General features: G+C 71.2%; 53 protein-coding genes and 2 pseudogenes (1 of these 55 running past the window's edge). 27 read left to right on the plus strand and 28 right to left on the minus strand.

The features are described 5' to 3' along the window. Positions 1-61: 61 nt before the first annotated feature. Positions 62-439: a transposase gene (locus tag ABZ793_RS23370; RefSeq protein ID WP_357460752.1), complete on the minus strand. Its 378-nt coding sequence runs from the start codon at positions 437-439 to the stop codon at positions 62-64. Positions 440-450: 11 nt separating this feature from the next. Next, positions 451-828, minus strand: coding sequence for a transposase (locus ABZ793_RS23375; RefSeq protein WP_357460932.1), 378 nt, complete (start codon positions 826-828; stop codon positions 451-453). Positions 829-1,116: 288 nt separating this feature from the next. Between ABZ793_RS23375 and ABZ793_RS23380 the strand changes: the two genes are divergently transcribed. The 5 genes from ABZ793_RS23380 to ABZ793_RS23400 all read left to right on the plus strand — a co-directional run bounded on the left by ABZ793_RS23380 (position 1,117) and on the right by ABZ793_RS23400 (position 7,172). Continuing rightward, entirely contained in the window at positions 1,117-2,007 is an 891-nt protein-coding gene (locus ABZ793_RS23380; RefSeq protein WP_357460754.1) for a helix-turn-helix transcriptional regulator, read from the plus strand. A 477-nt stretch (positions 2,008-2,484) separates the two neighbouring features. Further along, on the plus strand, positions 2,485-3,528 hold the full coding sequence (locus ABZ793_RS23385; protein ID WP_357460935.1) for an NAD(P)-dependent alcohol dehydrogenase: 1,044 nt from the start codon (positions 2,485-2,487) through the stop codon (positions 3,526-3,528). A gap of 349 nt (positions 3,529-3,877) precedes the next feature. Next, a complete protein-coding gene (locus ABZ793_RS23390; protein ID WP_357460756.1) occupies positions 3,878-4,747 on the plus strand; it encodes a PhzF family phenazine biosynthesis isomerase in 870 nt (289 codons plus the stop codon). A gap of 778 nt (positions 4,748-5,525) precedes the next feature. Then, on the plus strand, positions 5,526-6,596 hold the full coding sequence (locus ABZ793_RS23395; RefSeq protein WP_357460759.1) for an FUSC family protein: 1,071 nt from the start codon (positions 5,526-5,528) through the stop codon (positions 6,594-6,596). Positions 6,597-6,875: 279 nt separating this feature from the next. After that, complete coding sequence (locus ABZ793_RS23400) at positions 6,876-7,172, plus strand: GYD domain-containing protein (protein WP_357460762.1); 297 nt, start codon at positions 6,876-6,878, stop codon at positions 7,170-7,172. Positions 7,173-7,489: 317 nt separating this feature from the next. Here the strand turns inward: ABZ793_RS23400 and ABZ793_RS23405 are convergent, their stop codons facing one another. From ABZ793_RS23405 to ABZ793_RS23445, 9 genes are read right to left on the minus strand one after another with little or no spacing between them, the layout of a single operon-like run. Then, entirely contained in the window at positions 7,490-9,241 is a 1,752-nt protein-coding gene (locus tag ABZ793_RS23405) for a ubiquinol-cytochrome c reductase cytochrome b subunit (RefSeq protein WP_357460764.1), read from the minus strand. Beyond that, positions 9,238-10,101 carry a Rieske 2Fe-2S domain-containing protein gene (locus tag ABZ793_RS23410; protein WP_357460767.1) on the minus strand — a complete coding sequence of 288 codons (864 nt, stop codon included), beginning with the start codon at positions 10,099-10,101 and terminating at the stop codon, positions 9,238-9,240. Before ABZ793_RS23410 ends, ABZ793_RS23405 begins: the two co-directional genes overlap by 4 nt. Beyond that, positions 10,098-10,988, minus strand: coding sequence for a c-type cytochrome (locus ABZ793_RS23415; protein WP_357460769.1), 891 nt, complete (start codon positions 10,986-10,988; stop codon positions 10,098-10,100). Before ABZ793_RS23415 ends, ABZ793_RS23410 begins: the two co-directional genes overlap by 4 nt. A gap of 4 nt (positions 10,989-10,992) precedes the next feature. Next, positions 10,993-11,382 carry a c-type cytochrome gene (locus ABZ793_RS23420; RefSeq protein ID WP_357460771.1) on the minus strand — a complete coding sequence of 130 codons (390 nt, stop codon included), beginning with the start codon at positions 11,380-11,382 and terminating at the stop codon, positions 10,993-10,995. Beyond that, positions 11,379-12,269 (minus strand): cytochrome c oxidase assembly protein, encoded by an 891-nt coding sequence (locus tag ABZ793_RS23425; RefSeq protein WP_357460773.1) that lies wholly within the window; start codon positions 12,267-12,269, stop codon positions 11,379-11,381. Before ABZ793_RS23425 ends, ABZ793_RS23420 begins: the two co-directional genes overlap by 4 nt. Further along, entirely contained in the window at positions 12,269-12,655 is a 387-nt protein-coding gene (locus ABZ793_RS23430; RefSeq protein WP_357460775.1) for a hypothetical protein, read from the minus strand. The genes ABZ793_RS23425 and ABZ793_RS23430 overlap by 1 nt, the downstream gene beginning before the upstream one ends. After that, complete coding sequence (locus ABZ793_RS23435) at positions 12,655-13,284, minus strand: heme-copper oxidase subunit III (protein ID WP_357460778.1); 630 nt, start codon at positions 13,282-13,284, stop codon at positions 12,655-12,657. Before ABZ793_RS23435 ends, ABZ793_RS23430 begins: the two co-directional genes overlap by 1 nt. After that, entirely contained in the window at positions 13,281-15,209 is a 1,929-nt protein-coding gene (gene ctaD, locus ABZ793_RS23440; RefSeq protein WP_357460781.1) for a cytochrome c oxidase subunit I, read from the minus strand. The genes ABZ793_RS23435 and ctaD overlap by 4 nt, the downstream gene beginning before the upstream one ends. 21 nt (positions 15,210-15,230) lie before the next feature. Then, positions 15,231-16,205, minus strand: coding sequence for a cytochrome c oxidase subunit II (locus ABZ793_RS23445; RefSeq protein ID WP_357460784.1), 975 nt, complete (start codon positions 16,203-16,205; stop codon positions 15,231-15,233). Positions 16,206-16,407: 202 nt separating this feature from the next. Here ABZ793_RS23445 and ccsA point away from each other — a divergent pair, with 202 nt between their 5' ends. From ccsA to ABZ793_RS23470, 5 genes are read left to right on the plus strand one after another with little or no spacing between them, the layout of a single operon-like run. Further along, a complete protein-coding gene (gene ccsA / locus ABZ793_RS23450) occupies positions 16,408-17,169 on the plus strand; it encodes a cytochrome c biogenesis protein CcsA (protein WP_357460787.1) in 762 nt (253 codons plus the stop codon). Further along, positions 17,166-17,573 carry a cytochrome c maturation protein CcmE gene (locus ABZ793_RS23455; protein ID WP_357460790.1) on the plus strand — a complete coding sequence of 136 codons (408 nt, stop codon included), beginning with the start codon at positions 17,166-17,168 and terminating at the stop codon, positions 17,571-17,573. The genes ccsA and ABZ793_RS23455 overlap by 4 nt, the downstream gene beginning before the upstream one ends. Continuing rightward, positions 17,563-19,509 (plus strand): cytochrome c-type biogenesis CcmF C-terminal domain-containing protein, encoded by a 1,947-nt coding sequence (locus ABZ793_RS23460; protein ID WP_357460793.1) that lies wholly within the window; start codon positions 17,563-17,565, stop codon positions 19,507-19,509. The genes ABZ793_RS23455 and ABZ793_RS23460 overlap by 11 nt, the downstream gene beginning before the upstream one ends. Next, complete coding sequence (locus ABZ793_RS23465) at positions 19,506-20,045, plus strand: redoxin domain-containing protein (protein WP_357460795.1); 540 nt, start codon at positions 19,506-19,508, stop codon at positions 20,043-20,045. Before ABZ793_RS23460 ends, ABZ793_RS23465 begins: the two co-directional genes overlap by 4 nt. Next, positions 20,042-20,929, plus strand: a complete 888-nt coding sequence (locus tag ABZ793_RS23470; RefSeq protein ID WP_357460799.1) for a cytochrome c-type biogenesis protein CcmH — start codon at positions 20,042-20,044, stop codon at positions 20,927-20,929. The genes ABZ793_RS23465 and ABZ793_RS23470 overlap by 4 nt, the downstream gene beginning before the upstream one ends. A 350-nt stretch (positions 20,930-21,279) precedes the next feature. Here the strand turns inward: ABZ793_RS23470 and ABZ793_RS23475 are convergent, their stop codons facing one another. The 4 genes from ABZ793_RS23475 to ABZ793_RS23490 form a co-directional block, all read right to left on the minus strand. Beyond that, on the minus strand, positions 21,280-21,864 hold the full coding sequence (locus ABZ793_RS23475) for a hypothetical protein (protein ID WP_357460801.1): 585 nt from the start codon (positions 21,862-21,864) through the stop codon (positions 21,280-21,282). Between the two features lie 33 nt (positions 21,865-21,897). Further along, the gene (locus ABZ793_RS23480) at positions 21,898-22,218 is read right to left on the minus strand and encodes a hypothetical protein (RefSeq protein ID WP_357460803.1); all 321 of its coding nucleotides are present in this window, start codon (positions 22,216-22,218) and stop codon (positions 21,898-21,900) included. 394 nt (positions 22,219-22,612) lie between these two features. Then, a complete protein-coding gene (locus ABZ793_RS23485) occupies positions 22,613-23,836 on the minus strand; it encodes a sigma-70 family RNA polymerase sigma factor (RefSeq protein WP_357460806.1) in 1,224 nt (407 codons plus the stop codon). After that, a complete protein-coding gene (locus ABZ793_RS23490; RefSeq protein WP_357460938.1) occupies positions 23,833-24,192 on the minus strand; it encodes a YciI family protein in 360 nt (119 codons plus the stop codon). The genes ABZ793_RS23485 and ABZ793_RS23490 overlap by 4 nt, the downstream gene beginning before the upstream one ends. A gap of 293 nt (positions 24,193-24,485) precedes the next feature. Between ABZ793_RS23490 and ABZ793_RS23495 the strand changes: the two genes are divergently transcribed. Then, positions 24,486-24,896 carry a DoxX family protein gene (locus ABZ793_RS23495; protein WP_357460809.1) on the plus strand — a complete coding sequence of 137 codons (411 nt, stop codon included), beginning with the start codon at positions 24,486-24,488 and terminating at the stop codon, positions 24,894-24,896. Positions 24,897-24,941: 45 nt separating this feature from the next. Next, on the plus strand, positions 24,942-25,391 hold the full coding sequence (locus ABZ793_RS23500) for a hypothetical protein (RefSeq protein WP_357460811.1): 450 nt from the start codon (positions 24,942-24,944) through the stop codon (positions 25,389-25,391). Between the two features lie 22 nt (positions 25,392-25,413). Here the strand turns inward: ABZ793_RS23500 and ABZ793_RS23505 are convergent, their stop codons facing one another. The 4 genes from ABZ793_RS23505 to ABZ793_RS23520 all read right to left on the minus strand — a co-directional run bounded on the left by ABZ793_RS23505 (position 25,414) and on the right by ABZ793_RS23520 (position 32,651). Continuing rightward, positions 25,414-25,848 (minus strand): ABC transporter permease subunit, encoded by a 435-nt coding sequence (locus ABZ793_RS23505; protein WP_357460941.1) that lies wholly within the window; start codon positions 25,846-25,848, stop codon positions 25,414-25,416. Continuing rightward, positions 25,740-26,252 carry a hypothetical protein gene (locus tag ABZ793_RS23510; protein ID WP_357460814.1) on the minus strand — a complete coding sequence of 171 codons (513 nt, stop codon included), beginning with the start codon at positions 26,250-26,252 and terminating at the stop codon, positions 25,740-25,742. Before ABZ793_RS23510 ends, ABZ793_RS23505 begins: the two co-directional genes overlap by 109 nt. Beyond that, a complete protein-coding gene (locus tag ABZ793_RS23515; protein ID WP_357460817.1) occupies positions 26,242-28,050 on the minus strand; it encodes a RyR domain-containing protein in 1,809 nt (602 codons plus the stop codon). The genes ABZ793_RS23510 and ABZ793_RS23515 overlap by 11 nt, the downstream gene beginning before the upstream one ends. A 281-nt stretch (positions 28,051-28,331) precedes the next feature. Then, positions 28,332-32,651, minus strand: a complete 4,320-nt coding sequence (locus ABZ793_RS23520) for a HEAT repeat domain-containing protein (protein WP_357460820.1) — start codon at positions 32,649-32,651, stop codon at positions 28,332-28,334. Between the two features lie 199 nt (positions 32,652-32,850). On the opposite strand from ABZ793_RS23520, the gene ABZ793_RS23525 reads away from it, so the two are divergent. Beyond that, positions 32,851-33,807 carry an SCO2521 family protein gene (locus tag ABZ793_RS23525; RefSeq protein WP_357460823.1) on the plus strand — a complete coding sequence of 319 codons (957 nt, stop codon included), beginning with the start codon at positions 32,851-32,853 and terminating at the stop codon, positions 33,805-33,807. Between the two features lie 6 nt (positions 33,808-33,813). Here the strand turns inward: ABZ793_RS23525 and ABZ793_RS23530 are convergent, their stop codons facing one another. The 4 genes from ABZ793_RS23530 to ABZ793_RS23545 form a co-directional block, all read right to left on the minus strand. Further along, a complete protein-coding gene (locus ABZ793_RS23530; protein ID WP_357460825.1) occupies positions 33,814-34,791 on the minus strand; it encodes an SCO2522 family protein in 978 nt (325 codons plus the stop codon). After that, positions 34,776-35,705, minus strand: coding sequence for an SCO2523 family variant P-loop protein (locus ABZ793_RS23535; RefSeq protein WP_357460828.1), 930 nt, complete (start codon positions 35,703-35,705; stop codon positions 34,776-34,778). The genes ABZ793_RS23530 and ABZ793_RS23535 overlap by 16 nt, the downstream gene beginning before the upstream one ends. Then, positions 35,706-37,547: an SCO2524 family protein gene (locus ABZ793_RS23540; RefSeq protein ID WP_357460831.1), complete on the minus strand. Its 1,842-nt coding sequence runs from the start codon at positions 37,545-37,547 to the stop codon at positions 35,706-35,708. Between the two features lie 240 nt (positions 37,548-37,787). After that, positions 37,788-38,504 carry an SCO2525 family SAM-dependent methyltransferase gene (locus ABZ793_RS23545; RefSeq protein ID WP_357460834.1) on the minus strand — a complete coding sequence of 239 codons (717 nt, stop codon included), beginning with the start codon at positions 38,502-38,504 and terminating at the stop codon, positions 37,788-37,790. Between the two features lie 166 nt (positions 38,505-38,670). Here ABZ793_RS23545 and ABZ793_RS23550 point away from each other — a divergent pair, with 166 nt between their 5' ends. Together ABZ793_RS23550 and ABZ793_RS23555 are read left to right on the plus strand one after the other, a co-directional pair. Further along, positions 38,671-38,823 (plus strand): hypothetical protein, encoded by a 153-nt coding sequence (locus ABZ793_RS23550; RefSeq protein WP_357460837.1) that lies wholly within the window; start codon positions 38,671-38,673, stop codon positions 38,821-38,823. 219 nt (positions 38,824-39,042) lie between these two features. Further along, positions 39,043-39,216: pseudogene (locus ABZ793_RS23555) on the plus strand (helix-turn-helix domain-containing protein); the annotation flags it as partial. Positions 39,217-39,329: 113 nt separating this feature from the next. Here ABZ793_RS23555 and ABZ793_RS23560 read toward each other — a convergent pair. Next, positions 39,330-40,445 carry a MerR family transcriptional regulator gene (locus ABZ793_RS23560; protein WP_357460840.1) on the minus strand — a complete coding sequence of 372 codons (1,116 nt, stop codon included), beginning with the start codon at positions 40,443-40,445 and terminating at the stop codon, positions 39,330-39,332. A gap of 230 nt (positions 40,446-40,675) precedes the next feature. On the opposite strand from ABZ793_RS23560, the pseudogene ABZ793_RS23565 reads away from it, so the two are divergent. The 12 genes and pseudogenes from ABZ793_RS23565 to ABZ793_RS23620 form a co-directional block, all read left to right on the plus strand. Beyond that, positions 40,676-41,424, plus strand: a pseudogene (locus tag ABZ793_RS23565) (transposase); the annotation flags it as partial. 397 nt (positions 41,425-41,821) lie between these two features. Next, the gene (locus ABZ793_RS23570) at positions 41,822-42,391 is read left to right on the plus strand and encodes a dihydrofolate reductase family protein (protein WP_357460843.1); all 570 of its coding nucleotides are present in this window, start codon (positions 41,822-41,824) and stop codon (positions 42,389-42,391) included. Between the two features lie 418 nt (positions 42,392-42,809). Further along, the gene (locus ABZ793_RS23575) at positions 42,810-43,997 is read left to right on the plus strand and encodes a hypothetical protein (RefSeq protein WP_357460846.1); all 1,188 of its coding nucleotides are present in this window, start codon (positions 42,810-42,812) and stop codon (positions 43,995-43,997) included. A 212-nt stretch (positions 43,998-44,209) separates the two neighbouring features. Further along, complete coding sequence (locus tag ABZ793_RS23580; RefSeq protein WP_357460848.1) at positions 44,210-44,701, plus strand: NUDIX domain-containing protein; 492 nt, start codon at positions 44,210-44,212, stop codon at positions 44,699-44,701. Between the two features lie 35 nt (positions 44,702-44,736). After that, the gene (locus ABZ793_RS23585; protein ID WP_357460850.1) at positions 44,737-45,048 is read left to right on the plus strand and encodes a hypothetical protein; all 312 of its coding nucleotides are present in this window, start codon (positions 44,737-44,739) and stop codon (positions 45,046-45,048) included. Positions 45,049-45,502: 454 nt separating this feature from the next. After that, entirely contained in the window at positions 45,503-46,963 is a 1,461-nt protein-coding gene (locus ABZ793_RS23590; RefSeq protein WP_357460852.1) for an SDR family NAD(P)-dependent oxidoreductase, read from the plus strand. A 191-nt stretch (positions 46,964-47,154) separates the two neighbouring features. Next, positions 47,155-47,466 (plus strand): hypothetical protein, encoded by a 312-nt coding sequence (locus ABZ793_RS23595; RefSeq protein WP_357460855.1) that lies wholly within the window; start codon positions 47,155-47,157, stop codon positions 47,464-47,466. Continuing rightward, on the plus strand, positions 47,463-47,609 hold the full coding sequence (locus ABZ793_RS23600) for a hypothetical protein (protein ID WP_357460858.1): 147 nt from the start codon (positions 47,463-47,465) through the stop codon (positions 47,607-47,609). The genes ABZ793_RS23595 and ABZ793_RS23600 overlap by 4 nt, the downstream gene beginning before the upstream one ends. After that, entirely contained in the window at positions 47,606-47,848 is a 243-nt protein-coding gene (locus ABZ793_RS23605) for a hypothetical protein (protein ID WP_357460861.1), read from the plus strand. Before ABZ793_RS23600 ends, ABZ793_RS23605 begins: the two co-directional genes overlap by 4 nt. A gap of 12 nt (positions 47,849-47,860) precedes the next feature. After that, positions 47,861-48,259 carry a hypothetical protein gene (locus ABZ793_RS23610; RefSeq protein WP_357460864.1) on the plus strand — a complete coding sequence of 133 codons (399 nt, stop codon included), beginning with the start codon at positions 47,861-47,863 and terminating at the stop codon, positions 48,257-48,259. After that, positions 48,256-48,918: a hypothetical protein gene (locus ABZ793_RS23615; RefSeq protein ID WP_357460866.1), complete on the plus strand. Its 663-nt coding sequence runs from the start codon at positions 48,256-48,258 to the stop codon at positions 48,916-48,918. The genes ABZ793_RS23610 and ABZ793_RS23615 overlap by 4 nt, the downstream gene beginning before the upstream one ends. A 55-nt stretch (positions 48,919-48,973) precedes the next feature. Beyond that, positions 48,974-50,551, plus strand: a complete 1,578-nt coding sequence (locus tag ABZ793_RS23620; RefSeq protein ID WP_357460944.1) for an alpha-amylase family glycosyl hydrolase — start codon at positions 48,974-48,976, stop codon at positions 50,549-50,551. A gap of 153 nt (positions 50,552-50,704) precedes the next feature. Here ABZ793_RS23620 and ABZ793_RS23625 read toward each other — a convergent pair whose 3' ends face one another. From ABZ793_RS23625 to ABZ793_RS23640, 4 genes are all read right to left on the minus strand, one after another. Further along, positions 50,705-52,594, minus strand: a complete 1,890-nt coding sequence (locus tag ABZ793_RS23625; RefSeq protein WP_357460869.1) for a glycerophosphodiester phosphodiesterase family protein — start codon at positions 52,592-52,594, stop codon at positions 50,705-50,707. 246 nt (positions 52,595-52,840) lie between these two features. Then, the gene (locus ABZ793_RS23630; protein WP_357460871.1) at positions 52,841-55,006 is read right to left on the minus strand and encodes a 2-oxo acid dehydrogenase subunit E2; all 2,166 of its coding nucleotides are present in this window, start codon (positions 55,004-55,006) and stop codon (positions 52,841-52,843) included. Further along, positions 55,003-55,908 carry a thiamine pyrophosphate-dependent dehydrogenase E1 component subunit alpha gene (locus ABZ793_RS23635; RefSeq protein ID WP_357460873.1) on the minus strand — a complete coding sequence of 302 codons (906 nt, stop codon included), beginning with the start codon at positions 55,906-55,908 and terminating at the stop codon, positions 55,003-55,005. Before ABZ793_RS23635 ends, ABZ793_RS23630 begins: the two co-directional genes overlap by 4 nt. Beyond that, on the minus strand, positions 55,905-55,997 hold the end of the coding sequence (locus ABZ793_RS23640) for an acyl carrier protein (protein WP_357460875.1). The gene runs 141 nt beyond the window's last position; only the last 93 of its 234 coding nucleotides appear in the window; the start codon falls outside the window, past its right edge; the stop codon is at positions 55,905-55,907. Before ABZ793_RS23640 ends, ABZ793_RS23635 begins: the two co-directional genes overlap by 4 nt.

A 55,997-nucleotide genomic window follows, 5' to 3' on the forward strand; every position in this document is an offset into this window, starting at 1 on the left:
ACGCAAAGAACATCGATCCACCGAACCCCGTGAACACCACCCATGAGCAGGCCCTAACCTGCTAACCAGCCCTCCGCGTTACCGGGGGAACCTCAATCCGGGCGTGAATCCTGGCGACCTTGAGTCGGGCTTTGGCCCGGTTGGCCGAGCCTTTCTCCTTGCGGGCCAGGTCCCGCTGGGCCTTGGCGAGTTTCCGCCGGTCGGCTCGCTCGTGGCGGGGGTTGGTGACCTTTTCCCCGGTGGACAGGGTCACCAGGCTGGTCAGGCCCGCGTCGACGCCGACCGCCGTGTCAACCGGTGGGAGTGGCTGGATGGTCGGGTCCTCGACGAGCAGGGACATGAACCAGCGGCCGGCCGCGTCTCGGGACACGGTGACGGTGGACGGTACGGCGCCGTCGGGCAGCGGACGCGACCACACAATGTCCAGCGGGGCGTCCATCTTCGCGAGAGTCAGTTTCCCGTCCGCCAGCGGAACGCCGACCGGGTGTACTCGGCGCTGGCCCGGGACTTCCTCTTGGACTTGAAACGGGGGTATCGGGCGCGTTTGGCGAAGAATGCCGTGTAGGCGGCGTGCAGATGCCGCAGCGCTTGTTGCAGCGGAACGCTGGACACCTCGTTGAGGAACGCCAACTCCTCCGTGCGTTTCCATTCGGTCAGGGCCGCCGACGATGCGGCGTAGCTGATCGAGTGGCGTTCCGTGGCGTATGCGCGGGTCCGCATCTCGAGGGCTTTGTTGTAGACCAGACGTACGCACCCGAAGGTGCGGTGGAGTTGTTCGGCCTGCTCACCGGTGGGATAGAAGCGGTACTTGTACGCCCGCTTCACCATCCCGCCCACTTTTCACATTCTAGCGGTCCACTGTGTTACACGATCATTGAGGGGAGGCAGCGGCGTTTCCTCCCGGCCCTGAACGGCCGGGTTTCCACGCCGCAACTCTGATGATGCCGCCATCCGGGCGTGCTGCCCGCCCGGGGCCACGACAGCCGCTCCCACTGGGCGCGGCGGTGCGTTCATCGCCATCCAGCGAACCCCGGCAGCGCCCGCTCAGGGAGTTTCTCCTGGAAGGTGTACTGACAGGGCACCCCATTGGCTGGCCGTGACACGTACGGTCGAGACGTGGACAACCGCACGGAGGTCCGCGAGTTCCTCGTCTCGCGGCGCGCCAAGATCAGCCCGGAGCAGGCCGGCCTGCCCGCCGGCACCAGGCGGCGGGTCCCGGGACTACGCCGCAGCGAAGTCGCGTCGCTCGCCGGCGTGAGCATCGAGTACTACTCGAAACTCGAACGAGGCTCCATCGCCGGAGTGTCGCCTGGTGTGCTGAACGCCATCGCACGGGCGCTCCAACTCGACGACGCAGAGCGGGCGCACCTGTTCGACCTCGCCCGAGCCGCGGAGGGCAGCAGCGCCCTCATGCGGCCCCGGCGCCGCACCGCGCGGCAGTGGTCGGCGCGCCCCAGCCTGCAATGGACCCTCGACGCGGTGACCCAGGGCCCCGCGTTCGTGCGCAACGGCCGCATGGACCTGCTCGCCGCGAACCGGCTCGCCCGCGCGTTCTACGCCGACGTGTACGCCGATCCGCAGCGCCCCGCCAACATCGCGCGGTTCACCTTCCTGGACGAGAAGGCGCACCGCTTCTACCCGGAATGGGATCTCGCCGCCGACGTCTGCGTCGCCATCCTCCGTACGGAAGCGGGCCGCGACCCCCACGACAAGGACCTCCACGACCTCGTGGGAGAGCTCTCGACCCGCAGTGGCGAGTTCCGGGAACGCTGGGGAGCCCACAACGTGAGGCACCATGGCACCGGCGCCAAAACGTTCCGCCACCACATCGTCGGCGACCTGACCCTCGCCTACGAAGGGCTGGAGATGGCCGCGGAGCCCGGCCTCACCCTCACGATCTACACCGCCGAGCCCGGCTCCCCATCCGAGGACGCGCTACGCCTGCTCGCCTCCTGGGCCGCCTCCCAGGAAGCGGACGCCGACACACAGGCCGCTTTCACGGATTGACGCCACGGTCGACCGCGTCCCCGGCCTGACCTGTCCGCGTGGTCCGCCCTGGCCACCCCGCCTGATCCCGATGCCGGTGACTTGGGCAGAAGCGCCGCTCGGGACATGGGTACCGGCAGGCCGCGCATCGGCGGCTCTGCGAAGCCCCGCCTGCACAGGGGTGATCCTGGCTCGCCACGAGGCGAGGAACCTCGCGGACCTCGGTGCGATTGTCCGCGTTCCGGCGTACCTCCTGCGGCTCGCCGTGGGGTGCCCTGGCAGTACACCTTCCATCAGAGACTCCCCGGCAGGTCACAGACGAGGTTTCCTGGATGGCGATGAACGCGCCGAGCAGCGGGCCGCCGCCTGAGCCCGCATAATGCGGCACCAGCGCCATCCCGCGCGACGGCGGCGCCCCGACGCCCTGCTCGGGCGGGTGCCCGTAAGCGCAACCGGCCGCGCCGCGACCAAGCCTCGTCACGAAGAACAGGAGCAACCATCATGCGTGTTCACGCCTACGCAGCACCCAGCCCGTCCGAGCCGCTGACCCCCACGATCATCGAGCGGCGTGACGTCGGTCCCAACGACGTGCTCATCGAGATCACGTACGCGGGCATCTGCCACTCCGACATCCACACCGTTCGCGGTGACTGGGGACCCCAGCCCTACCCGCTGGTGCCCGGCCACGAGATCGTCGGCATCGTCACCGAGGTGGGCCCCGAGGTCACCCGGCACCAGGTCGGGGACCGGGTCGGGGTCGGCTGCATGGTGAACGCCTGCCGGGACTGCGTGAACTGCCGCACCGGCGACGAGCAGTACTGCGTCAACGGCATGCTGCCCACCTACGGCGGGGTCGACCGGGACGGCACCGTCACCCAGGGCGGCTACGCCACCCACGTCGTGGTCGATGCCGATTTTGTCCTGTCGGTGCCGGAGGGAATCGACTTCGCGGCCGCCGCGCCGCTGCTGTGTGCGGGCATCACCACCTACTCGCCGCTGCGCCGCTGGGGCGCTGGCCCGGGCAAGAAGGTCGCCATCGTCGGCCTCGGCGGGCTGGGGCACCTGGCAGTCAAGATCGCCCACGCCCTGGGTGCCAAGGTGACCGTGCTGTCCCAGTCGCTGAAGAAGCAGGAGGACGGACTCCGTCTGGGCGCCGACCACTACCACGCCACCAGCGACCCGGACACCTTCCAGCAGCTCGCCGGCCGGTTCGACCTGATCATCAACACGGTCAGCGCCTCCATCGACGTCGACGCCTACCTGAACCTGCTCGCCGTCGACGGCACCCTCGTCAACGTCGGCGCCCCCGCCGAGCCGCTGACCCTCAACGTCTTCTCCCTCATCGGCGCTCGACGCTCCTACGCCGGCTCGATGATCGGCGGCATCCGCGAGACCCAGGAGATGCTCGACTTCTGCGCCGAACACCGCATCGGCGCCGACGTCGAACTCATCTCCGCCGACAAGATCAACGACGCCTACGAACGCGTCCTCGCCTCCGACGTCCGCTATCGGTTCGTCATCGACACCGCCACCCTCGGCTGACCCGAGGTTCCCTGACCGGCTCCGCTCGGGCGGCCCGCGGCCGAGCGGAGCCACGGTCCCGAGGACAACGCTGAGCAACAGCCCGTCAGCGGCGGAGAAGGCGAATGACCGCGAGGCGGTACCGTGTCGGAAACGTAACGCTGGGGAAGGCGGGCGGAATCGACGTGCAGGACCGACCGGCCGAGCTGCCAATGGCCCGCATCGTCGAGCAGCGACCAGATACCGCGTACGCCCCCAGCGTGCTCGGGCACGACGCCTACCAGGCGCTGTGCCCGCTTGTACGCTGGTCCGACGACTGGGCGGGCGCCCTCGCCGGCCACGCGGCATCTACCGACAAAGGGATGCCGGCATGACCGGCTTCTCCCGCCGCGACGTGACGATCGTCGACGCCTGCACGCTCGGGGGACAAGGCGGCAGCCCCACCGCCGTGCTGATCGACGACCCGGCACTCGACGATGGCGCGCGCCGCGTGGCAGTTCGCGACGCAGGTACCTCACACGCGGCGTTCGTGGACACCGGTACGGACATTGTCCGGTTCTTCACCACGCATGGCGAGCTCACCAACTGCGGGCACGGCACCGTGGCCGCCCAGGCGTTCCTGCTGCGCCGTCGCGGCTCAGCGGAGCATTACGGGCACCAGCGGACCGGTGGCCGCATCTTCGAGACCACGGCGGTCGAGCGCGACGACGGCATCGAGGTGTGGTTCGACCAGGGCCTCATCGGTCTTCAGGACGGCGCTCCCGCGGGCCTCGACGGGGTCCTCGGCGCCCTCGGTGTCGGGGCGGACGCCATCGCCGCGGACGACACCCCGAGCGTCGCGTCGCCGGGAACGCCGCGACTGCTCGTGCCCGTCAAGACGGCGTCGATCCTGCGCTCCCTGCGACCGGATCTGCCCCGGCTCGCCGCTGAATGCCGCCGCCTCGGTTATCTCGGCTGCTTTGCCTACGCGATGTCTCCGGTCGACGGCAGGGCGGTGGCGCGCATGTTCGCGCCCGCCATCGGAGTCGGCGAGGATGTCGTCAACGCCAACAGCAGCGGATGCCTCGCCGCGCACCTTCATGTGACACATGGCCGGAGCATCGTCGAGGTCGAACAGGGACACTCGGCCGGGCGCCCGTCCCTGGTGTTCGCCACCGCGACGACCACCCCGGAGGGCATCTTGACCCGGGTCGGCGGAACGGCCGTTGTCCGAAGCGGAGTCGAGGGCACGGCGGCCTGACGCTCTGTCCTGGATGGCGCCCTGACGCGAGCCAGTGGTGTCCGGGTCGTCCAGGCCTCGGACCGGCGCCTGATCGTTGGGCTACCCCTGCGCCTGTCGCCATCCGAGCTGGCTACCACCCAACCGCAACGCTGCCTAACAGTGCGCCGTGAGCTCCCACCGTCAATCGCGGGCTGCTCGTCGCGGTCGTCACCGTCGCGGGACAGCGCAACTTTGATCTGACGGCATAGCCGTCAATGACCCAGACAGCGCGGCTTGTGCGACGGCTTGCCGGAAATGGGGGGATGTCGATGGCTCCGGTGGAGCCGGGGCGTTCAGGTAGCTCGCCGCTCGCCGGCTGGCTCCGCGCCGCCGGTACTCGGCGTCAGCAGCGGCCTGCGTCCGGGCACGGCACTTCGTCACGCCCGCACCGTACGATGCCTCGCCGTACGGTGGGCCCGGCATGCCACGCCGTCGAGAGGGTGTGGCATTTCCGTGGCATCCCTCAGGGCCCATCGCTCCAGCGGGGTGGCCGCTCCCATGGGCCCTGGCTTCTCACCGCCCGACGCAGCACTGGTCGCCCCCGTGCGGACGTGGGGCGAGGCGACGGCCAGGGGCACCCAGGTCGGCCAGACGGGCCGATTCGACAGCGGCTCCGCGGGTAGGCTCGGCCATGGCGGACTCCCGACCACAAGCGCGTGACCGCATGCCGCTTGCTTCGCTTGATGCCAGCGCGCGACGGGTCGCGGCCCGCGCATGGCGGCGCGGCGAGAGAGGGGGGCGGCTGCGGCGACGTCAGATGGAGATCATCGCGGTGATCGCGGTGCAGTCTGGTCTCGCCGCGGCGCTGGCGTGGTGGTTGGCGCATGACCTGCTCGGCAATCCGAGTCCTGTCTTCGCGCCCAGCGCGGCGGTCGGCACCATCGTCGCCGCTGTCGGCCAGCGTGCCCGACGTACCGGCATCTTGCTGGCCGGGGTGGGACTTGGGATCGCAATCGGCGACGGTTTGATCTTCCTTATCGGCACCGGCCCGTGGCAGACAGGTGTGGTGGTCTGCCTGGCCGTCGGGTTTGCGCTGGGCATCGCCGGAGGCGCCGGAACGCTGGTCAGCCAGGTCGCCGGCACGGCGGTGCTGATCGCGACGTTGTCCCCGAGCGACCGGAACCTCGAGGTGCCCAGGATCGTTGACGCGGTCGCCGGCAGCCTGGTCGGCCTCGTGGTGGTCGCGCTGTTGCTGCCCCTCAACCCGATCAGAGTGCTCAACCGGGCCGCCGCCCCCATCGTGCACACCCTCAACGGCTACCTACGCGGGATCGCCGAGGCGATGCGCGCCCACGACGCCGACCAGGCCCAACAGGCACTGGACGGACTGGGGGCGATGGAGCCGGACGTGCAGCGGCTCCGCGAGGCACTCAGCGGCGCCCAGGAAGTGGTGACCATCGCCCCGGTCCGGTGGAACCGACGCACGGAGTTCGAACGGTACGCCCGAGCCGTCAACTGCATGTACTGGGTCATCGGCGACAGCCGGGACCTCGCCCGCCGAGCGGCGATCCTCATCCGCCACCAGGAACCGCTGCCCGCGGCACTGCCCGACGCCGTCGACACCCTGTCCGACGCGATACGGCAACTACAGCAGGACTGTCCCCGTGGACGTTCCCTCGATGCCGCGCGGCACCGGGCCGTCCAGGCCGCTGAGCAAGCAGGACAAGCCCAACGCGAGGGCGTGCGAACCTACGGCAACGCCGTCGTGACACAGGTACGCGTCGCCGCCGGCGATCTGCTCCGCGCCACCGGCTGCTCCAGCGACGACGCCGCTCGCGTGATCCGCGACGCGGCGCGCCGCGGCGAAGCTACTGAAGAGGGCATCTGATCCGCGTAGTGGCTGATTCATTTCGGCCGTTGCGGTGGGGTTGGTTCGTGGGCGTGCAGCGGCGTGGATACCGGTCGGACTTGTCGGGTCGCCGTCGCTGGATGTACGGCTGTCGGCGGGAGGCCGCTGAGCGGGGTGCGCCAGAGGTGAGAGTTGCCGGAGGGGATCCGCCCACCGGACGACGAGGGCACTCGTTCTGGTGCGCACTTGACGCAGATTCCGGCTGTTATGCCCTGAATTAACCTTACGATGAGGTCTCTTCATGGAGGTGAAGGACCGATGCCAACGTATATCGCGTTGCTGAACTGGACCGATCAGGGGATCCGAGGCTACAAGGACACCGCGAAGCGCGCCGAGGCTTTCGCCGCAGCGACCCAGAATCTCGGGGCGAATCTCCTGAACATTTACTGGACCGTCGGTCCGTACGACGTCGTGGCCCTCGTCGAGGCGCCCGACGACGAAACCGCCGCCGCAGCGCTCCTGCATCTCGGCGGGGCGGGCAACGTCCGTACCACGACCCTACGGGCCTTCGGTCGAGAGGAGATGGACCGCATCATCGCCAAAGCCGCTGGCTAAGGCCGTCCACACACTGCCATACGACGGGCCGCCACACCTGCAGCGCAAGGGCGGCGTCGAGCGCGGTAAACACCGGCCGGTGTCGACGGCGCTTCCGCCGCGCCCGGGCCGGCCGCCCGTCTCCAGTGCTACGAAGCCGCCGTGCACGTCGCCGCCATCAACGGGTGGCTGTGACGGACTTCGACACAGCCCGAGGCGTGGGTGGCCAGGATGGTGGTGCGCAGGCCGACGACCGCGGTGACGTGGAGCAGAACCGCCTTGACCGCCACCGAGACAAGTCCCGTGCGGTCCCCGCAGTTCCGTCATCGCCGTACCGGTCAGTCCGACGGCCCCGACCGCCCGTCCGGCCGGTCGCCGTCCGGGCCGGGACGGTCCGGTCTGCGCTCCCGCCGCCGCTGGGCCAGGGCCGTCACCAGCAGGGACACCCCGAGCGCGGCGTCGCCCCAGCGGCGCAGCGCGGACCGGAGGCCGGGAACCGGCAGCGGGGGCCCGGGAACGACGACGCGGTCCACCCCCGGGTACGCCAGCCGGGACGCACGGGCCACCTCCTGCTCCGACTCCCCCGACAGGTTGCCGTGGATGGTGACGTCCCGGGCGTCGTCGCGGTAGCGCCAGCGCCACAGGTCACCCTCGGACCACATCTCGATCCGCTCGCCTGGCAGGGGCGCCTGTGCGGCAGGCCCGGGCGGCTGGTGCGCCCCCGCGTCGCCGTCGCGGCGGGGCCCACCGACGGCCCGCCGCAGGTCGGCGCGGGTGAGATCGCCGATCCCGGCGGCGTCGCCGCGGTTCAGGGCCCGCGCCACCAGGTACGCGAGCAGCCCGGCCGCCACGGGCAGCAGCAGGACCAGAACCTGCAGCAGCGAGCGCACGGCATGGGTCGGCACGTCCAGCAGCCGGGCGATGATGTCGTCGCCCGCGGCGACGGTCAGCACCCCGTAGAAGGTGATGGCGGTTACGCCGATGCCGATGCGCGCGGGGTGGTCGCGGGGGCGGTCGAGCAGTTGGTGCGGCCGGCGGTCCTTCGTGCGCAGCCGCTCGGCGAACGGCCAGGCGTACAGGGCGAGGAAGGTCAGCCCGCCCAGCACCACCCCGGGGACGAACGGGGCGGGCACGAGGTACCCGGCGATTCGGATCTCCCACGGCGGGAAGAGGCGCAGCGCCCCGTCGCCGAAGGCGACGTACCAGTCGGGTTGGGCGGGGGCCGTGGCCTCGGCCGGTTCGAACGGTCCGTAGATCCACACCGGGTTGATCTGCACCAGCCCGCCGAGGGCGAACAGCACGGCGAGCACCCAGGCGAACAGGGCCAGCGAGCGCAGGGCGTAGCTGGGCCAGAGCCGGGAGCCGACGACGTTGTGTTCGGTCCGTCCCGGGCCCGGGAACTGGCTGTGCGTCTGCCGCACGATGATCGCCAGGTGGATCGACACCAGCGCGACGAGGACGGCCGGGACCAGCAGCACGTGGCTGACGAACATCCGGGGAATCATCTCGTCGGAGGGAAACTCGCCGCCGAGAGCCAGGAACGCCAGCCACGGCCCGACCAGCGGGACGGACTCCGTCACCGAGACGAGGATCCGCAGGCCCATGCCGGAGAGCAGATCGTCCGGCAACGAGTAGCCGGTGAAGCCGTTGAACAGGGCCAGGGCCAGCATGGTGACGCCGATCAGCCAGTTGATCTCGCGCGGCTTGCGGTACGCCCCAGTGAAGAAGATCCGGATCAGGTGCACCACGATCGCGGCGACGAAGACCAGCGCCGCCCAGTGGTGTGTCTGCCGGATCAGCAACCCGGCAGACACGTCCCAGCTCAACCGCACCGTCGAGGCGTACGCGGCGGAGGTGGGGACGCCATCCAGCGGCGCGTAGCTGCCCTGGTAGACGCGTTCGGCGGCGCTGGGGTCGAAGAAGAGGGTCAGGTAGACGCCGGTGAGGATCAGCGCGACGAACGAGTAGAGCGCGATCTCGCCCAGCATGAACGACCAGTGGTCGGGGAACACCTTGGCCAGGGCTTTGCGGGCGACGGGAGACAGCCGCAGCCGGTCGTCGAGGGCGCGGGCGAACCGGTCGACGATCACGGCCGGCCCCAGAAGCCGGCGCCGGGTGGGGCGGTGAAGTCACCGGTGGCGCGCAGGTGGCCGTCCGGACCGACCTCGATCGGCAACCCGGGCAGCGCTCGGGCGGCCGGGCCGGACACCGGACGGGCCGCGGCGAGCAGGTCGAACGAGGACTGGTGGCAGGGGCAGAGCAGTTGGGCGGTACCTGCCAGGTAGAGGCGGACCGGGCAGCCGGCGTGTGTGCACAGCAGCGAGTAGACGACCAAGCCGTCGAGGTGACCGCCGGCCGGTGGCCGGGTGAAGCGTCGCGGGTCGAGGCGGACGGCGAAGGCGGGCCCGTCACCGGTTTCGACGTCGTCTTCCGGGAAGACCGCGACCATCGTGTCCGCCGGCACGTCCTCGGGGCGTAACAGTCGCCCCTCGCGGGTCACCAGCCGCACACCGGAGCCCCAGGGCGTGTCCTTCCGTGCCGTCACCGGGCGGGCGCGGTCGAACGGCAGCAGGGAGCGCAGCGGGAAGAGCGCGGTGACGCCGAGGGCGGCCAGCGCCAGCCCGAGCGCGGCGAGCGGGCCACGGCGGCGCAGCGGGCTGTCCTCGGCCGTGAGCTCCGCCGCCGCCAGCGCCTGCGTGCGCGGGGGCGGGGTGAAGCCGGCGTGCTCCTCGACGTAGCCGCCGGACGGCACGAGCCGCCGCCCCCAGACCGCGAGCCCCACGGCCAGACCGGCGAAGGCCACCGCGAGCGAGACGCCCTCCCACTGCGTCTGGCCGCCGAGGACGTAGGTCACCGCGAAGCCGGCCGCTCCGGCGGCGCTGACCAGGAAGGCCGCGACGATGCGGCGGGTCACACCCCGGTCGGGCGGCGGTGCACCGCTGTTGCTCACTCGCCAGCCCTCCCGCCCAGCCAGCGCGCTGCCGCGACGAGCAGTCCCAGCACGACGATCCACGCCACGAGTCCCTCAGCCAGCGGGCCCAACCGGCCCAACGGGTTCCCGCCCCGGTCCAGCCGGTCGCTCTGCAACTTCCGCACGTAGGTGACCACGTCGTTGACCTGCTGGTCGCTGAGGAGCTGGCTGGGAAAGACCGGCATCAGACCGGGACCGACCCGTACCGCCTCGGCCACCTGCACCGCGGTCGCGTCGTACAGGGGTGGGGCGATCGATCCGTCGGTCAGGTACGCGCCCGCTCCGGTCGCGCCGTGGCAGGGTGCGCAGGTGGCGGCGAAGATGTCCCGGCCGTTGGTGACGCTGCCGGGTGCGACCTGCGGGATCTGCGGGCCGCCGCCGAAGGCGCCGACGTGGCCGACCAGCGCCGCGATCTCGCCGGCCGAGAACACCGGCTCGGCGCGTCGGGGCTGCTGCTGCTCGGTCGAGAGCGGCATCCGGCCGGTGGAGACCTGGAAGTCGACCGAGGCGGGCCCGACACCGATCAGGGAGGGTCCCCGCTGGGCGCCCTGGCCCTGTGGGCCGTGGCAGCTGGCGCAGTGCTGCCGGTAGAGCTCGGCGCCGCGGTCGGCCGGTGCGGACGTGGCCGGTGCGGACGTGGCCGGTGCGGACGTGGCCGGTGCGGACGTGGCCGGTGCGGACGTGGCCGGTGCGGACGTGGCCGGTGCTGGCGTGGCCGGTGCGAACGTGGCCGGTCGGGGGTCGGGCTGCGCCGCGACGCCGGGTCCGGCGGCGAGCGCCAGCACCGCACCGACGGCGAGGGCCCGCCGGGGATGCAGCCGCGCCCTGCGGCCCCGTCCGGCGGTGATCGTTGCTCGTTGGTCCACGGTCTCAGTCCAGGGTGTACAGGTAGGCGGCGATGTCCTGCGCGTCGATCGGGTCGATGCCCAGGTCCGGCATGGCGGTGCCGGGCTCGACCGCCTGTGGGTCGGCGATCCAGCGCCGCAGGTTGTCGGCGTTGTTCGGCAACGCGCCGGCGATGTAGGAGCGGGCGCCGAAGCGGGTCAGGGGCGGGCCGACCAGCCCGTTCGCCCGGTCGATGCCCGGGATCACGTGGCAGGAGCCGCAGCCGTGCTCGACGATGAGCTGTGCGCCGCGCTCGGGGAAGCCGACGCGGACCTCCGGCGGTGGCGGCGGGGCGGTGCTGGCGCAGCCGGGCGCGACGAGCACGACCGGCAACACCAGCAGGACCGGCCACAGCGACCGGATTCTTCGCGTCATCGCGTCCCCGCTCCGGTATGCGTGGTGACGACCGGGCCGCTCGGTTCCGGCGGGGTCACCCGGTCCGGGCGCTGCCGGTGCAGGCGCAGCAGCCAGCGCAGGAAGATGGTCAGCGTCGCGACCAGCACGGCCACGTCCATCGGCGCCCACATCAGCAGGCCCGCCACCTGTTGGTCGGTGAGCGGGTTGGGGCCGAGCGCCTCGGCCGGGTAGACCGGTTGCGGCGCGAAGGTGAGCACCGCGCCCAGCGCCGAGGCCGGCAGCATCGTGGCGATCAGGAGTAGCACCGCGATCGGGGCGGGCAGGCGGTGCTGCGGCGCGCCGAGCACCGGCGCCCACAGCAGCCAGGCAGCGGTGACGAAGCAGAGATGCTCGACGGCGTGCACGAGCGGCTGCTGCAGGGCGGCGACGTAGGGCCCGGGCAGGTGCCAGACCCACAGCACCAGCGTCTGCACCCCACCGGCCAGCGCAGCCGTGGTCACCGGCCGGCGCAGCCACCGGGCGGTGGGGGCGGCCCGGAGCCGGGCCAGTCGTTGCCGTAGCGGCTGCGGGCAGGCGAGGGTCAGCGGCAGCCCGGCGGCGCCTGCGGCGAGCAGCGGCCCGGCGACCAGCAGCAGGGCCATGTGCTGGATCATGTGCCCGGTCAACGACCGCCCGGCCAGGTCGGTCAGCGGAGGGCCCTGCGCGGCGAGCGCGACCAGCACGCCGAGGCCGAAGGTGGCCACCCGCCAGCCCGGCAGGACGCGTCCCGCGCCGCGGCGTGCCCAGAGCTCGTGCACGCCGCGGCCGTAGCCGGCGGCCAGCAGGGCCAGGGTCAGCACGAGCAGGATGTCGAGCAGCCCGGCCACGACGGAGGCCTCCTGCGGCACGCCGCCGGTCGCGGTCATCACTGGCATGGCGCCAGCACCAGCAGGGCGGCCCCGCCCAGGACGATGATGGTCAGGAAGAGCAGGTTCAGCCAGATTCCCACGACGGCGAGCATCCTGGTGCGGGAGACGGACCGGTCCTCGCCGTCCTGGCGGATGCGCCGCCAGGCCAGTCCGGCGGCGAGCAGCGATCCCACGGTGGCCAGGGCCGGCAGCACCACTGCCAGGGTGACGACCAGGTGCAGCGGCACAGCGCCGACGTGCGTGGAGCCGGTGGCGCAGGTGAGTTCGTCGACGCCCCAGGCGACGATCAGGTGTACGGCCCAGGCGAGCGCGCCGCCGAGGACCCCGTACCAGAGCAGCAGCCCACCGGCGAGGCGGGCGCGCTGACCGGGCTGGACGCTCATCACAGCCACGGCGAGAGGTAGACGGTGAACAGGATGGCGGCCCACACCGCGTCGACGAAGTGCCAGTAGATGGCCGTGTTGCGGACCCGGTCGTGGCGGTGGCCCCCAAGGCTGCCGCCGCGCAGCGAGGCGGCGAGCAGCCGGCTCAGCATGGTCAGCCCGACCAGCACGTGCAGGCCGTGGAACCCGGTGATGACGTAGAACAGTGAGCCGTAGACGTTGGTGGTCATGGTGAACTCACGCAGCAGTTCGGCGTACTCGGTGGCCTGCAGGGCCAGGAACGTCAGCCCGAGGAGCAGGGTGGCCGCGACGCCGATGTTCAACCGCCGGCGCTGCCCGGCGCGGATGCCGCGTTCCGCCCAGATCAGGGGCAGGCTGCTGGGCAGCAGCACCGCGGTCATCACCAGCGGGCGCAGCAGCGCCGGCTCGGCGATTCCGTCGGGGGGCCACGGGGAACCGTGCTGGAAGCGCAGGTAGAAGTAGCTGCCGAGCAGGTAGGCGAACAGGGTCGCCTCGGTGGCGACGAACATGACCATTCCCCACCAGCCGATGGAGCGGCCGACCGGCAGTTCCGTGGTCAGCGCCTCGGCGCCGGTGGCCGCCGCGATGCCGCCTCGGGCGGCTCTCATCCGGTCACCCCCGGCTCCGCCGCTGGCCGGCGCGGCGGCCAGAGCCAGACGGCCAGCGTCGCGGCGACGGCCAGCGCGGCGGCGGCGGCGACCGGGTACCAGGCGAACAACATCGCGGTGAAGAAGACGAGCAGTTCCACGGCGACCAGGAGCGGCTGCAGGGAGGCCTCGGGCATCTGGACCGCGCGTTCGCGCCGGCCGTCCAGTTCGCTGGTGATCAGCGTCGTCCGGCCGTCGGCGAGGATCCGGTCACCCGTGGCGCCCGCGCCCATCGACTCCATGCTCCGGGCGTCCCAGGCGGGGTGCAGGCTGTGCACCCGCGGCAGCACCGGGAAGTTGTAGGGCTGTGGTGGTGATGGGGTCGCCCACTCCAGGCTGTCCCCGCCCCACGGATCGGCCGGGGCGGGCCGGCCGCGCCGGATCGCGTGCCCGACCCCGATCAGCACGAGCAGCAGCCCGACCGCGAGGAGGTACGCCCCGGCTGTGCTGACCAGGTTCCACCGCTCCCAGCCCAGTTCTCCGGGATAGGTGTAGACGCGTCGCGGCATGCCCCACAGGCCGTAGAGGTGCATCGGGAAGAACGTGACCTGCATGCCGGTGAACACCAGCCCGAAGGCCCACCGGCCGAGCCGCTCGTGGTACATCCTCCCGGTGATCTTCGGCAGCCAGTAGTAGATGCCGGCGAGGATCGGGAACAGCGCGCCGCCGACGAGCACGTAGTGGAAGTGCGCCACGACGAAGTACGAGTCGGTGATCTGCTGGTCGAAGGCGGTGATCGCGAACATGGTGCCGGTGAAGCCGCCGACCACGAAGGTCACCAGGAATCCGATCACGAACAACATCGGCACCCGGAGGACCAGCCGGCCGAGCAGCATGGTGGCCAGCCAGGCGAAGATCTGGATGCCCGACGGGATGGTGATGACCGTGCTGGCCGCGCTGAAGAAGCTGTAGGACAGCTGCGGCAGCCCGGTGGCGAACATGTGGTGCACCCACACGCCGAAGGAGATGATCGCGATGGACACGATGGAGAGCACGATCAGCGCGTAGCCGACCACGCCCCGGCGGGTGAAGGCCGGCAGCACCGCCGAGACGATGCCCAGTGCCGGCAGCACGATGATGTAGACGTCCGGATGGCCGAAGATCCAGAACAGGTGCTGCCAGAGCAGCACGTTGCCGCCGGCCTCCGGATCGAAGAAGTGGGTGCCGAAGCGGCGGTCGAGGAACAGCATCGCGTTGTCCAGGTTCAACGCGGGCAACGCGAAGATCACCATGAACGCGGTGGCGACGATCGCCCAGACGAACAGCGGCACCCGGTCGAGCGACATGCCGGGGGCGCGCAGCTTCAGCGCGGTGACGATGAAGTTGATCGAGCCGGCGGTGGTGGCGATGCCGAGGAACAGCAGCCCGAGGGTGTAGACGTCGATGTTCATCCCGGGCATGCTCTGCTCACCGGCCAACGGCACGTACGCGAACCAGCCGGCGTTCGGGGCCGCGCCGAAGGGCAGGCTGGCCCACATGAACAGCCCGGCGAAGAGGAAGATCCAGTAGCCGAGCGCGTTCAGCTTCGGAAACGCCATGTCCCGCGAACCGATCATGAGCGGGACCAGGTAGTTGCCGAAGCCGAAGAGCATCGGGGTGGCGAACAGGAAGATCATCGCCGTGCCGTGCATGGTAAACAGCTGGTTGTACTCGTCCGGGGTGAGCAGGGTGGATTCGGGGCGGGCCAGTTGGGTGCGCATGGCCAGCGCGCTGATGCCGGCGAGGGCGAAGAACAGTCCGGCGGTGACCAGGTAGCGCCGCCCGATCTTCTTGTGGTCGACGGTGCCGAACCAGGCGACCAGGGATGGCCGCTCGTCCCAGTGTTGTTGCAGCCGTGCCAGGTCCTCGCGGGTCGCGCCGGTCGGCGGCGCGGCAGCGGTCGACATGTCGTCACCTCCCCCGTGTGGTCACTTCAGCGACTGCAGGTACGCGATGAGGTCCGGCAGCCGGGCGGCGTCGATCGGTTGCGGCGGCATGTAGCTGCCGGGTTTGACGGTCTGCGGGTTGGCGATCCAGCCGCCGAGGTGGCCGGTGTCGTTCGGCACCGCGCCGGCGCCGATGCTCCAGCGGGAACCGACGTCGGACAGGTCGGGACCGGCGCGGCCGTCGGCGCCGGTGCCGCGGATGGCGTGGCAGCCGGCGCAGGTGCCCTGGACGAACGCCTGCCGCCCGCGCTGTTCGGCGTCGGTGCGCGGTTGCCGGGCCGGCGAGCCAAGTCGGGCCAGCCAGGCGTCGAACTGGGGGCGGGGCTCAGCCACCACCAGGAACGCCATGTGCGCGTGCTGGGTGCCGCAGTACTCGGCGCACTGGCCACGGTAGGTGCCCGCCCGCTCGGCCTGCAGCCACGTCTCACGGGTCTCGCCGGCGATCAGGTCGGTCTTGGGCATCAGCTGCGGCACCCAGAAGCTGTGCAGCACGTCCGCGGTCCGCAGCCGCACCCGGACCCGCTCCCCCACCGGGATGTGGAGTTCGTTGGCGGTCGCTCCGTCGATCCCCGGCACCCGCACCTCCCACCACCATTTGTGGCCGGTGACCTCGATGGTCGGCGCCTGCGGCTCCGGGCCGGCGCCGAGCATCGCCAGGTCCCGCAGCCCGACGCCGTAGACCGCGACCAGGATGAGCAGCGGAACGCCGGCGCCGGCGACGGCCACGAAGCGCAGTGGCTGGCCGTGCCGGACCCGGGTCGTCGGTGCGCGGCGGAACAGCAGCGCCCAGGCCAGCAGCGCCATCACCTCGACGAAGACCGCCAGGGCTATCCAGAACAGCAGCCACCAGGTCCGCTCGACGCGCGCGGCGCCGGTCCCCGCGGTATCGAGCGTCGACGGCGCGTCCGTGGCACAGGAGGTCAGGGCGAACAGCGCCGCCAGGGTGCCGAGCGCCATGACGGTGCGACGGTGTGACCGCCGCGCGGTCCCACCGGCCGTCGACGCCGCTGACCTGTCCACCGCCAGGGACGGTAGCGGCACGAACCGCTTTGGGCCGCAATTATGCCAAAAGCCGTCTATCGCCTTCTTTGGGCCGCTAGCCTCCTGTTCGAGCGATAGCCAGCGGAAGCGCCCGGTTCGGGGCGCGGACAGGGAGATCATGCACCAGCGGGTCCTCGATCTCGCCGCGGATACCCCACGGGCCGCCGCCGGCCGCCGCACCCTGGCCTGGATCGCCGGCGGGCTGGCCGCCGCGGCGACCCTGACAGGCGGGTTGGTGGCGCCTGCGGACCAGCTCCAGGGGCAGGCGCAGCGGCTGATGTACCTGCACGTCCCGGCCGCGTGGGTGGCGTACGCCGCCTTCGCGGTCGTCCTGCTCGGCAGCGGCGCCTACCTGCTCAACCGGGATCTGCGGTTCGACCGGCTGGCCCGGTCGGCGGCCGAGATCGGCGTCGTGCTGACCGCCGTCACGATCGCCACCGGCGCCGTCTGGGGCCATCTCGTGTGGGGCACGTGGTGGGCCTGGGATCCGCGGCTGGTGAGCAGCGCCCTGCTGCTGGCGGTGTACGCCGGCTACCTGGCGTTGCGCCGCCTGCTCAGCGAGCGGCACGTCGCGGCGGACAGCGCCGACCATCGGGTCGCCCGCTCGGTGGCCGCCGTCGGCGTTGCCGGGTTCCTGCTGGTACCGGTGGTGCACTTCTCGGTCGTCTGGTGGCGCTCCCTGCACCAACAGGCGACGGTGCTCGCGCCGCAGCGCCCCCCGATCGACCCCCGGATGGGGACGGCTCTGCTGCTCGCGGTCGCCGCCGCGACGGCCGCCGCCCTCTACGTCCTGCTGCGCCGGCTGGCAGCCCTGGAACGCCGGTCCACCCCTGCGGTGCGGCAGGCGACTGCAGCCCGGACGCCGGTCCGGACGGGATGACCCGCCGCATCGGCCGGATCGCAGTCGGCTTGGTCGGCCTCTCCGCCGGTGCCCTGCTGGCGGCCGCCGCCATGCAGGGCACTCTCACCTACTACCGCACCCCGGCGGAGGTGTCCCGGGATCCGGAGGTCCGTCAGGAACGGCTGCGGGTGAGCGGCCAGGTGGTGCCCGGCTCGCTGCGCCGCGCCTCCGATCGGACGGAGTTCCGGCTCGCGGAGGACGGCCACGAGGTCGCCGTGCGGCAGCGCGGTGTGCCGCCGGAGACCTTCCGGGAGGGCGAGGCGGCCGTCGTCGAAGGCCGCTTCTCCGCCGACGGGGTCTTCGACGCGGATCAGGTCGTCGTTCGGCACGGCAACGAGTACCGGCCTCCGACAACCCCGGGAGGGCCGGCGGATGGCCGGTGAGTTCGGCACCGCGAGCCTCGCCGCCGGCCTGGTCACGGCCACCCTCGCCGCCCTGCTCTGGCTGCGCGCCGGGCTGTCCGGCGGGCCGGTCAGGGTGGCGCGCGCCGCGACCGTCGCCAGTTTCCTGGCCGCCGTCCTCGGCGGCGCCGTGCTGGAGTACGCCCTGCTGCGCCACGACTTCAGCGTCCGTTTCGTGGCCGAGAACGGTGGACGGGACGTGCCGGTCTACTACACCGTCACCAGCCTCTGGTCGGCGCTGGACGGCTCGCTGCTGCTGTGGCTGGTCATCCACTGCGCGATCGCCGCGCTGCTGGCAACTCGGGCGTCGCGGCACCCGGCCCGGCTGCACGCGTACGCCATGCTCGTGGTCAGCGCGGTCGGCATGTTCTTCTTCGCGCTGACCTACTTCGCGGCGAACCCGTTCCGGGAGGTGCGGCCGGTGCCGCTCGACGGTCCCGGACCCAACCCACTGCTGCAGCAGCATCCCGCGATGGGAGTGCACCCGCCCCTGCTCTACGTGGGCTACATCGGCCTGGTCGTGCCGTTCGCGTTCGCGCTCGCCGGGCTGCTCGCCGGCCGGGACGGGCACCACTGGCTGCGCGCCGCCCGGCCCTGGGCCCTGGTCGCCTGGTCGGCGCTCACCGCCGGGATCGGGCTCGGCGCCTGGTGGTCCTACGCGGTGCTGGGCTGGGGCGGATACTGGGCCTGGGATCCGGTGGAGAACGCCTCCCTGTTGCCCTGGCTGACCGCCACCGCGCTGCTGCACACGGCGCTCGGCGGCGCGCGGGCGCGGGCGCGGGCGGGTTGGAACGTCGTGCTGGCCTGCGCGAGCTTCCTGCTGGTGCTGCTCGGCACGTTCCTCACCCGCTCCGGCGCGGTGGCCAGCGTGCACGCGTTCACCGAGTCGCCGCTCGGACCGATGCTGCTGGGTTTCGTCGTGCTCGCCGTCGCGGTGTCGACCGTGCTGGTGGGATGGCGGGGCCCGGGCGCGGTCCCGCGGAGCCGCACGCCGGTGCGGTCGCGGGGCGCGGCCGTTCTGGTCAACGGGGTCCTGCTGCTCACCATCGCGGCGATGGTGCTGGTCGGCACGATCTTCCCGCTGCTGTCCGAGTCGCTCGGTGGGATCCGGACGGCCGTCGGCCCCCGCTACTACCAGCGGACCGCGGTGCCGCTGGCCGTCGTGGTGCTCCTGGTGATGGGCGTGGTGCCCGCGGTGGTGTCGGCCCGGCGGGCGGGCGCGCCGCGCCGGCTGGGCGTGCCGTTCGGCGTCGCGCTGGCCGTCGTGGCCGTGCTGGGCTGGGCCGGCCGCCCCGGTGCGCCCGCCCTCGCCGCGTTCGGGGCCGCGGCGTTCGTCCTCGCCGGCGTGGCGGGGCAGGCCGTCCGGGCCGCCCGCGTCGTGACGGCCGCCCCCCGGCTGGGCGCTGCGAGGCTCGGCGGACTGCTGGCGCATGCCGGGATCGCGCTGGTCGCCGTCGGGGTCGCCGGCTCGTCGGCGTACGGCAGCAGCATCGAGCGGGAGATCCGGGTGGGCGAGGCCCTGCGCGTCGGCGGGGTCCAGGTGCGGCTGCTGGAGGTGCGTCGAACGGGCGACACGGATCGGATGGCGGTGACCGCCCGACTCGAGCACGACGGCGGCGGGACACTGGCGCCGGCCCTGCGCTACTTTCCCGCCCACGACACCGCCGTCACCGTTCCGCAGATCCGCACCGGAGTGGTCCGGGACGTCTACGTCACGCTGATCGCCGCCGGCGCGGACGGCGGCAGCGCGACCGTACGGCTCGCGGTGAATCCGCTGGTGGCTCTGCTGTGGGTCGGTGGCGGGCTGACGGCGGCCGGTGGGCTGCTCGCGGTGCCGGCGGCGGTGCGGCGCCGCCCTGCGCCCGGGACCGCCGTCCCGACCGCGGCGGCTGTCACGCGGCCGGAGGTGCGGGTGTGAGCGTGCTCCGCGCGCGGCTGTGGCCGGCGCTGGTGCTGGTGGTCACCGCCGCCGTCGGCGCCGGCCTCGCCGCCGGCCTCGGCACGCCGGACCGGTCGGCGCCGGTCGGCGCCTCGACCGGGGACCTCGCGCCGCCGATCGCCGGCCCGACCCTGGACGGGGGCCGGTTCAACCTTGCCGACGTGCGGGGGCATCCGGTGCTGGTGAACGTGTTCGCGTCCTGGTGCGGGCCCTGCCGCGACGAGCTGCCGCTGCTGGCGGAGGCCGGCCGGCGGGGCGAGCCCGCCGGGTTGCGGATCGTCGGCATCAACCTGCGCGACGGGCCCGACGCGGTACGGGCGTTGCTGCGCGAGACCGGCGCGGAGGCGATGACGGTGGTGCCGGATCCCGACGGCACGCTGGCGATCGGCTGGGGGGTCCGGGGCGTGCCGGAGACCTTCCTGGTGGACCGGGACGGGCGGGTCGTGGACCGGCGCCAGGGCGTGGTCACCCGGCAGTGGCTGGAGCAGCGGCTCGGGCCGCTGCTGGCCCGATGAGGCGGCGTCGGGCCCTCGGCGGCGCCGTGCTGGCCGTCCTGCTGGCCGCGGCGGTCCTCGGAATGGTTCGTGCGGGCCAGCCCGCACCACGGCAGGATCCGGTCCGGTCGGTCGCCGTCGGGTTGCGCTGCCCGTCCTGCCAGGGCGAGTCGGTGGCCGACTCGCGTTCCCCGATCGCCGCCGCCATGCGGCAGGTGGTGGCCGACCAGCTCGCGCGGGGCCGCGACCCTGACGACATCCGGCGCTGGTTCGTGCAGCGCTACGGCGAGGAGGTGCTGGCCGATCCGCCGGTGCGCGGTTCCGGGCTGCTGCTGTGGGTCGTACCAGCGCTGGCGCTGCTCGGCGCCGGGTACGCCGCGGTTCGGACGCTGCGCCCCCGTGCCCGGGGGGCGTCGGCGCCGGCGCCGACGGAACCGGGGCCGAGCGGCGCGGCGGCCCGCCTGGCCTGGCGGGCCGGCTCGCTCGGTCTGGTCGCCGTCGTCGTCGCGGTGGCGGCCGCCGGGGCCCGCCTCGACGGGTCGACCGAGGGCGGCGAGCCACCGGATCCGGCGGCGGTGGCCGTGCTGCTCGCCCGGGACCTGGAGCAGCAGAGCCGCTTCGACGAGGCGGCGGAGCTGTACCGGCAGGCGTTGCGAACCCGTCCCGACGACGGGGTGCGGCTGCGGTTGGGATTCGCGTTGGTCCGCGCCGGCGACACGGCCGGCGCGGAACGGGAGGCCCGGCAGGTGCTGGCGCGCGTCCCCGATTCGCCGGACGCGCTGCTGGTGCTCGGGCTGGCCCAGCGGCGGTCCGACCGGGCCCGGGCCGAGGTGACCCTGCGTCGTTTCCTGACCGCCGCCCCGGACCATCCCGCCGCCGCCGAGATCCGCCGGCTGCTTTCCTGACACCCACCCGTGCCACGCGGCGACCTCGTTCGCCGGCGGCGTCGGCGCCCACCTCGCTCCCCCTGCGCGGGCTCATGCCTTCGGCCAGTCGCCCGTCGACAGAACGGGCATCCCCACGTTCGGACGTGCTCACCCGATCCGGTGAGTGCCGTCGTCACACAGGGACGACGAGCACTTACGACCACCCGGCCGGATGGACTAGACCGGGGTGACGGCTCACCGGAGCTGGTTCCGTGCACCGCGGAGGGGAGCACCAGCAGACGCATCCGCGCGGCGGTGGCATCGACGGCGCCGAGGCGGTCGCGGAGGCGATCCTGTACGAGGGCTACCTGCTCTACCCCTATCGGCGGTCATCGGGCAAGAACCGCGTCCGTTGGCAGTTCGGTGTCCTCGTGCCCCCCGCCTGGGCGGACGCGCACGGCCTTGCCGACAGCACGGTGGCAGGTTCGGCCGAGTCGCCGTGGCAGCAGACCGAGTGCCTGATGGAGGTCCCGGACACCGCAGTCGTCCGGATCAGGGTGCGGTTCCTGCACCTGCAAAGACGGGTGGCCGAGGAACGGACGACCGACGGCGGCCACCGGCCGGTTGACAGCAGAGATGCCGGGAGCCGCATGGAACTCAGCTTCGACGAGGCCGTGCCACAGGAGTTCGACCTCGAAGCGTCGGTCGCCGACCTGCGCCGCGGCCGTCGCCTCGACGTCCGGGTCCCCGGCGGCGAGGACGTCGACCAGTTGGTCGACGATCGGGGCGAACCGGCGGGGCGGGTGGTGCGCCGGCGATGGCCGCTGTCCGCATCGGTCACCATCTCCGCCGCGCCCTGTCAGGCGCCTTTCCGGTTGCTGCGGCTGCGGATACGCGTCGAGAACACGGACCGGACGACTCCGGCGGCCAGCCCACGCGACGAGGCGTTGCGGTGTTGCCTGCTGGCGACCCACACCCTGACCTCCGTCAGCCAGGGTCGATTCCTGTCACTGCTCGACCCGCCCGAGTGGGCGGCGCACGCGGCGGAGGAATGCCGCAACGTGCACACCTTCCCCGTGCTGGCCGGCGAGGTCGGCACCGCTGACGTCCTGCTCTCGTCGCCGATCATCCTCTACGACCATCCGCAGATCGCACCGGAGAGCCCGGGCGATCTGCACGACGCGACCGAGATCGACGAGATCCTCTCGCTGCGTACGCTCACGCTCACCGACGCCGAGAAGCGGGAGGTGCGGGCCACCGATCCCCGGGCCGCCGCGATCCTCGACCGCGTCGATGCCATGCCGCCCGAGGTTTTCGCGCGGTTGCACGGCGCCGTTCGGACCCTGGAGCCCGTGCGGCGAGACGGCGCTGCCGCCACCTCACGACAGTGGTGGGAGCCCGGTGCCGACGCGGGGATCGCGCCGGAGAGCGACACCGTCCTGGTCGGTGGCGCCCTGCTGTCCCGGGGCAGCCGCGTCCGGTTGCGCCCCGGAAGCGCGGCACCGACGCGCACGACATGTTTCTGGCCGCACCGGCCGGGTGGAGCAGGTCCTGCTCGACGTCGACGGGTCACGGTTCCTGGCCGTGACGGTGGACGACGACCCGCAGCTAAGCACACTGAACCTCCCGAAAATGGAGAAATGTCCAACTTGAGGTTGCGGAGTCGATGGCGTGAGAGCCCGGATCGGTGCCCCTTGAGCCACCGTCGGTCCCCACCATGGGTTACCGGGCGGCGAGTCGGGCCTGTCGGAGCAGGTACTCGCGTTCCGGAATGCTCGCCGTCTGCCGTGCCGCGGCCTGGTAATGGGCGACGGCAGCCTCGTGCTCACCGGCTTGGTGGAGCAGGTGGGCCCGCACGGCGGCCAGGCGGTGGTTGCCCGTCATCCGGGGATCGGAGTCGAGCGCTTCCAGTAGTGTCAGGCCGGCCCGGGGCCCGTGGACCATGGCGGCGGCGACGGCGCGGTTGAGCGTCACGACGGGGTTGTCGTCGAAACGCTGGAGCATGTCGTACAGGGTGAGGATGTGCGGCCAGTCGGTGTCCTCGGCACGGGCGGCCTGGCTGTGCGCCGCGGCGATCGCCGCCTGGATCTGGTAAGGGCCCGGTCGGCGGTGCGCCAGTGCCGCGGCGAGCAGCGTGATGCCTTCGTGAATGGTGCGGCGATCCCAGCGGCCGCGGTCCTGCTCCGCCAGCGGCACCAGCTCGCCGGCGGGGCCGGTGCGCGCCGCCCGCCGGGCGTCGGTGAGCAGCAGCAACGCGAGCAGGCCGGCGACTTCGGCGTCGTCGGGGCGGGTCCGGTGGACCGTACGGGCCAGTCGGATCGCCTCGGTGGCCAGGTCCGTGCGCTGCAGGGCGACACCAGAGGTCGCCGTGTGCCCTTCGTTGAAGATGAGGTAGAGCACGTGTAGCACCGCCCGCAACCGACCATCGTAGTCGTGCCGGGTAGGTGGTTCGAACCTGGCGCCGGCGTCCCTGATGCGCTGCTTGGCCCGGCTGATCCGCTGTGCCAGCGTCGCCTCGGGCACGAGCAGGGCATGGGCGATCTCCGCCGTGGTCAGCCCGCCCACCGCTCGCAGGGTCAGAGCGATCTGCGAGGCCGTTGTGAGCGCGGGATGGCAGCACAGGAAGAACAGCGTCAGGGTGTCGTCGGACGCCTCGCCGGTGTCGGCCGCCGGAGCCAGCCAGTCGGCGGGTGGTACCTGCGCCGCGAGTGTCGCCTCGCGCCGCAGACGGGACTGCTCGCTGCGCAGGTGGTCGATCAGGCGGCGGGAGGCGACCCGGATCAGCCAACCCCGCGGGTTGTCCGGTACGCCTTCGGCGGGCCACTGCGTCGTCGCCGCCAGTAGCGCCTCCTGGGTGGCGTCCTCGGCCTCGTCGAAGTGCCCGTAGCGGCGTGTTACCGCTGCCAGGACCTGTGGCGCCAGTTCGCGCAGCAGGTCGTCGCTCATCCGTGCACGGGTCGCAGTTCGACGCGGGTGGACACGACGCCGGCGAACCGGGCTGCCAACTCGACCGCACGGTCGTGGGTCGCCACATCGATGATGCCGAACCCGGCGAGGAACTCCTTGGTCTCGGCGTAGGGCCCGTCGGAGACCACCGGCGTGCCGCCGCGGAGGTCGACCGTCTGCGCGCGTGCCGGCTCGGACAGCCCGAAGGCGCTGACCAGCTCGCCGGTGGCGGCCAGTTCCTTCTGCAACGCCTGCATCGCCTCGAAGTGGGCGGCGATCTCCTCGGGCGACATCGCGTCCGGGCCGGTGCCGGCCAGTGCTTCCCAGGCCGACGGGCCGCCGTAGGTCATCACCATGTATTTCACCGTCACCCTCCGCGTTCGCTAGATCGGACATTGATACCAGATCACAACGGTCGAATCCGGCCGGCGACCCGCGCGCCGGCGGGTGCGGTGTGCCCTCCGCGCGCCACACGTTCAGCCGGCGGCCACGACGCCGGCTTTGTTCCCCGCCGGCCGCAACCGTCCTCCCGGCGCCTCCGCCAGGTGGCCGGCGAAAAAGATCTTCGAAAAATCTCGACCGGCGTGTAGAGGACGGGTGGCCGGCTCCGACGTCCCGGGTACAACGACGACCCGACGAGGAGAGCCCGATGATCACAAGCGTCGCCACCCGTTCCGCCAGCCGCCCGACCGGTCTGCGCCGCACCGGAACCATCGCCCGGTGGGTGGTTCAGGTGTTCCTCGCCGTGCAGTTCGTCTCGGGCGGGGTGCTGAAGCTCATCGGCGACGCGCGAATGGTCGACCTGTTCACCGACATCGGTGCGGGGCAGTGGCTGCGCTACCTGGTCGGCGTGTGCGAGGTGGCCGGCGCGCTCAGTCTGCTGGTTCCGCGGCTGGCCGCGCTGGCCGCCCTCGGCCTGACCGGGCTGATGGCCGGGGCCGTGGTCACCAACGTTCTGATCGGCGCCAACCCCGTGGTGCCAGCCGCGTTCCTGCTGCTCGCGGCGGTCGTCGCCGTCAGCCGCCGCGCTCAGATGCGCCGCCCTGCCCCCACCCGTTGACACCCCAACCGTTCAAACGCCCGACCGGTGAAAGGAACCACCGCCATGACCGACGAGATCCTCGGCGGCGCGCCGTCCGCCAGCACCCCCCACCCGACCCTGAAGACCCTCGACGTACTGGTCGGCACCTGGGACGTCTCCGGGCCCGGGCACCATGGCACCGTCACCTACGAGTGGATGCCGGGCGGTCACTTCCTGGTTCAACGCGTCCACCTTGTCCAGGGCGACCACACCACGTCCGGTGTCGAGTACATCGGGTATGACCCCGGGAGCGGCACCCTGAAGTCGCACTTCTTCGGCAGCACGGGAGAGATCCTGGAGTACGTCTACGAGGTGGCCGACCGCGAGCTGACCATCTGGTTCGGCGAGCCAGGCTCGCCGGCGAGGTATCGCGGGACCTTCGACGCGGAGGGCACCAGCGCCACCGGAGCGTGGGCCTGGCCCGGTGGCGGCTACCAGTCCACCATGACCCGCGTCCATCCCGCCATCTGTTGACAGCCTGGTGGGGCGGTGTCTCTCAGCGGGAACGCCGCAGTGCCGAGGCCGTGACGGTGAGCACGGACAGGGCGACCAGCGACAGGCACGGTCCGAAGGCCGTCCACGGGGCGCGTTCCACGTACGGCATGCCCTCGGACAGCACGAGGCCCCAGTCCGGGGTCGGTGGTTGCGGACCGAGGCCGAGGAAGCCGAGTGCCGCCAGGGCCAGCGCGATGCCCGGGATGCGCAGCAGCGCGTGGCGGGTCAGCGGCCCGAGCACGCCGGGAAGGATGTGACACCACAGGGTCCGGGCCCGTCCACGGATCCAGCTCCCGTCGCAGGCAGCCGCCCGCCGTTGCTGGCCCGTCAGTCCCCGAGGACCATCCGGCGGGCACCGACGGGCCAGAGGATCGTGGTCGGGACGCCGTGGAGCCGCGCCCAGTCGACGGTCCGGTCCGTCGACGCCGCGTGGCAGCCAGGTTCGCCGTCCCACACCGCCACGAGTCGCTGCACCCGTCGCACCAGTTCGCGGTTGGCGGCCACGTAGGCGGCGGTGTTCGAGCGGTCGTGGCCGGTGTGGACGACCGCCGCCGCCCGGGCAAGCAGCTCGTCGAAGGTCGCCCGGTTCTCCGGGCTGATCACGGCGGTCCGGTAGTCGCGGGCCGGGAGGACCACCTCGTGCGTGCCGCCCATCTCCAGAATCGTGCGCACGAAGACCTGATCCGCACCGGCCGCCAGGCAGGTGACGCCGTGCACCGGCCGGTCGCTGATCCGGCGCAACTCGACGCGGAGCGCGTCGGCGACGAGCAGCTCGGTGTCGCGGGTCAGGTTGATGTGCCCGGTCATGCCGACGCGCACCGGTGCGGGATCAGTCGGCATCCCCCGGTCCTCTCCGCTGCGCGGGCACCGCGGGCGCCAGCCGGATCAGCTCGAACCCGCTGTCGGAGAGCACGTCGGGCAGCGCCCGGATCTCCTCACGGTTCTGCTCCTGAACGTCGGGGGGAAGTTCGTCCCACGGCCGCAGGGCGGGATGCCGCCGCCGGGCGTCGTCGCGGGGCTCGCCGTACGTCCAGCCCTCCCCCCGCCGTTCCCGGCACCACCGTTCGTGCTCGAGGCGGGCGAGTTCCTCGATCCGGTCGTCGATGACCTGCCCGGCGGCGGAGGCGTCGCGGGTGCCGCCGCGCCGGGGCGCCACGACGCACCCGAGATTCAACAGCTTCGCGGCGATGTCCTGGACGTGGGCCCGGTTCGCCCGCCGCAGCGACTCGGGCAGCCGCGACCAGTCCACCATCGCCGGCGCGTCGCCGGGGCGCACCCCGGCGCTCTGCTGGGCCTGGAGGTACCGCTCGTGGATCAGCCGGGCCAGCCGCTCGGTGAGGTCCTCGGCGATCAACCGGGCATCGCAGGCGCGGGTGAGCACCGGATAGAGGCGGAGCTTGCCGTGCACCTCGTCGAGCAGGTCGTGGCGGGAGTCGCCGTGGAAGGCGGCGGCGAGCGCTGCCTGCTGGTAGACCGGCACGAAGACGGAACTCTCGGCGCTCTGCCAGAGGGCGGGCGTGTCCAGCACGAACTGCAGGCCGCTGGTCTCGTCCGGTGCGCAGACGTAGATGCGGTCGTAGCGGCCGCGGTCGAGCTGGTCGAGCCCGACGAGGCCGTCGAGGTCCAGGTTGTGCGCGGTGAGCTGGCAGACGGTGGTCAGGAACGGGTAGCGGGACGCCGCGACGGCGAGTTCGGTGTCGGCGTCCGGGGCCACGAGGTCCACCCGCAGGGGTGGCACGAACTGGCCGGGAAGGGTGTCGGCGTGGCGTGCCCGCCAGTGCCGAGCGGTTTCCACCAGGAGGGCTCGGCGGAAGGTGCCGGTGCCGGCGATGAGGACCTTGGTGGGTCGGCCGGTCGCGTGTGGCAGCGGGTGGTGCCGGTGCAGTGCGCGGGCGGCGACGTCGTCGACGTGGAAGTAGTCCAGCCGCAGCCGGCTGGATCCGGCGGCGCCGAGTCGTCGGGCCTGCAGTGACAGGCACATCTCGGAGTCGTGGACCAGTACGTAGACCCGAGGTGGTTGCCGTCGGTCCTGGACGAGCCGGCTGGCGGTGTTGGCGATGGCGTGGTTGCGGTCGTCGTCCTCGCTGCAGGCGTAGATGGTGTGGGCGCGGGGCAGCCCGGCGCCGCGCAACACCTGGGGGCTGGCCGGGTCGCCGATGACGCCGAGATACCGGCGTAGGCGGTACTCCAGCGGTCCGAACGGCTCGGAGCGCACCACGACCACGCGCTCGCCGTCGGCGAAGAGCCGGTCGGCGAGCATGTGGGCGAACTGGGAGTCGCCGCAGACCAGGACGTGACCACGGGACCGCCGGGCCCGCAGGCGGCGGCTCTCGGCGGCCAGCAGCAGCCGGCTGGCCTCGGCCACCGCGAGGAGGGTGAACAGCGGGGCGGCGAACCGGGCGACCTGCAGCTGCCACGGGTACGGTCCGGCGCTCTGGAACGGTTCGGCGCCGAAGACGAAGAGTTGCAGGTCGTAGTAGAGCACGTCGTACGGGTCGTGCGCGGTGCCCGGCCGGGCCTGGAGCAGGCGCTCGAAGCCGACGTAGCCGAGAATGAAGGCGGCCAGTCCGATGACCCCGAACACGACTCGAAGCCACCATTCGACCAGGCGGCGCGAGCCGGCGACCGGGTCTGTCATGGCCCTGATGATATTTGACGAGGTCGATCAGGGCCGTGCTCGGCGCGTGCCCGCCTCCGCGCTGCCAGCTCGGGCGAGCCGGCGGCGGGGAGCATGTCGCGCGGAGGCCGTCTCCGCAGCCGGGGCTGGGCGCCCGTGCGGGTACGGGACATGCGCACGCTGATGCCACGGTCGGTGCGAGCGTGTTGCTGACGGCGGGCGGGGCTACGGTTGGTGTCCCGCCCGGCTCGACCTTTTCACGGGCGACGGCACCGCCCGCCCGGGCGTCCGGTCGGGCCCGGTCACGGGAAGTCGTCGGGCTTGGTGTCGGGCAGCGCGGCCAGCAGTTGCCCGGCCAGCCGCCGTACGGTGGCGTCGTCCTCCTGGCGAGCAAGCCGCGCGAGCACAACCCGGGTCCGGGTGTCCCGAGAGTAGTGGCGGGTCAACCCGAGCAGCGCGGTCCGGCGGATCTCCCAGTCATTGTCGTCAGCCAGCCGTAGCAGCAGCTCCTGTACCCCCACTCGGCCGGCCAGCGTGGCTCCCAGCTGTTCCACGGCCCGGCGCCGCACCTCGAGGTCCGGGTCGTCGCGGACCAGCCCCACCAGCAGTACCCGGACCTCCGGGTCGGCTCCGAAGTGCGCGCCGAGCGCGGCGGCGATGCGGGCGCGGATCGCCGGGTCCTGGTCTGCCAGGCGGCGCAGGAGCCGCAGTGTCACCGCCATGGATGCCGAGCCCTGCTCGGTCAGGCAGCACACCGCCGCGTCGAACACGGTAGGGTCGCTGTCCGATTCGACGCACTCCAACAGCACGTCGGTCACCACATCGGGGCTCCCGTACGCGCAGAGGGCCTGCACGGCGGCCAGCCGGATGCCGACGTAGCTGTCTCGGCGGGCCCGCCGGCACAGCGTCTCCATCAGGCCGTCGGCCTCGCCGTGACGGGCGAGCGCCTGGGCGGCCGCGCGCAGCACGTTCGGGTCGGGGTCCCGGCTGACCTGCTCGGCCAGGCACTCCAGCACCTCGGGGTCGGGCGGGTCGGCGAGGCGGGTCAGGCGGAGGGTGACCCGCAACCGGACGATCGCGTCCCGCTCCTGGGAAGCGCGGCTGATGAGCAGAGCACGAGTGGCGTGCCCGAGTAGCGGCCGGCCGGTGAGCAGGTCGACCGCGGCGAGCCGGACGCTCGCGGTCGGGTCGCGGTGAGCCTTCTCCAGCAGCAGTTCCCCGGTGCGGTGGTCTGGGTATGCCTCAGCCAGTGCGCGCACCGCGGCGAGGCGCACCGTCGCGTCCTCGTCGGCACGAGCCGCGTGCGCCACCACGGTCCATCCGGTGTCGTCGGCGCGGTCCCGGTCGATCAGCGCGGTCACGGCGGCGGCACGCACGGAGGCGTCCTCGTCCTGCTCGATCTGGTCGACCAGCCGGGCTCGGCAGCGCCCCTCCGGGTCGGATACGAGCGCCAGCCGCTGCACGGCGACCGCGCGGAGCCGCGCGGAGGTGTCCGAGCCGGCCAGTTTCAGCAGCAGTTCGATGCTCTCCGGGCCGGACCGCCCCGGCAGCAGCTCGGTCACCACGCAGCGCCGCACCTCGTCCGGGGAGTCGCCGGTCACCCGCTGAAGCGCCCGGGTGCGGGCGGTCTCGGCGTGCTCCGGCAGGGCCAGCAGGCCCTCCAGCGCGCACTGCACCACGCCCGGGTCGGTGTCGGTGGCCAGCAGTCGCTGCAGTGTCTCGGGGGCGTCCGGCAGGTCGGCGCAGCGCGTGGTGAGCACTCCGGCGGCGGCCCGCCGCACCGCGGTGGCGGGGTCTTCGGTGGCCCTGGCCAGCACCTGGCGGACGTCCTCGGAGAGCTCGGTCCGGCCGCCGAGGGACTGCACGGCCAGCGCGCGCACCGCGAGATCGGGTGAGTCGGCAAGGTCGCGCAGCACGTCGACGTGGTCGGGGTCGGCGCCGAAGTGCGCGACCAGAGCCCGTACGGCGGCCTGCCGCACCGCGGTGGAGACCTCGGCCTGTGCCTGGGCGAGCAGGAGGTCTCGGCATCGGCGGCGGCTGCGGTTGGTGGTGGTGTCCAGCCGGCCGGCGGTCTCGGCCAGCCCCGCGACCAGGGTGAGGTGGGCCTGTCGTTCGCGGCCCTGCCCGAGTTCCCGGACCAGCAGTTCCTCCAGCTGCTCCTCGGCGGTGGAGAGCGCCGCGGCGATCCGGGTGGCGAATGCGGAGCCGGAGCGCCAGCTGGTCCGCACCCCGCGACGGCGGTACCAGTGCAGGAAGGCTTCCCGGCCGGGCCAGCTCGGTCCGAGCGCCCGGATCGAGGACAGCAGCTCCTGCTCGGTGAGCTCCACGAGGTTGGGGTCGTCGGCGGAAATGCCGTGTTCGACCAGCCGCACGACCTGGCACAGCACCGCGTCGCCCGCGCCGGCCAGCTCGGCGGGCTGCGGGGCCTCCGCCACGCACTGCGCGGCCAGCACCAGGTTCCATGGCGGGCCGGTCAGGTTCAGCGGCGGCCAGGGTTGGTTGGCCTCGGTGGCGAGCAGGATGACCAGGTCGTTGGCGGTCTGGGCGGGCAGGGCGCCGGCGACCAGCCGGAGCACCTCCCGCCAGGACGGGTCGGCCCAGTGCTCCCGGAACAGCGCGCGCAGTTGGTCGAGGCCCCAGGCGTCCGGATCGTGCTCGAACCTGTCCACGATCTCCTCTGCGCAGAAGAACTCCAGGAACGTGCGGTGCACGAACCCGAAAAGTCGCAGTCCGTACCGTTCCAGGATGAAGCTTCGCTGACGCAATTTGTCGATCATCGAGTAGGCCATGGCGAGCGCCCGCTCGTTCTCGAAACCGTAGAACGCGACGAGGTCGTCCCGGAAGATGCGCGCCAGTTCGTCGGATTCAATGTAGTTTCCTGCCGGGCCGGACTCCCGGAACTGCATCCAATACGCCAGGTGGCGCACCAACCGGCGCTTCGCCTGCAGGTCCAGCAGCGGCACGTCGCTGTGGCTTTCCCGCAACTGTTTGGTCACGTCCCACTCGGAGATCAGGACGTCTGTGACGTGCGCGTAGAGCCGGTGCCGGTTGCGGGGCAGCGGGTGGCCCCGGCCGACGATCGCCATGAGCATCAGCAGCAGGGGGTTGCCGGCGATCTCGTGCATCGCTCGGGACCTGCGCACCACGTCAAGAATCTGTCGCCGTTGCCGGTCCGCTTCCGCCGTCGGTGTGGGCATCACGTAGCGGTACCAGTTGCCGAGGAACCGGACGATTCGCTCGTCGTCGAGATCCTCCAGGGTGAAGTGGTCGAAGCCGGCGTTGGCGAAGGTGTGCCGCAGGTATCCGGCCGCCCGCGAGGTGACCATCGTCCGCACCCCCGGGTACTCGCTGGCGAACGTGGCGATCTGCGCGGCCACCTCCTCCCGCTGCGCGGGGTCGAACACCTCGTCCAGGCCGTCGAACAGGAACAGCGCCTGGCCGCCCTGACGTAGGTACGCCTCCAGCACGCCCTGGTCGATTCCGGCCAGTCCCTGCTGGTGGCGGTGCCCCACGTAGTCCAGCAGGCCGTCGCACCGCCCGTCCCCGCAGTGCGCGGCGTAGGAGCGCAGCTCGATCAGGACGGGCAGGTACCGGTCCAGCGCCGCCAGCCGGGGCTCGGCGCAGACTCCGGCCAGCGCCAGCGCCAGGTACCGCGCGGCCGCCGACTTGCCGGAGCCGGGGTCGCCGAGCAGCACGATCGCTCGCCGGCCCGGATCGCACACCACGTCGAACAGGGCCAGCGCGTCCTTGGCCGCGTACTCTTCCCAGAGCCGCTCCACCTCCTCCGGGTTGACCACCCCGGGCAGCCCGCTGGCGTGATCGTCGCCTGTGGAGCTGGCCCACCGCCACCAGGCCAGTGGCATCTCCGGCCGGGTGTCCTCGTGTACGCGGGGCTCCACGAACATCTTCGGTAACCCGACCGTGAGATATCCGATGGTGGGGCGTGGTGAGACCGCGTCCAGCGGAACGGCCTGGTATCTCAGCGCCAGCTGCTTGTAGTACTGGCTGCGCACGGCTTCCGGCAGGTGGGTGTCCGGGTCGGCGGGCTCGCGCGCCGGGGATCGGCCACTGCGCACCTCGGCCAGTGCCACGGTCACCTTGGCGGCGAGGTCGTCCACGCCGGAGAAGAACGCACAGAGGTGGCGCTCCTTGAGCTCCCGGCGCAGCGCGACGATCTGCTGCCAGTCGGCGTCCCGGTCGATCATGCCGACCGGCCAGGGTGTGTCCTCGGCGAGCAGAAAAATCAGGCAGGGCTTTCCGGCCGCGAGTGCCTCACGGTATTCCAGTTCGGTGATGGAGGAGTCCTGGCCGGGCGGCCGAAAACCGTACCGCCAGGCGAACAGCCCCACGTAGAGATCGCACCGGCGCACATCGGCCAGGCAGCGTTCCAGCGGTGGCCGGACGTCGGCGCCGTACGCCTCCATGGCCACGTCCTCGATCTCCAGACGACGTGCCACGACGTGCACGGCAGCACGATATTCCAGCAGGTCCTTTTGGGTGGCCGAAATGTAGACCTTCATGAACGGCAAACTCCAGGGGTAGCTGGCGACCGCACCATTGAAAGTATCAGCTGCCTTCACATCCCTCTGACCCGCAAACACCCGCAACCCCCTGCCGTACATGGGAATCCCGCCAAGGGTGGGCCTATGATGGCCGCAGGACAGATACGGGTCCGGGCGAGCCGAATCCGGTGCTCACGAGGAGTTTCGGTAATCCCAGACGGGTCCGTGTCGGTGCGGGTCACGGCGGCGTACGTCAATCACCATGGGACCGCACGCCGCGGGGCGCCCGCGGACCGGTGCCGGCAATGCGGAGGAAGCCATGCTCACGGTGGGTGAGGTGCACACCAGCCTGCTGCAGCACAGCACGGCGCTGACCCAGGAGCAGAGCTCCGAGGTGCTCGGCCTGGTCGAGGGCGAGGTCGTGCTGACCTCCCGGCGCCCTTCGCTCTACGCGGTGTCGCCCGACGTCCGCACCGGCGTGGACTGCTGGCTGCCGAGCGCCAGGAAGCGCCAACTGCGCGGGGTGGGTGCGGTGGTCACCCGGGCCATCATCACCGGTGGCCGACTCGTGCAGGCCTCCTCGGTGATCCAGGTCGTCGCGGGCGATCGCCGCCAGCCATGGTCGCACTATCTGGCCAACCCCGGTGTCCTTGAGACGGTCGGCAGGCTGGACGCCGCGGACCTGACGGCAGGCTTCCTGCACGGCAACAACGCGGACGTGCTGAACCTGGAGGCGATCACCGGCCGGGTACTCGACGGCGTGCAGATGTCCGACCTGCTGGACCGACACCCGCCACTGCGCGCGGCGCGCACCCGGCTGCGTTGGACCGCGCAGGTCGACCAGCAGCCGGGCCGGGCCGTCTCGGCGGTGGTCACCGTGGACTCCCCCACGCTGCGCACGGTCGAACTCGTGGTCGGCCCGCAGGACGTGCCGGCCGCCGTGGCCGGCCTCTGCGAAGATCTCGCGCTGCACGATTGGCTGCTGACCATGCTGTCCTCCCTGGTGGAGGCCGCGGTCACCCGACCGGCCTCCGGGCAGGAGCACATCGAGCGGCTGCGGCCGGTGCTGGAGCACCTGCTGCACCTGTGGCTGCCTGGCGCTCGGGTCCACCCGCGACTGCGGCCGATCTGGGACCGCCTGGAGCAGGTACCCGGGTTCAGCCGGCAGTGGAAGTCGTCGGTCAACTGGATCCGGGATCAGATCAGCGTGAACAACATGGCGCTGCTGCGCGACCTGGCCGACCGGGTGGCGGTCAAACAGCCGTGCGGCCGCTGACCACGCTCACTCGCCGATGAACACGTAGCTCAACCGGTCGACCAGCTCGCTCGGCAGCTGCAGGCCCTCGCCGCCGGCCCGCTTGGCGACCTGCTGCGCGACTGCCGACGGTACCGCCACCTGGCCGAGGATGGTCCGTACGGCCAGCTCCACGGGCAGGTACTGGGTGTCCATGAGGGTCAGCGTGCGGTACGCGCAGAACGGCGCGGCGAGCGGGTTCAGCTGGACGATCGCGGGCAGTTCGTCCCAGTCGGTGGGCAGCTCCCCGACCAGCCGGCACGGCTGCCTGATCGTCTCACCCCGGTGCCGTAGCACGCCCAGCCGGGTCAGCTGCCAGACCGAGGCGAGCAGCGCGCAGGCCCACACCCGGGTGTTCGGTTCGTCGGACCACAGCTCGATGTCGACGAAGATGGAGTGCTGGGGATCGCCGGACTGCACCGGCGGGGACCACGGCCGTGGCAGGGTCATCGCCGGGGCGTCGACGTGGCCGGGCGACCGCTTACCGTTGGACAGCCAGCCCGACTCGCTCAGCGGGGGGCGACTGCCGGTGGTGTGCCGGGGCGGTTCCACCACCAGTGTGTCGACCACCAGCTGGGCCAGCTCGACACCGTCGTGCCGCGCGAAGCTGGACTCCCGGGCCACGTAGTCCAGCGTCAGGCCGTGCTCCGCCGCGGCGCTCTGCACCTGCGGGATCACCTCACGGGGGGTACCGAAGCGGTGGAAGTAGTCGTCCACCATGAAGCAGGTGCTGATCCGCGGTTGCCGGTGTGGGGGCAGGCCTCGTCGGGCCAGGGCCGGGATCGCGGCCGACCAGTCCGCGATCCGCTCGAACTTGCGCCGCAGCTCCTGGCATCCGTCGCCGAAGTCCTCCGCGTAGAAGTGCCCCAACTCCACGGACAGATGCGAGTACGCCACGCTCTCTGTACGTCGCACCGCAGCTGCCTCCTGGAACCTGACATCCACGCCAATCACACGGTCTCCCATGCCGTCTCGTCGAAGAGCTTCTCGGTCAGATCCACGAAAGCGTCCACGGTCTTGACGTTCGCGATCTTGCTCTGCACGTCGTGGTCCGAGATGAGCTGCTCCCGCCACTGCAACAGAGGATCCAGCGGCACCGCGCCGAACAACGTGGTGCGCCCGACGCCCCGCCGTCGGGCCAACTCCGACAGCTCCGCGTCGCACTTGCGCAGGAATGCCTGCTGCGCAAGGTCGAGGTAGCCGACCTCGGGACCGCGTGAATCGATCACCGCCGTGCGGACGAACCGCAGCGACTCCCGCAGCCGCTCCGGCTCGTGACCATACTCCTTGCCCATGGCCACGATCCCGCCTGCCTCGAAGGCCAGATCCGCAGCCGCGGTGACGTGCTGGGGAGTCCACCGGTGGAAGACCAACCAGCGAACGGTGACCTTGCGCAGGGTCGGGGTGGCGGTGGCCGCCAGCGCGATCTGGCTGGCGTACGACCGGCCGGCGCTGAGGTCCACCAGGGTCAGGTCGAACTCCTCCTCCAGCCGAAGGAAGAGTTCGGCGCAGCGCTTGGCGATGTCGTTGGTGAAACCGAACTCGCTGCCGTTGCGCTGCCCGGGCAGGAGCACCAGCGGACCGGACCCGATGGGCCGCTGCCGCAGGCTGGCCCGCTCCGACGTGCCCCACACGTCCAACTGTTCCGGAGACGGGATCTCCCCGCGCAGATACCGGTGCAGGCCGCCGCCGTTGGGTCCGGCGCCCTCCACCCCGTTGACGGCCTGCGGGATCTGGAACGTGATGCCGGCCGTCGGCGAGCCGAAATCGTAGTCCAGGTAGCAGGTGGGGCGGCCGGACAACGCGCTGCGGTAGGCGATGTTCGCCGCGGTCACCGAACGCCCGGTACCGCCCTTGTGCGACGTGACGAAAACCAGCATTCAGATCCCCTCGCTGGCCTTCTGCTGCCCGGTGGCGACGTCGTTGAGCAGCAGCAGCAGGGTGTTCGCCAGGGCGGCCGCCGTGCCGGGGCGTTCGTCCACCAGCAGCTGCGCCCGGCGCAGACTGGCCCGGATGCTACGCATGCTGCGCTGCATCGCCTCACCGGCGAACGTGCCGCGCATCAGCTCCCGGTCGAACAGGTACTCGGCCTCGTCGATGAGATCCTGCGCGTACGCGGCGAGCCGGCCGGCCCGCGGGAACGGCCGGTCCCAGAGCAGCTGACCGGCGCTGACCAGCGCCTCCACCACCCGCTCGGTCAGGTACCAGGAGGGTGCGTCCGGCTTCGGCGCCAGCCCGGGGAAAGCACCGCCGGCGTGATCCCACAGCCCTCGGTGCTGGCCGTCAGGGATACGCCGCAGCAGCAGGTGGTCCCACACCTCGTCCGCCAGCTCGAGCAGCTCGCTGCGCCGCCGGGCGTTGCTCAGCAGACCGGCGACGGTGGCCGCCCGCTGGAGCAGCACCGTGGAGTACTCGTTCACGTTCCACGTCATGATCGGCTTCGACGTGTCGTCGTTCAGGGTCACCCGCTTGCCTGGCGCGTGCAGGAGCAGCGCCGGCTCGTCGGGCGAGGCACGTCGGGTGATCCGCGCCCGCTGCGCCAGCTCCACCAGCACCGAGGCGATCCGGCCGAGTTCCTCGTCGGCGCCGCGCCCGCCGGCGATCAGGCCCTTCACCGCCAGCGACGTGGCCTGGAGGGTGTAGTAGTCGGTCCGGTCACCGTCGGTCGTCCGCCAGGGAATGTCCTCGATGGGCCACCGCCGTCGGTTGCCGAAGGTCGCCACCGTCGCCCAGTAGGTCCGGGTCAGCTCCCAGCGCAGCTGCAGCGCCCGAGACAGCCGCTGCTGCTCCTCGTTGAGCAACCCGAGCAGTCGGGTGCGTTCGGAGTTCAGGTCCTCGATGGCGTCCATCGCGATGACGGTGAAGTAGAGGTAGGGAGCGTTCTCCGCCGAGCCCTCCCGCTGCAGGCCGATCGGCTCGGTGGTCGGGACCTCCTCGGCCCCGGCGATGATCCCCCACGACCAGCCGCACTCGAACAGCATCTCGCTGTTGTCCAGGTCCTCGGTCACCCGGCCCGACCCGATGACCACGCTGCGCAGGCTGGCCATGGTCTCCCGCAGCTGTTCGCGCAGCGCGGCCACGACTTCGCGGCGCGGCAACTCGTCCTGGTTGATCATGTCGCACAGCCGGACGCCGTACTCGTCGCTGGAGGTGAAGACGAAGGTACTGAAGCTGCGGAGCAGGCCGACCATGGCCGCGGTCAGCCGCGCGCTGGCCATCGCCTCCAGGGCGTCCAGTTGCGCCAGCAGGTCGCGACGCTTCGTGGCGCCACGGTAGACCTTGACGAAGCCGATCGTCGCCAGGGTAAGCGTGACGGAGACCGCGAACGAGTCGACGATGTCCAGGGAGCGTTGCTCGTCGGTGAGCTCCGAGCCGCCCTCCAGCGGGGCGAGGTAGCTACCGCCGCTGAAGATCGGAGTGCCGGTGTCGTCGGTGTACCGCGTGAAATAGTCGGTGATCACGCTGACCAGCCGGCGGGGAATCTCGATCGCGCCGCCGATCGGGCTGAGCGCCTCGATCACCTCTTCGTCGGCGCGATCCGGGTCGTCGAGCGACAGCACGGGGACCCGGGCCGCCGGGAGCAGCAGTGTCAGCAGTTGCTCCGCGTCGCTGATCGAGTTGCTGCCACTTCGACCACCCCAGTGCCATTCACCGTTCTGCCAGCAACTACGCACCGTGGCCCGCCAGATGTCGAGAATCTCCTGGCGTGGCTGTATCCGCACGATTCACCGCCGTCTGCTGTAGTCGTCGACTCGAAACTGCTGGTGTTGCCGTTCACAGGATGATCTACGGTGATCCGCAATGACGCGCACCAACATGGTAGCGGGCCAGTCGAGTGCCACTCGAACAGCTTCGATGGCCGCGTGTCGGCAACCCGACCCATCGGGCGCGGTGCGAACGCCCGTACCGGTAGGCCGCGCCGACCTCACGGCGCCGGCGCCTCCCATGATCAGGCATCAGCACTATCCGCGGGTACGGCCGGTGGTCAGCAGCATGCTCAGGTACCCGTCACGCAGCGGCGGGGTGAGCCGCACCTCGTGGACGGCCAGGTCGTACGCGCCGGCCGCGATGCTGGCCACCACCTCGGCGCGCTGCAGCGCCACGGCCGGGAACAAGCGCTGGCCGACGCGGTAGCCGCGGGAGCCGAGCATGACCGCCACGGCAAAGGGCGAGCCGGGCCGCAGCGCTGCGAGGAACCGGCCGATCGCGTGCTCGGACTCCGCGCGGTCGGCCGATATGGAGCAGGCTACGAAGAACATCGTGCCGGCGTCCCAGGCATGCCTCGGCACGTCGAAGACACTGGCCCTCAGCACTCGGCCCACCCGCGCCAGACGGCCCCGCGGATCGGTCAGCGCCGAGTACGCCGGGTGCTCCGCGCACACCCGCCAGTACGGGTCCCAGAGCTCGTCGTAGCTGTCGATCTGCGTACGCAGCCAGCTCACATTCGACATCGACCAGTCACACAGGTCGATCGTGCGCGCAAACGGCAGCAGCGACAGCGCCGGGTAGAGGTTCGCCCCCGACCCCACGTCGACACAGCGCGCGCCGGAGAGCTTCGCCCCGGCGAGAAAATCTCTGGTACGGCAGAGGATTTCACGATCATCGGCACGCAGAACCGCGTAGTTGTGCCGGACGTACGCCTGGGGGTCGAAGCTGTCCCACTCGACGTCAGAATTCACCTGCCTCGGAGCCTGGATAGGCGGGGGTGGGGTCGACGACTCGCCGCAACCGCCGCCAGCCGCCGGGGTCAACGTCATGGACGGGCCTCCATCGATGTCGGCGGATCACATTGATCGTCGTTCCGGCGCGCTCCTTCTCACTGCCCATTGTGTATCGAAGGTCGTCTTGGCCCGCAAGCAGCGGCACTTTACCGACTACGACCGTCGCCATCGACGCGGCGTTCCGGACGAGCAGATCACGGTGATCAACGTAGTCAGCGCCTGCCTCCTCGTCGCCAACGCGGTGACCCTCGACGCGGGCGGGGCGACGACGCACTGACCAGGCCGGCAGGGCTGGACAGGCCACCGGAAAGCGGGCCAGTGCTCCGCCCTTCGGGGCGGGGCGAAGGCCCGCGCGGGAGGGCGGTCAAGGCCCGGACGTGTTGCAGGCCACCTGATTCTCCTGCTCGATGTTCTGACGTAGGACAGTCATGGATGCGCCGGCGACGGACCCGGCGAGGTACGAAGCGAACCACTGTCTGTTGGCCCGGTAGTAGTGATGAACCAGGTCGGGAAGCTCTGCCGGGTCCGCCGCGAGGACACGCCCCTGAGGCTGTTCACCAGTGACGTGCAGCTTCGGTACAACTACCGCGTCCACCCGACGCCGGGCCAGCAGGAAGCGCTGGCAAGGGCGTTCGGGTGCGCGCAGGTGGGGTTCAACGACGGGCTGCGCGCGCGGCAGGAAGGGCCGGGCTGCCGTACGTCTCGGATGGGGAGCTGTCCGAGCAGCAGAATCCAACGAGCCCGGCGGTCAGCTCTTTGGCGGCGTTTCCGCCGCACGGTGGTTCAGGCTACGAGCAGGCGGAGACCGAGCTCTGCCGCCTCGAGGGCGACGAGGTCGCGGTTGCGCTCGGCCCACCGGCCTGAGGAAAGGTCCTCGCGGAGTGCGCTGACTGCCCGCTGCTCAGCCTGCGGTCCGACTCTGGTCCATACCGAAACCGCGCGGCGTACATGTTCGTCCAGGTACGCCTCAGGCCGGCGCCAGTATGCCTCGAAGAAGCCGTCAGCGCAGTCCCACGGGACGAGCACCGGCTCCGCGCGTCCTCCGATCGCGCGGGTCAGGTCGGCCAAGGACGGCCAGCCGACGAGGAGATCTGCGAACTCAGGTAAGTAGTCGCGGGTGAGCCAGAACCGCTGACGCCAGCCGGTGTCATCGGCGTCGTACGTGAACACCACCACGCGGCGGGCCACACGCCGCATCTCACTCAGCCCGGCGACCGGATCCGGCCAGTGATGAACGGTGCTGACCGCCATCGCGGCGTCAAAGGACTGGTCCTCGAACGGCAGACTCTCCGCAGCGGCGGCCACGCACGGCGCCGCGCCCACGGGACGCTGTGCCCGCATGACCGCCGACGGTTCCACCGCCGTGACGTCACGATCGGGTGGTTCGTAGGAGCCGGTGCCAGCCCCGACGTTCAGCACCGTTCGTGCGTCCCCCAGCGCATCCCAGATGCGCGCGGCGATCCGTGGCTCGGTGCGCCACGTCGCTGGATAAGCGGATCCGATGACGTCGTACAACTGCGCGCCGAACACCCTCAGTTGCTCCTCCGGAGTCGTCCTGATTCCCATCGCTCGTGCCTCCAGTTCCCTGTCTATGGCCGTCACCATGGCAGCAGCGCGGTCGCGCTGGTCCATCAGCAGACCGCGCAGCCGGCACAGGTGCGCCACCGCGTCGGTGGCCGAATCGTCAACCAGATCCGCAATCTCCCGCAATCCGAAGCCGAGCCGCCGGTAGGCGAGCACCTCCCGGAGTCGCTCCACATCGCCCGGGGAGTAGGCCCGGTGCCCAGCCGCGGTCCGCGTGGACGGCTCCAGGAGGCCGATCGCGTCATAGTGATGCAGTGTGCGGACGCTGACGCCGGCCAACTCCGCCACACGCCCCACGGTCAGGTGCTCCTCCACGCCACCGACTATGTGGCATGACGCCGCGTGAGGAGCAAGCGCTTCGCTGCTGGCATGATCGAGTTTCGCTCATCGGCTACTTATCTACTGGTGTTACGACCGCAGCCCGGCCAGGCTAGGTCGAGGTGACCGGCGGGTCGCTCTCTCATCGGCTGGGCTGCCCACCGCAAGTCTTGGTGTGGCTCTGTTTTGGCATGCGTCCTGTCGGTCACCGTGGTTGAAGCTAGTCCATGACGGGGTCTGAGTCCGCCGTGCCGGGCGGGCCAGCGGCGGGTTCGTCGCTGCTCGACGAGATCGTGCGGGACGGTGCGCGCCGGATGCTCGCGGCGGCGTTGCAGGCTGAGGTCACCGCGTATGTCGATCAGTTCGTCGACGAGGTCGACGAGAACGGTCACCGGCTGGTGGTCCGCAACGGCTACCACGAGCCCAGGGAGGTGGTCACCGCGGCCGGTGCGGTGCCGGTCCGCCAGCCGCGAGTCAATGACAAGCGCGTCGCGGCGTGTTCCCCGAGACCCGAGAACAGCGCTGCTGGTTCCACAAGATCGCCAACGTGCTCAACGCGCTGCCCAAGTCCGCCCAGCCCGGCGCGAAGGCGGCGCTTGCCGAGATCTGGAACTCCGGGGACCGCGACCACGCCCAAGCCGCCGCCAGGACGTTCGCCGACGCGTACGGAACCAAGTGGCCCAGGGCCGCCGCGAAGATCCCCGACGACCTCGACGTGCTGCTCGCGTTCTACGACTACCCGGCCGAGCACTGGATCCACCTGCGCACCACCAACCCGATCGAGTCCACCTTCGCCACGATCCGGCTCCGTCAGCGGGTCACCATGGGACCCGGCTCCCGCGCTGCCGGCATCGCCATGGCCTTCAAGCTCATCGAGTCCGCCCAACGCCGCTGGCGCGCCGTCAACGCACCCCACCTCGTCGCCCTCGTCCGCGCCGGCGCCGGCGCCGACAAAGGGCGCATCGTCGAACGACCCGACGACCACCCTGACCACGAGTCAGGAGATGACGCTCAAGCCGCGCGAACGCTCAATCTGTGGGTGGCTAACGAGATCTGCCCGCTGACGGCCACCGACCTCCCGGCGGTGGTGACCACGTGGCGTGGTTAGAGACAAGGAGAGCCGCGACGCACCCCAGCCAGCGTGCCGGCGGTCGGCGATGCGATGGAGCCGCTTCGGCCGCGTTCTGGGACAGCCGCCGGCTGACTGCGGCTTGAGCAGATCGCCGAATCGGTCGCGCGCTCGGTCTGCGGTCTGGTTCGCACCACGACGGTGTTGAGTAGGTGGGATCGGGCGCCGATGAGAAATGGCGCCGACAGTAGTCTGAATACGGTCCGGTGAAAACGCGCTGCGCGCATCAAGGGAGAGCACCGAGATGAGACCACTTCGATACTCGATCAACGTCACACTCGACGGCTGCTGCCATCACGAGGCAGGGCTCGCCCCCGACGAGGAGTCGATGCGCTACTGGACCGCTGAGATGGAACGAGCCGATGCCCTGCTATTCGGCCGGGTGACCTACGAGATGATGGAGTCGGCGTGGCGGCAGCCGGCCACGGGCACATGGCCTGACTGGATGGATGAGTGGGAGATCCCGTTCGCCGAGACCATCGACCGGACGAAGAAGTACGTCGTGTCGAGCAAGCTGAGCGGGGTCGATTGGAATGCCGAGCTGGTGCGAGGCGACTTGGGGCAAGCGGTTCAGCGGCTCAAGCAGGAGCCAGGCGAGGGCCTGTTCGTGGGTGGCGTGACGCTCCCCCTGGCGTTGGCAGATCTGGGACTGATCGACGAGTACGTGTTCCTTGTGCAGCCGGTCCTTGCCGGACACGGGCCGACGTTGCTCGCCGGTCTGCGCGAGCGCATCCAGCTCGAGCTCGTGGATCGCCATGAGTTCCGGTCGGGGGCGGTCGCCCTGCGATACCGGCCCACGCGAGTAACCGCTTGACGCGATTTGTCCTGGCACGTTCGCCGCTGCCTCGCGACGGAACGACGGTTCTCGCACCTGATGCGAGGGTTCGGACCGTCCCAAACGTGCGGACAGAACGGGCGCAAGCTGCATCCCCGAGGTGCCGGTAGATGACGGGTCGGGCGGGGTGTCGAGCTACTCAGCATCCGCACGCTGCGTGACGAGATGGCCATGTCCGGGCAGTTTCAATTGGCCGCCGGCGGGCAGATGCAGCTAGCCGCCCACGCTCAATCCACAGGTCTTGACAATTCCTCTCGGTCGAAGGCTGCAGCGGCACTGGCCGGCACATCGCGGCACACACTGGACGCGGCAGAGGCTGATATCTCGCCGATCCGCCGTCGATCACCGCCGGTATGCATGCCGGTCGCAGAGCGCGCCCGCCGGTTAAGGTCACCATGTGTCAATCCCCTTGCGCTGGCGCCTGCTCGACGAGGAAACCGGCGCCACCATCACCGACTGCACGGACATCGACGGGCTCTTCGTCGACCGCGTGTTCCCGCACGAGCCACTGTACGAGCGCTACACCCTGTTGAGCTGCGCGCCGTCCGGACCGCTTCTCGCCGCGATCGACGGCACGGGGCCGACCTGGTTCGGCAACTTCGTCGTCGAGGGCGCACACGTCCCCGGCCGGCCAGCGAGCGAAGGGTGCGAGGACCAGTGCCGGGAGTGCTACGAGAACGCCGAGGAACTGCTCGACGTCCGGGTCGTCGGCCACCGGCCCGCCGCTGACGGGTCCGGCCTGCTCGACATCGACCTCGAAGGCCATCGCCGCGACGACGACAACAATCGTGGCGGCACCATCGCGCCCGCTGTCGTCGGTTACCGGCTGTTCGCCTGGTCGACGGCGAACGGATCCAGCGAGGAAACGCCGGCCGGCGGGTGCCGTGACATCGCTGGCCTGTTCCACGAGCAGCCGGACAGCTGGCCGCCGGGTCCGCCGTTGACCTTGCTGGGCTGTCGTCGCCGGCTCAGTGGGTCGTTCGAGGCCGAGCTGGCCCACGTGCGCGTCGACGGCACGGCTCACACGATGGGCTGGGGACAACGCGTGTTCGGAAGCGTCGTCGCCACGCGCCCGTCCACCCTCGGTGACGACCTTGTCGATGTCATGTTGGATGCGCGGATCCCGGAGCCGATGGCGACCAATGACCGCCCACTCTGGGACATGTGGCGCGCTGGCGGCCCGACCGAGCCCAACCTTTGGGCGAAGCTCAATCGCAGTGACCGCTACCTCTGGGTACGTGCAGCTGCAGTCCACCGGAGCCATGCTCCGGACAAGCCCGCAGGCACGGTGTATCACCTGGACGGACGCTACGTCACTGACTTTGACGCCTTTTTCTGTGCGATCGGGGAAGCGGTCAACGGCCCTGGCGGCTGGTTCGGCGGCGATCTGTTCTGGCTGCACGAGAATGCCGCCACCGGCGACGGCGGCGCGACCCCCGGCTTCCGCATGATCTGGCACAACTCCGAGGTCGCGCGCACCCACCTGGTCTCCGGCTACGACCGAAAGAGCTGGCTGCCCGCCGTCACCTTCGACGACCTGGTCCGCTACCTCACCGAGGACGGCGTCCAACTCGAACTACGCTGATGGAGCACCACCCGGTGAATCGAGGCACGCAGCCCCATCTGACCGGTACAGCACACATGGCCATCCACAGAGTCCGGCCACACAGCGCGACCGCACACGCTCATCGGCACGAGCGGACGCTGACCGGGCGCGTGATCAGCGGCAGATCTGGACGCCTGCACGTCCCCTTTGGCTGGAGCGAGCTTGTCCTATCCCTGTGCTCTAATCCCGTCATGCATGTCGTCGTCACAGGCGCACTCGTCGAAAACGGCGCGGTCCTGCTAGTGCACCGCAGCCCGACCCGCCGGGCATACCCAGATCTCTGGGATCTGCCCGGGGGGCATGTCGAAGCGGGTGAGTCGGAACTACAAGCCCTCGCGCGTGAGATGCACGAGGAGCTCGGTGTTCACATTGTGGCGGAGTCCTCTTCACGGTTGGGCGACTTGCATGCCGGCAGTGGTGAGGACGCCGTTCACGTGGGCGTCTGGCAAATTGGAGACTGGGTTGGCTCTCCGACCAACCGTGCACCTGACGAGCATGACGACATCGCATGGGTCGGGATCAGCGAGCTGGGCGGCCTTCCCCTCGTGCATGGCGACTTGGCGGCAATGGTTCGTTCTCTGCCTGAGCCTGACCGGCTGCCTCGTCGCGACGAAGCACGGACAGCCGCATCGCCGAGCGGTCCGGAGATCCATCGCTGCTCGTCACCACACTCGCAGGCATGAGCACATATCGGAGCAAATCAGCCTGCGATTGGCCCATGAGTCTTGACGGCTACATCGCCGATGACCAGGGCGGCTACGACCGGACAGTTCCCGTGGCGGGCCCAACGCTCGATACCGAACATCAACTGCCGTTTGATGAGTTCCTTGACGAGGTCGACATCGTCGTAATGGGCCGCCACTGCCGCAGCCCGGCCAGGCTGGTCAAGGTGACCGGTGGGGTCGCTCTCTCATCGGCTGCCCACCGCGTCCTGGTGTGGCTCACGCATGGCATGCGTCCTGCCGGTCACCGTGGCGCGGATAGGCTCCAGAGCGCCGCTGTGTATCAACCCGCGCCAATGGCAGGTTGAGTTGATCTTTGATGAGGTGCCGGTAAAGGATGTTGGTGAGGCGTCGTGATCTTCTGGTCGGACCCGGCGGAGGGAGCCGAGAGGCAGGCGCCCAGGGAACTCTCCGAGATGATCTCGCCGGCGAAGAACCTTCAGAGTGTGCGTCGCGTACATGGCGAGCAGCTTGACCAGGCTGCCGGAGTGACGGCCGGCACATGAGCAGGCCGTCGTGCCGTCATACGGGAATCGACTCCGGTGGCGGCGCGACCGGCCTGCCCATGGCCGCCCCCGAACTCGCCGTGGCTAAAGATGCATTGTTCGGTGGACCTCGGAGCGAGGGCTGGCCTCGACGGGCTTTGGGCTGATGAGCAGACGCGGGATGCGTCGGAGGCCGTGCGGTGCGTACAGTTCCGGGTCGGACTTGGGGTGGGGCCGGGTAGACCCGGCGCAGGGAACGGGATGAGACAGCGACGGCATGACGGCGGACAACATTACGGAAACCGGTCAGTACGGCATTGACCGCGACCGCCTGGAGACCTGCCTCAGCGTCTTCGAGGCGTTGGAGGACCTGCCTCCCGACCACCCCGACGTGGTGCGGGTGCAACGGGCAACCGCGAAACTCTACAAGGTGATCAAGCAGCGGCGACGCGAGGAAAGGCGGAATGCAATCGCGGCGGCCGACCGCGCGGTGACGGCGGCCACCGCCACCGGCGCCCCGGGCCGGATCGACGACGAGACCCAGGGCATCCCGCTCACCTCGCCCACCGTCGGTGCCACGGCCGGCATCCTGCACAATCCGCGCGGCTGCTACGTCTGCAAGCAGCGCTACCGCGAGGTGGACGCCTTCTACCATCAGCTCTGCCCGCCCTGCGCTGCACTCAACCGGGAGCGCCGGAACGCCCGCACCGACCTGACCGGCCGGCGCGCGCTGCTCACCGGCGGCCGGGCGAAGATCGGCATGTACATCGCGCTGCGGCTGCTGCGCGACGGCGCGCACACCACGGTGACCACGCGGTTTCCCCACGACGCGGTCCGCCGATTCGCCGCGATGCCCGACAGCGGGGACTGGCTGCACCGCCTGCGAATCGTCGGGATCGACCTGCGCGACCCCGCCCAGGTGATCGCCCTCGCTGATTCGGTCAGCGGCCAGGGACCACTCGACATCCTGATCAACAACGCGGCACAGACCGTCCGCCGCACGCCCGGGGCGTACGCCCAACTCGTCGCCGCGGAGGCGGCGGCCCTGCCGGACGGCCCACTGCCAGAGATGATCACGTTCGCCAAACCGGCCGGCTGGGGCGACCCGGCGGGCAGCTTGGCCGCCCCGCCGCAGTCGGCCGTGATTCCCCCGCACGCGCTGACCGCGCTGGCGCTGACCAGCGGTTCCGCCTCGCCGGAACGGATCGCGGCCGCCACCGCCATCGACGCCGGCGGTCTGGTGCCGGACCTCGACCCGGTCAACAGCTGGGTGCAGCGGGTGCACGAGGTGGACCCGATCGAGTTGCTCGAAGTGCAGCTGTGCAACGTGACCGCACCGTTCGTTCTGGTCAGCCGGCTGCGACCGGCGATGGCCGCAGCGACCGCCCGCCGCAAGTACGTAGTGAACGTGTCGGCGATGGAGGGCCAGTTCACCCGCGGCTACAAGGGGCCGGGGCACCCGCACACCAACATGGCCAAGGCTGCGCTGAACATGCTGACCCGGACCAGCGCCCAGGAGATGCTGTCCGACGGCATCCTCATGACCAGCGTCGACACCGGCTGGATCACCGACGAACGGCCTCACCCGACGAAGATGCGGCTGGCGGACGCCGGCTTCCACGCCCCGCTGGACTTGGTCGACGGTGCGGCCCGGGTCTACGACCCGATCGTCCGCGGCGAACAGGGCGAAGACCTGTACGGCTGTTTCCTGAAGGACTACGCGCCCTGCGCCTGGTGATCAGGCGCCCGCCCCGCCATCAGCCGCCCATGCTCAGGCCGACACGGTCAGCACCGTCGCCCCCGTCCACCACAGGTCCAAGCTGTGGTGGCTGGCGCGATGGAGTCGCATGGCCAACACGAGGTGCTTGACCGCCTCCACGTCCCGGTAGGCAATCGTGCCGACTACTTGACGAACATAGGGGCTTCGGGGTGCGGGCCAAGACCGTGCTGACCGACGTCGGCCCGGTCGAGATCCAGGCTCGCCTGGCCGAGGTGTATGGCGCCGAGGGTCGCGGCAGCCGGCACGGGGAGCCGGCGTACGGCACCGGATCCCGGGTGGTGCTCACCACCGCCCACCTCGACCACACCCCGGAGAACTGCGACCCCGCCAACCTCCGGCCGATGTGCCAGGGCTGCCACCTGCACTACGACCGCGACCACCACCGCGAGACGGCCGCGGCGACCCGGCGCGCCCGGATCGCTGCCGCCGGGCAGCTCGCGCTCATCGAGGAGGCGTCGTGATCCGCGCCCTCCTGGCCGCCGGCGCCGCCGCCCTCGACATCACCTGGGACCCCGAGATGGCCGTCGCCCAGGCCCTCATCGCCGTGTTCCTCCGCCAGTACCTGCTCGTCGCCTACCTGCTCAGCCGAAAGGGTCGTCCGTGACCTCTCCGCACCACCTGCACGCCACCGCCGCCGCCTGGTCCCTCCAGGCGGCCCGGCGCCGCCTCGCTCAGCTCGCCGAGGAGGAGGTCGCCCAGATCGCCGCCGAGCAGATGGAGGCCCCCGCCCTCCTCCACTCCCCGGCGTGGGGCCGACGCCACGCCCTCGGCGGCCACGGCGACCCCACCCCCGGCATGGTCGTGGTCGCCACCGACCGCCGGCCGCCGGCCGCCTCGCCGTAACCGATGGGCGAGATGGCCGACCGCGCCACCCGCAAGCTCGGATGGCTCGCCGACACGCTCCACGTCGACAGCCTCGTCGACCCGATCCCGAGCGTCCTCGCCGCCATCCCGGCACTCCAGCCCGGCACCGCCGCCGTCGTCGCCCGCCACCTGGCCGATGAGGACCGGTGGATCCGCGAGGCCATCGACCTCGCCCCGGCGCGGGAGCCGGTGCCGGGCGCGCCGGAGTGCGGGGTGCGCCGCCTGGAGGTGCAGACCGCCGGACCGATCGACGCCTGGACCGTGGTGTGCGCCGTCGGCTGCCGCAGCCGGGGCGAGGGCTGCCCGTGCGGGATGCCCGGCGCGGTGGAGGGCGCCGCCCACATCTGGCCTCGGACCGACGTACTTGCCCCCACTAGCATTGGGGCATGAGTAGCGACCCTTCCTCGCTGCCCGACGTCCCCAACGATGATCCTTATCTTCCGCCCCCGCCAGGGTGGACCGACCGGGATGCCTGGGACGACCTCATACCAAGATCAGAAAATCGCGGCCCGCTCGCGTCGGGTGTTGGCGACGTAGTCACCGTCGAGATGTTCGCCACGGCAACGGTGTGGATCAGCGGTGCCGTTGGTGCCGGCATGCTGGGCAACTCGGCCTACGACGCGTTCAAGGTCGCCATCTCACGCCTACTTCACCGTGACGGCGAACCCAAGCCCCTGACCCAAGCTGAAGCAGTTGTGATTGCGCGAAAAGCTCTGCAGGACCGAGTTGATCAGGCCATGGTGGTCGATTTTCCAGACGTTGCCACCCTGCGAGTCGCAGAGTGGTCCCTGTCTGATTCAGGATGGTCGATTTGGTTCCAGGGTGGCCGCAACTTCGCCCAGGTAAAGATTCCAACCAACGCCGCCGGGAAAGATGGCGTGTACGTGAAAGTCGGTCTCGGCCGGACAAAGTACTGCACTGAGTGCGGCCAGCCCAACCACGTCAACTGGGTTGCCGACCACCGTCTCGGGGTGGAGAACTTCCTGCCGGACGAGTCATGCGACAACCGGGACTGCGAGCGGTACGGCAAGGGTCCTGAGAAGCGGTAGCGACGATGGCCCGTGGCGTGAGTCCACCTCGCGTCATGGGCAATCAAGGTCAACCATTCACAGCCGGCATTCAGATAAGTGGCCCAAGAATCTGGAGGGTGTCCGCGCGCACCTGGGCTACCTGGCCGGCCTCGACGTCGACGCGATCTGGTTCAACCCCTGGTACGCCTCGCCGCAGGCGGACGCCGGCTACGACGTCGCCGACTACCGGGCCATCGACCCGGTCTTCGGCACCCTGACCGACGCCGAGGACCTGATCCGCGAGGCGCATGCGCTCGGTATCCGGATCGTCGTCGACGTGGTGCCGAACCACTGCTCGAACGCGCATCCGTGGTTCGTGGAGGCGTTGCACAGCGGGCCGGGTTCGGCCGCGCGCGACCTGTTCTGGTTCCGCGAGGGGCGGGGCGCGGACGGGGAACTGCCGCCCAACGACTGGCAGTCCATCTTCGGAGGCCCGGCTTGGACCCGGACAGTCAACCCGGACGGCGGCCCCGGCGAGTGGTATCTGCACCTGTTCGCGCCCGAGCAGCCCGACCTCAACTGGGAGCATCCGAAGGTCCGCGAGGAGTTCGAGGACGTGCTGCGGTTCTGGCTCGACCGCGGGGTGGACGGCATCCGGATCGACTCGGCCGCGCTGCTGATGAAGGACGGCGAGCTCGCCGACTTCGACCCGGACGACCTTCCGGTCCCGCACCCGTACACCGACCGCGACGAGGTGCACGACGTGTACCGGGCGTGGCGTGCGATCGCCGACAGCTACCCGGAGCCGCGCGCGCTGATCGGTGAACTCTGGCTGCCGGACGCCGAACGGCTCGCCGCGTACCTGAGCCCGGACGAACTGCACACCGCGTTCAACTTCGCCTTCCTCGGCTGCCCATGGGACGCGACCGCGCTGCGCCAGGTCATCGACGAGACCCTTGCGCTGCACGCCCCGGTCAACGCCCCGGCCACCTGGGTGCTGTCCAATCACGACGTGCCTCGGCACGTGACTCGCTACGGCCGCGCCGACACGTCGTTCACCCTTCAATACCGCCAGCTCGGCGCGCCCACCGATCGGGCGCTCGGTCAGCGTCGGGCCCGCGCTGCCCTGCTGCTCAATCTGGCGCTGCCCGGCTCGGTTTACCTCTACCAGGGTGAGGAACTCGGCCTCGAGGAGGTGGAGGACATTCCCGCCGCGCTGCGGCAGGACCCGATGTTCTTCCGCACCGACGGCGAGAACCTCGGCCGGGACGGGTGCCGGGTACCCCTCCCGTGGTCGGGCCAGGAGCCGCCGTTCGGCTTCAGTCCGGCCGATGCGGCGCGCGAGCCGTGGTTGCCGCAGCCGCGCGGGTGGCGTGACCGTACCGTCGAGGCGCAGACCCGCGACCCCGACTCCATGCTGGAGCTGTACCGTCGCGCGTTGGCCTACCGGCGCGGGCAGCCGGCGCTCGGCGACGGCCCGTTCGCGTGGCTGCCCGCACCCGCTGGGGTCCTCGCCTTCACCCGGGGGACGCATCGAGCGTTCGCCTGTGTGGTCAATCTGTCGGGCCGCCCGATCGAGTCTCCGGTCGCCGGGACGGTCGTGCTCGGCAGCGGCCCGTTGGACGAGGGCTGGCTGCCGCCGGACACGGCCGTCTGGGTGGTGCCCGGATAGCGGGACGGGATCGATCGACGGCAGGCGTTGACGAAGCCCTCCGCACCGCAGCGTGAGTCGTCAGGCGATGCTGTGGCTGTCGTTCAGGTCAGGCCCATGCCCGGTCACGGCGGCGGGCGGGGAATATCCCCGCCCGCCGTCGTCGTCGTACGGTCAGTCTGCGGCGAGGGCCCGCGCGTCGGCCGCGACGACACGCGCCAGCTCCACCGGGAGCCGCTTGCCGGCCTGCTGGTCGGCGTAGCGGGCCAGCTCGGCGTAGCGGCCCTGGACGAGCAGCGTGCTCAGCGCGGTGCGGGTGCCGTCCTCGACGTCGGAGGTCAGGATCACGTACCCGAGCCCGGCCGGGGTGGCCGCGACGGTGAAGGTGCTGGTCGCCGTCGCCCGGCCGGCCGGTCCGACGGCCTCGGCGCGCAGCGTGTGCCGGCCGGCGGGCAGGGTGGTCAGGTCCAGCGCCACGCCGGGCTCGACCCGCTCGCCGTCGAGGGTGACCGTGACCGTCTCGGCGTGCGTGGTGGTGACGGTGACGGTCGGTGCCTGCGCCCGGTCCAGGGTGGCGCCGTCGGTCGGCGCGCCGATCGCGACGGTCGGCGTGGCGGGCGGACGCTGCGAGTACGCGGCGTTCCAGCCGGCCAGCTCGGCCGGGCGGTTGGTGATGATTCCGTCGACGTCGGCCTGCTCCAGTGCCTGCCACTGGTTCGCCGAGTCGATGGTCCACACCAGGACGGCCACGCCCGCGTCGTGCAGCTCGCGCACCACGCCCGGTCGGGTCAGCAGCGCCGTCCCGCTCGGGTTGTACGCGGTCAGGCCCAGCTCGCGGGCGACCGCCACCGGATCGGCGTCGAGGCTGCCGCGCAGCAGCCCGAGGGGCAGCTCCGGGGCCAGCTCGCGGGTGTGGCGCAGCGCGTCGGTCTCGAAGCTCTGGATGAACACCCGGCCGGTCATCCGCTCCGCGCGGATCACCTCGACGATCCGGGCGACCTCGTCGCGGGTGTGCGCCCCCTTGATTTCGAGCAGCAGGTTGCCGCCCCGGACGCGCAGGTCGGCGAGCTGCTCGGCGAGCGTGGGCAGCTTCTCCCCCGCGTACGACGGCGCGAACCAGGAGCCGGCGTCGAGCGCCTTGAGCTGGGCGGCGGTGAGGTCGCGGATCCGGCCGGCGCCGTCGGTGGTCCGGTCCACCGTGGCGTCGTGCAGCACGAACGGCACGCCGTCGCGGGACGGCTGCACGTCGTTCTCGATCCAGTCGGCGTTGGCCCGCCGCGCGGTCTCCTGGGCGACCAGGGTGTTCTCCGGGGCGGCCGACGAGGCGCCGCGGTGGGCGATCACGGTGAGCGGGCTGCCGTCCGGGCGGAGGTAGCCGTTGGGGGCCAGCTCGGTGATTCGCACGTCGTCGAAGGAGACGGTGGCGCCGTTGACCAGCAGGGCCTGCCCGCCGTCGGCGGAGCGTTGCAGGCTGCTGGTCCTCAGCGCCTCCCGCCCGTCGACGAACCAGCGCGCCTGGCTGCCGTGCACCTCCACGGCGACCCGCACGTCCCGGCCGGTGCCGGCGGCGTACGGTCCGGCGCCGGTGTTGGTGACATTCCAGGTGTCGGCGGTGGTGCGCTGGGCGAACTCGAGCCCGTTGCTCGCGGTGGTGCCGCTGCGCATCGTGGCGATCCACCACGGGTTGGCGCCGTCGGCGGGCACGTCGAGGCCCAGCGCCGTCCAGCGGGTGGCGGACGCGACGGACTCGAACCGGACGGTCGCCTCGAACCGGAAGTCGTTCAGGTGCCGCCCGAAGGTGATCTTGTTGTTCTGGCTGGAGTTGGCGGACGTGCCGTACAGCCGGCCGTTTTCCACCTTCCAGGTGCCGTCGACGGCCCGCCAGCCGGTGGGCAGCCGGCCGTCGGAAAAGTCCTCCGCGACGGCCACCGAGCCGGGTTCGGCGGCGGCCGGCGGCGACGGGGGCAGCACGGCGAGCACGCCGGTCGACAGCGTCAGGACGGCGAGCGCGGCGATCGTGCGGCTCGGGTTCCCGCGTGGGAGGTGGGCAGGGCGAGGTGTCATGACCCGGACCGTAGGAACGTCACCGGAACGCCCGACCAACCTGGCGTGGCGGCAGCGCCAACGTCACCTCTCCAACGTGCGACGAATGACGGGCCGCCGTTGAACGGCACGTTCGCCACGGCGGCGTGGACGTCGGAACATCAGCAGGCCCTGTCGCCGCCCCGGCGGGAAGCAGTCACTGAGGCGCACGTTGCGCAGGCGCCCTCGCTGTCGAGGGCGCGGGCAGACCCATGTGAGGCTCCACGGTTACAGGTGCAGGGCGGCACTGAGCGCGGCCAGGTACGCCCCGGCCTGCGCCCCGTTGACCAGCCGGTGGTCGTAGGCCAGCCCGAGGTCCGCCATCATCCGCTCGCGCACCTCACCTCCGACGTCCAGCACGACCTCGCGGTGCACGTCGGGCACCGACAGGGCACAGGTGACGCCGGGCGGGATGATCGGCTGGGCGTAGATCACGCCGGGGGTGTTGTTGAGCGCGACCAGGAAGTTCATCCCGGCCATGTCGTCCTCGCGTAGCCGGTTGCGCAGCGCCTTCATCCGCAGCTCGACCACGGCGTCGGCGAGGTCGCCCAGGTCCAGCTTCGCCGCGTCGCGGATCACCGGCAGGAACAGCCCGGTGCCGACGTCCACGGTGAGCCCGACCGACGGCTGTGCCGCGTCGATGACCCGGCCGTCCCCGGTGAGCTGGGCGTAGAGGGCAGGGAACTGCTCGTGCAACCTGGCCACGGCGGCGATGACGATCTCGGTCAGGCTGACATCGGCGCCGGTCTCGTCGGCGGCCCGGCGCGCGTACGCGAGGGCGGCGGTCACGTCGACCCGCACGGCGGTGAAGGCGACCGGGATCTCCCGGTGTGAGGTCGCCACCACCTCGGCGATGCGGCGTTGCGGCGGTGGCAGCGGCCGCCCCGGCAGCGCCGGCTGCGTCACCACGGACGGCTCAGCGACCGGGGGCGCCGCAGCAGGGACGGCACCGGCGGACCGGATGTAGCCGATGGTCGAGCCCGGGACGCAGTCGGCCCCGGCGGCGAGGTCCTGGCGCAGCACGCCCGCGTGCGTCGCTGCCAGCTCCTCGATCGCCTTGGAGGTCTCGACCGCCGCGATCGCCTGTCCGATCTCGACGGTGGCACCGGCCGGGACCAGCCACTCCAGCAGCACATAGCTGTCGTCGTTGTTGTTGAGCTTGGGTACGCTCACCGCGACGCCCTGCTCCGCCGCCCGCGCCTGGCGCAACCTGGTCAGCGGCGAACCGCTGCGGGGAGCCGGAGCCGCGCCAGCGCGTAACGGCTCCGTGGCCGCCTCGCCGGCGAGCACTACGGCCGGCGCCACCTGCGCCACAACCGTGCCGGGCGTTTCCCATGACGGCGCGGCCCGATCGCGACTCGCCGCTCCCGACGCGGCAGGCTCGCCAGTGGAGCGGTGCATGATCCGTTCCAGGATCGTGTCCGCGCTGAGCAGGACCGCCCGTTCCAGGTGCGGTGCCGACGGAATGATGCTGGCGGCCGAGCTGACAAGCTCGATCGGCCGACGCAGCAGCGGCCACGCGGCGGCGTAGAGCCTGGTGGCGACCTCGCTCCCCCAGGTGCCGCCAGCCGTGCTCTCCTCGGCGACGATCACGCCGTCCGCACCGTCGAGCAGGCCGAGCACACCGTCGACATCGAAGGGGTAGAGCCGGGCTGGGACCAGCACCTCGACATTGCGCCCCTGCTCCGCGGCCTTCCGGGCGGCGGCGATCGCCCGGTTGGCGACCCCGCCGGGTGCGATGACCAGTGTCGGCGCGGCGGCGGCAGCCGGGTCGTAGACGCGGGCCCAGTTGCGGTCCGCGCCCAGCAGTTCGAAGGCGAGGCGGTCGTCGACGCGGTTGTCCACGTACCTCGGCTGGGTGTAGAGGATCTTGTCCTCGAACAGCATGGACGGTTCGCCGCGGCGCAGCGCGGCGGCGAGCACGTCGGCCGCGTCGTGCAGTGGCGACAGCTCGAAGAGCGCGAGGTGCGGGATGCCGATGAAGTGCTTCTGCACGCTCTGGCTGTGCGTCGGGCCGTAGCCCCGCCCGCCGCCGACGGGGCAGCGGATCACGACCCGCATCGGGGTGTACTCGCCGTACATGGCGACGGATTTGGTGAGGAAGTTGATGATCTGGTCGAAGGCGAGGCCGACGAAGTCGCCGAACATGATCTCGACGATGACCGTGTCACCACAGAGCGCCAGGCCACCCGCCACACCGGTGATGCCGTTCTCGCTCAGCGGTGTGGACAGCACCCGGTCCGGGTAGGCCGTCGACAGGCCTTGGGTGACCTTGAAGGCGCCGCCGTAGGGGTCGACGACATCCTCGCCCAGCAGCCAGGCCCGCTCGTCGGCGGCGAACAGCTCGTGCAGGGCGCGGTTGAGGTTCTGGCTCATTCGTTCGGCGCGCGTCACACCACGCCTCCGCCCGCCAGGGGCCGGGCCAGCGCCGCGGCCGAGATCTCCGCGACCCGCTGCCGGGCTTGCGCGTCAGCGGCCGAAAACTGCGGCGGGTACGCGGCCGCGTACCGCTCCAGCCAGTCGAGGTGGCGCAGCCGGCGAATCTCGTCGGCCGGGCGGGAGTCGTCGCCCTTGCTGTGCGGGCCGAGCCGGACCGTGTGCTGCACCAGCACATGCGGCTGCCGGGTGGCGCGGACCCGCTCGATGTGCGGCGCGGCGGCGGCACGCACCTCGTTGAGGTCCAGCGAATCCGACTCGCTGAAGGTGATCCCGAACCCGGCGGCCCGGCCGCCGATGGTCCCGGCCAGCTGCCCGGTGGTCGGGGTGGACTGGGCGATCCGGTTGTGCTCGACCACGACCAGCAGCGGCACCCGCCACAGCTGCGCCATGTTGAGCGCCTCGTAGACCGCGCCTTCGCCCCAGGTGCCGTCACCGATGTAGGTCACCACGATCCCGTCCTGCCCGGTGCGGTTGAGGTGCAGCCCCACGCCGACCGCGGCGGGCAGGCTCTCCCCCTGCACGCCGGTGGACAGGAACCGTTCCCGGCGTAGGTGCTGGCTGCCACCGAGCCCATGGCACACCCCGCCCTCCCGGCCGAGCAGTTCCGCCAGCAGGCCGTCCGGGTCAGCGCAGTGGGCCAGGTAGTGCCCGTGCCCCCGGTGGTTGCTGAACACGAAGTCCCCGGTCAGCAGCGGGGCCAGCGCGACCGGGATGTATTCCTGGCCGAGGCAGGTGTGCGTGGTGCCGCTGAGGTGGCCGTCGGCGTACAGGCGGAGCAGTTCCTCCTCGAAGCGGCGGATGAACAGCCCGGTGCGGAGGTCGGCGTCGCTGAGCGGAGATGGCGCGGCGGATGTCATTCCTTCACGCCCCGCTGCGCGAGCAGTTCGCGCAGGTCCGCCACCGACCGAACGGCCCGGATCTCCCGTGGCGTGATGGCGATCCCGTA

The organism is Micromonospora sp. NPDC047465 (assembly GCF_040643125.1).
Classification (GTDB): Bacteria; Actinomycetota; Actinomycetes; order Mycobacteriales; family Micromonosporaceae; genus Micromonospora.

What these genes read in the sequence shown, in the direction of transcription:
- ABZ793_RS23370 (WP_357460752.1), bottom strand. Translation starts at nt 439, where the DNA reads ATGGACGCCCCGCTGGACATTGTGTGGTCGCGTCCGCTGCCCGACGGC.
- ABZ793_RS23375 (WP_357460932.1), bottom strand. Translation starts at nt 828, where the DNA reads ATGGTGAAGCGGGCGTACAAGTACCGCTTCTATCCCACCGGTGAGCAG.
- ABZ793_RS23390 (WP_357460756.1), top strand. Translation starts at nt 3,878, where the DNA reads ATGACCGGCTTCTCCCGCCGCGACGTGACGATCGTCGACGCCTGCACG.
- ABZ793_RS23395 (WP_357460759.1), top strand. Translation starts at nt 5,526, where the DNA reads ATGGAGATCATCGCGGTGATCGCGGTGCAGTCTGGTCTCGCCGCGGCG.
- ABZ793_RS23400 (WP_357460762.1), top strand. Translation starts at nt 6,876, where the DNA reads ATGCCAACGTATATCGCGTTGCTGAACTGGACCGATCAGGGGATCCGA.
- ABZ793_RS23420 (WP_357460771.1), bottom strand. Translation starts at nt 11,382, where the DNA reads ATGACGCGAAGAATCCGGTCGCTGTGGCCGGTCCTGCTGGTGTTGCCG.
- ABZ793_RS23425 (WP_357460773.1), bottom strand. Translation starts at nt 12,269, where the DNA reads ATGACCGCGACCGGCGGCGTGCCGCAGGAGGCCTCCGTCGTGGCCGGG.
- ABZ793_RS23430 (WP_357460775.1), bottom strand. Translation starts at nt 12,655, where the DNA reads ATGAGCGTCCAGCCCGGTCAGCGCGCCCGCCTCGCCGGTGGGCTGCTG.
- ABZ793_RS23435 (WP_357460778.1), bottom strand. Translation starts at nt 13,284, where the DNA reads ATGAGAGCCGCCCGAGGCGGCATCGCGGCGGCCACCGGCGCCGAGGCG.
- ctaD (WP_357460781.1), bottom strand. Translation starts at nt 15,209, where the DNA reads ATGTCGACCGCTGCCGCGCCGCCGACCGGCGCGACCCGCGAGGACCTG.
- ABZ793_RS23445 (WP_357460784.1), bottom strand. Translation starts at nt 16,205, where the DNA reads ATGGCGCTCGGCACCCTGGCGGCGCTGTTCGCCCTGACCTCCTGTGCC.
- ccsA (WP_357460787.1), top strand. Translation starts at nt 16,408, where the DNA reads ATGCACCAGCGGGTCCTCGATCTCGCCGCGGATACCCCACGGGCCGCC.
- ABZ793_RS23455 (WP_357460790.1), top strand. Translation starts at nt 17,166, where the DNA reads ATGACCCGCCGCATCGGCCGGATCGCAGTCGGCTTGGTCGGCCTCTCC.
- ABZ793_RS23460 (WP_357460793.1), top strand. Translation starts at nt 17,563, where the DNA reads ATGGCCGGTGAGTTCGGCACCGCGAGCCTCGCCGCCGGCCTGGTCACG.
- ABZ793_RS23470 (WP_357460799.1), top strand. Translation starts at nt 20,042, where the DNA reads ATGAGGCGGCGTCGGGCCCTCGGCGGCGCCGTGCTGGCCGTCCTGCTG.
- ABZ793_RS23485 (WP_357460806.1), bottom strand. Translation starts at nt 23,836, where the DNA reads ATGAGCGACGACCTGCTGCGCGAACTGGCGCCACAGGTCCTGGCAGCG.
- ABZ793_RS23490 (WP_357460938.1), bottom strand. Translation starts at nt 24,192, where the DNA reads ATGGTGATGACCTACGGCGGCCCGTCGGCCTGGGAAGCACTGGCCGGC.
- ABZ793_RS23495 (WP_357460809.1), top strand. Translation starts at nt 24,486, where the DNA reads ATGATCACAAGCGTCGCCACCCGTTCCGCCAGCCGCCCGACCGGTCTG.
- ABZ793_RS23500 (WP_357460811.1), top strand. Translation starts at nt 24,942, where the DNA reads ATGACCGACGAGATCCTCGGCGGCGCGCCGTCCGCCAGCACCCCCCAC.
- ABZ793_RS23510 (WP_357460814.1), bottom strand. Translation starts at nt 26,252, where the DNA reads ATGCCGACTGATCCCGCACCGGTGCGCGTCGGCATGACCGGGCACATC.
- ABZ793_RS23515 (WP_357460817.1), bottom strand. Translation starts at nt 28,050, where the DNA reads ATGACAGACCCGGTCGCCGGCTCGCGCCGCCTGGTCGAATGGTGGCTT.
- ABZ793_RS23520 (WP_357460820.1), bottom strand. Translation starts at nt 32,651, where the DNA reads ATGTACGGCAGGGGGTTGCGGGTGTTTGCGGGTCAGAGGGATGTGAAG.
- ABZ793_RS23525 (WP_357460823.1), top strand. Translation starts at nt 32,851, where the DNA reads ATGCTCACGGTGGGTGAGGTGCACACCAGCCTGCTGCAGCACAGCACG.
- ABZ793_RS23530 (WP_357460825.1), bottom strand. Translation starts at nt 34,791, where the DNA reads ATGGGAGACCGTGTGATTGGCGTGGATGTCAGGTTCCAGGAGGCAGCT.
- ABZ793_RS23535 (WP_357460828.1), bottom strand. Translation starts at nt 35,705, where the DNA reads ATGCTGGTTTTCGTCACGTCGCACAAGGGCGGTACCGGGCGTTCGGTG.
- ABZ793_RS23570 (WP_357460843.1), top strand. Translation starts at nt 41,822, where the DNA reads ATGAGACCACTTCGATACTCGATCAACGTCACACTCGACGGCTGCTGC.
- ABZ793_RS23580 (WP_357460848.1), top strand. Translation starts at nt 44,210, where the DNA reads ATGCATGTCGTCGTCACAGGCGCACTCGTCGAAAACGGCGCGGTCCTG.
- ABZ793_RS23585 (WP_357460850.1), top strand. Translation starts at nt 44,737, where the DNA reads ATGAGTCTTGACGGCTACATCGCCGATGACCAGGGCGGCTACGACCGG.
- ABZ793_RS23590 (WP_357460852.1), top strand. Translation starts at nt 45,503, where the DNA reads ATGACGGCGGACAACATTACGGAAACCGGTCAGTACGGCATTGACCGC.
- ABZ793_RS23610 (WP_357460864.1), top strand. Translation starts at nt 47,861, where the DNA reads ATGGCCGACCGCGCCACCCGCAAGCTCGGATGGCTCGCCGACACGCTC.
- ABZ793_RS23615 (WP_357460866.1), top strand. Translation starts at nt 48,256, where the DNA reads ATGAGTAGCGACCCTTCCTCGCTGCCCGACGTCCCCAACGATGATCCT.
- ABZ793_RS23625 (WP_357460869.1), bottom strand. Translation starts at nt 52,594, where the DNA reads ATGACACCTCGCCCTGCCCACCTCCCACGCGGGAACCCGAGCCGCACG.
- ABZ793_RS23635 (WP_357460873.1), bottom strand. Translation starts at nt 55,908, where the DNA reads ATGACATCCGCCGCGCCATCTCCGCTCAGCGACGCCGACCTCCGCACC.